Origin of the sequence: Roseomonas sp. CAU 1739, assembly GCF_039839775.1 — a bacterium.
Taxonomy (GTDB): domain Bacteria; phylum Pseudomonadota; class Alphaproteobacteria; order Acetobacterales; family Acetobacteraceae; genus Neoroseomonas.
In genome coordinates this window covers 1-57,671 of the sequence record NZ_JBDOQQ010000023.1, presented here as the reverse complement: position 1 = coordinate 57,671, position 57,671 = coordinate 1, and the positions used below count along the sequence as shown (strand labels likewise).

Here is a 57,671-nt window from a genome sequence, read left to right as displayed (position 1 = left end):
GCCGGTCTTTCCGCGGCGATCGCGGCCGCACGGGCCGGGCGATCCGTCTGCGTTATTGAGGCGCGGAACCCCGGCTGGGGCGCGAGCACGCGTTCGGTCGGCATGATCGGCGGGCGGCTGCGACAGGGTTACGCGGCGTTGGCGGCAGCGCTTGGCGAGGACGTCGCGCTCGGGCTGATGCACGAGACGCGCGACGCCTATGGCTGGTTCCGCGACTTCGTGCAGACGGAAGGCATCGCCTGCGACCTGCGCCAGAGCGGGCGCCTGGTCTGCGCCTGGACGCCGCGGGACATGCGGCGGCTGGAGGGGCTGAGCCGCTTCCTGTCCGGCAAGGTCGGCATCCGCGCCGAGATGTTGGACCGGGCCGCCTTGCGCGCCGAAGTGGACAGCGACCTGCATCGCGGCGCGATGCTGCTGCCGGATGATGGCAGCCTGCATCCGGCGCTGCTGCACAAGGGATTGCTCGATGCGGCGGTCGCCGCCGGCGTGGTGGTCGTGCCGCAGACGCCGGTGCGGTCCATCGATCGTGATGGGGCTGGCCTGAGGGTGCAGACCACGCGCGGGGCGATTGCAGCACGTGACGTGATCCTGGCGACCAACGCCCATACCGGCCGCGAATTCGGCTGGTTCCGGCGCCGCGTCATTCCCGTCGGAAGCTACATGATCGCGACGGAGCGGCTGCCGCGCGAAACGCTCGACCGCCTTATCCCCAAACACCGCCTGGTGAATGACACACGCCAATTGGCCTACGCCTTCCGGCGTTCACCGGATGGCGATCGGTTGCTGGTCGGTGGTCGTGCCTCCGCGCGCGACCATGCCGATCCGCGCAAGGTTGCAGCGGGATTGCACCGCATCCTGCGCGGTCTGTTTCCCGAGCTCGCCGGCACGCGCGTCAGCCATGCCTGGGGCGGCATGGTCGCCTTCACCTTCGATCGCCTGCCGCGCATCGGACGCCATGACGGCGTGCACTACATCCTGGGTTGCAATGGCTCCGGCGTGGTCATGCAGACCTATCTCGGGCGCAAGGCGGCGGCCGCGGTGACCGGGTCGGCCGACGCAACCACGGGTTTCGCCCGTGGCGATTTCCCGACATCGTCGTTCTACACGGGATCACCCTGGTTCATGGCGCCGCTGACCGCCTGGTACGACATCCGCGACCGCGCCGCGCGCTGGGCCGCGCATTGATGACCATGAAGGACTGTCACCCATGACGTTTTCTATCGCCGCGCGCTGCCCGGAAACCGGGATGTTCGGCATCGCCATCACCACTTCCTCCATCGCGGTGGGCAATCGCTGCCCCTGGGTGCGCGCTGGCGTCGGTGCGGTGACCTCACAGTATCGCAGCGATATTCGCCTGGGGCCGCTCGGGCTCGACCTGCTGGCGCAGGGCCGCAGTGCGCGGGAGGCCGTGGACGCGCTGGTCGCGCAAAGCGAGTTCCCCCAATTCCGGCAAGTCGGTGTGGTCGATCGTGACGGGGGCACGGCCTTCCATTGCGGGACGGACATCAAGGGCTTCAACGCCGGCGCCGAAGGGGCGGGGTGCGTTTCGATCGGCAATGTCATCGCCAGCAATGACGTGCCGCGTGCGGTGGTCGCTGGCTATGAGGCTGCGCGAGGCCTGCCGTTTGCGGAACGCCTTCTGGCCGGCGTTGATGCCGGGCTGGCGGCGGGCGGCGAGACCCAGCCGATCATGTCCGCGGCGTTGCTGATCGCGGACAAGCAGAACTGGCCCCTGGTCGATCTGCGCGTGGATTATGAGGAGCAGCCGTTGCGGGCGCTCCGCCGGCTTTGGATCCTGTATGAGCCCGAGGTGGAGCACTACGTCACCCAGGTCCTGCGTCCGGCCGAGGTGCGGCCGCTGGCGGAACGCCAGGCGGCGACGGCAGCGGCGGAACGGCGGGCGCGGGTCCTTCTCGGCGCGGCAGGTGACGCTGTCAGCTCCGGTTCAGGATCGACGGGCTGAGCCGGAAGGTGAAGGTGGCGGCGATGGAGAAGGTGTGGGCGCAGATGCCCTTGCAACTCCATCGCATGATGTCGCGCTTTGGGGGCGCGGTTACACGATAGGAACCGGTCCTAACCGTCGAACGGGACGTGCACCCAGCCCTGCATCAGCACGCGCGCGCTGCGGCTCATGATGGCCTTGGTCACCGTCCACTGCCCACCCACCTCGCTCGCCTGCGAACCGACGCGCAACGTGCCGGAAGGGTGCCCGAAGCACACGGATTCGCGCTCACCACCGCCGGCTGCGAGGTTGACCAACGTGCCAGGCACCCCGGCCGCCGTCGCGATGGCGACCGAAGCCGTGCCCATCATGGCGTGGTGCAGCTTGCCCATGGACATCGCACGCACCAGCAGATCGACGTCGCCCGTGCCGATCGCCTTGCCGCTGGATGACACGTAGTCGCGCGGGCCGGAGACCCAGGCGACCTTTGGCGTGTGCTGGCGCTGCGCAGCCTCATCGACCGAGTTGATCAGGCCCATGCGCACCGCGCCATGCGCGCGGATCGTCTCCAGCCGCGCCAGCGCCGCCGCATCGCCGTTGATGTCGTCCTGCAGCTCGGTGCCGCGGTAGCCGATGGCATCCGCTTCGAGGAAGATCGTCGGGATGCCCGAATTGATCATTGTCGCCTTGAAGGTGCCGATGCCGGGCACGTTCAGCATGTCCACCAGGTTACCGGTGGGGAACATCGAACCGCCATCCCCCTCTTCCGCCGGATCCATGAATTCCAGGCGGACCTCCGCGGCCGGGAAGGTCACGCCGTCCAACTCGAAATCGCCGGTCTCCTGCACCTCGCCGGCCGTCATCGGGACGTGGGAGATGATGGTCTTGCCGATATTGGCCTGCCAGATGCGTACGACCGCGATGCCGTCACGTGGCACGCGGGACGGATCGATCAGCCCGTTGCGGATCGCGAAGGGGCCGACCGCAGCGGAGAGGTTGCCGCAATTGCCGGTCCAATCGACGAAGGGCTTGTCGATCGAGACCTGGCCGAACAGGTAGTCCACGTCGTGGTCCGGCCGCGTGCTGGGGCTCAGGATCACGGTCTTGCTCGTGCTGGAGGTAGCGGCGCCCATGCCGTCGGTCTGCTTGCCATAGGGGTCAGGGCTGCCGATCACGCGTAGGAGCAGGCGGTCACGAGCGGGGCCAGGAACGCGCGCGACCTCCGGCAGGTCGTCCAGCACGAAGAAGACGCCTTTGCTGGTGCCGCCGCGCATGTAGGTGGCGGGGATCCTGATCTGGGGTGCGTGTGCCATGGCCGCTTCCTGCGAGTACGTTGAGCAAAGAATACCGCGCGCCGGCAATTGCGGAAGGCGCCGGCGCGCCAGTTGGGTCAGCCAGCCTGGCGACCATCCTGCGGCGGCGCCTCGGCCTCAAGGAAGTCCTGCGCGAAGCGCTGCAGCACGCCGCCCGCTTCGTAGATCGAGACTTCCTCGGCGGTATCCAGGCGACAGGTCACGACCGCTTCCGCCGTGCTGCCATCGCGACGATGGATCACCAGCGTCAGATCCGCGCGTGGCGTCCGTGCACCGACGACGTCATAGGTCTCGGTACCGTCGAGGCCGAGCGTCAGCCGGCTGGTGCCCGGCTTGAACTCGAGCGGCAGCACGCCCATGCCGATCAGGTTGGTGCGGTGGATGCGTTCGAAGCCTTCGGCGACAATCGCCTCGACGCCTGCCAGCCGCACGCCCTTCGCCGCCCAGTCGCGCGACGACCCCTGCCCGTAGTCGGCGCCCGCCACGATGATCAGCGGCTGCTTGCGCGCCATGTAGGTCTCGATGGCTTCCCACATGCGCACGACCTGCCCCTCGGGCTCGATGCGCGCCAGGGAACCCTGCTTCACGCTGCCATCCGCCTTCCGCACCATCTCGTTGAACAGCTTCGGATTGGCGAAAGTGGCGCGCTGCGCGGTCAGGTGGTCCCCGCGATGGGTTGCGTAGGAATTGAAGTCCTCCTCCGGCAGCCCCATCGCCGCCAGATACTCGCCCGCGGCGCTGTCGAGCATGATGGCGTTGGACGGCGACAGGTGATCGGTGGTGATGTTGTCGCCGAGCACGGCGAGCGGGCGCATGCCACGCAGCGTGCGCTCGCCGGCCAGCGCGCCTTCCCAATAGGGCGGGCGGCGGATGTAGGTGCTCGGTGCACGCCAGTCATAGAGCGGGCTGACCTTCTTCCGCGCGCCCTGGTTGCCGAACATCGGCGCATAGACCTTGCGGAACTGCTCGGGCTTCACCGCTGCAGCGACCACCGCGTCGATCTCCTCGTCGCTTGGCCAGATATCCTTGAGACGGATCTCCTTGCCGCTGGGATCGACACCCAGCACGTCGCGTTCAATATCGAAGCGGATGGTGCCGGCGATGGCATAGGCCACCACCAACGGCGGCGAAGCGAGGAAGGCCTGCTTCGCATAGGGGTGGATGCGGCCGTCGAAGTTGCGGTTCCCGGACAGCACGGCGGTCGCATAGAGGTCGCGGTCGATGATCTCCTGCTGTATCAGCGGATCGAGCGCCCCGGACATGCCGTTGCAGGTGGTGCAGGCGAAGGCGACCAGGCCGAAGCCGAGCGCCTCCAGCTCCGTCGTGAGGCCGGCTTCATCCAGATACAGCGCCACCGCCTTGGAGCCCGGTGCGAGTGAGGACTTCACCCAGGGCTTGCGCATCAACCCTGCGCGGTTCGCATTGCGCGCCAGCAGACCGGCAGCGATGACGTTGCGCGGGTTGGAGGTATTGGTGCAGCTGGTGATGGCGGCGATGATGACGGCGCCGTCGGGCATCAGGCTGCCTTCCTGCGTCCAGGGCGCGCTGATGCCGCGTTCGGCCAGGTCCGAGACCGGCAGCCGGCGATGCGGGTTGGATGGCCCGGCCAGGGTCCGCACAACGGTGGACAAGTCGAAGCGCAGCACGCGCCCGTACTGTACCTTGGCGAGTCTGTCCGACCACAGGCCGGCGATCTTCGCGTAGGTTTCCACGAGCCTGATCTGTGCATCCTCGCGCCCGGTCAGGCGCAGATAGTCGATGGTCTGCTGGTCGATCGAGAACATCGCGGCGGTGGCGCCGTATTCCGGCGCCATGTTGGAGATGGTGGCACGGTCGCCGAGCGTGAGGCTCGACGATCCCTCGCCGTAGAACTCCAGCCAGGCGCCGACGACCTTCTCCTTGCGCAGGAACTCGGTAAGCGTCAGCACGATGTCGGTCGCGGTGATGCCGGGCTGGGCCTTGCCGGTGAGCTCCACGCCCACGATGTCGGGCAGGCGCATCCAGGAGGCACGGCCGAGCATGACGTTCTCGGCCTCAAGTCCGCCGACGCCGATCGCGATAACACCCAGTGCATCGACATGTGGCGTGTGGCTGTCCGTGCCCACCAGCGTGTCGGGGAAGGCAACGCCGTCCAACGTGTAGATGACCGGCGACATCCGCTCCAGATTGATCTGGTGCATGATGCCGTTGCCCGGCGGGACGATCTCCATGTTCTCGAAGGCGTGTCGCGTCCATTCGATGAAGTGGAAGCGATCCTTGTTGCGGCGATCCTCGATGGCGCGATTCTTGGCGAAGGCATCCTTCTCGAAGCCGGCATGCTCAACGGCCAGCGAGTGATCGACGATCAGCTGCACCGGTACGACAGGATTCACCTTGGACGGGTCGCCGCCCTTCTCCGCAATCGCGTCGCGGAGACCGGCGAGGTCCACCAGCGCCGTCTGGCCGAGGATGTCGTGGCAGACGACGCGGGCGGGGTACCAGGGGAAATCCAGGTCCTGTCGGCGCTCGATCAATTGCGTCAGGGCATCGGTGAGCAGCGCCGGATCGCAACGGCGCACCAGGTTCTCAGCCAGCACCCGCGCGGTATAGGGCAGGCCGTCATAGGCGCCAGGCGCAATCGCCTCGACGGCAGCGCGCGCGTCGAAATAGTCCAGATCGGTGCCGGGCAGGCGCTTGCGGTATCGCATGTTCATGGCTCGCTCCGTGCCGGGTTCTGCCCGGCGATCCGTCGTTCGATGTTCATACTGGCATCAGTGTGTCGCTGCACGAGCGATATGACCAGCCTGCCGTCGGCACCGCCCGGCGCGTCTCGGGGCGCGATGGTTCTCGACGCATGAGCCGCCGCCAACAACAGTATGGGCCGAGTACTGGATGCGATGCAGGCGCGCAAGCCGATCGCTACTGTCGGGAAGTACAGAGGCGAGCGTTCGATGCCCAGGTGGCCGTCGTCGCCGGGCGGATGGGAGGTCGGATTGCAGACCAGTTCGAGTGGGGTAGTCTTGCGGATGTCAGCGGGAGCAGAAGCATGGCGATGCCCTTGGGAGAAAATCGGGCCAAACTGAAGTTGAGCAGGAACGAGCTCGTGTTGTGCATGGCGGTCAACCAGATGCGCACGCCGAACATCGCCATGATCGCGGAAGCCTGCGGCTTCGATGCGCTGTTTGTCGACATGGAACACAATCCAACGAATCTGGAGACGGCAGCTGGCATCTGCGTCGCCGCGCTCGGCGTCGGCATCACGCCGATCGTCCGGATGAACACGCATGCCGGACATGAGATATGCCGCGTGCTCGACGCCGGCGCGCAGGGCATCATGGTCCCGCATGTCGACACCGCCGACCAGGCAAGAATGGTGGTGCAAGCCTGCCTTTTCCCGCCAGCCGGCCATCGCTCCGTCGGTGGACCGTTGCCGGTGCTACGCTATCGCTCCTTGCCGCAGAGCGAGATCAACCCGAAGGTCAACCGTGAAACCCTTCTGATCGCCATGATCGAGACGCCGGGGGCGGTCGCCAATGCCGCGGCGATCGCTGCCGTGGAAGGAATTGACGTGATCCATATCGGCGCTTCCGATCTCAGCGCGGAGATGGGATTGGCCGGGCAGACGAAGCATCCGCGAATGCGGGCGGCCTATGAGACCGTGCGCCAGGCCGCCAGCGCCCATGGCAAGGCCTGGGGGGTCGGCGGGGTACGCAATGACCCTGCCTTTCAGGCGGAGTTGCTCAAGCTTGGCGTACGCTATCTGACCTGCGGCTCAGATCTTGGCTACGTCCTGAAAGGTGGCAGCGAGGATGTTGCGGCGATCCGCGCCATGCCGCTGTAGCCCGTCGGGCCATGCAACGTCATGGTGCGGGTCGCTGCAACAAGGCCGTCGCCTGATGGCGCGCAAGATCGTTGGCGCTGCAATCGTCAGGCGGTGCGCATCGTGCTTCAGTCCTGCTCAGCGGAAATACCATTGCTGCGGATAGGCTGAATTCGGCGTTCGGCAATGATTTGCGATGCACGACCGTCGCGGCACATTGCCAAGCCGGTTGCTGGTGAGTTGCACGCCGAAGGAACCTGGCGAGACACCGACAACGCCGATCGACCAGACCTGATCGACGGCGATGCGCCAGATCTCCTGCGCGGCGAGGTTGCGCTCAGCCTCCGGCAGTCCGGCGGCGGAGCGGTAGAGTTCCTGGGCCCGCACGATCAGCGGATCCTCCGGCCGGCGACCGCGCGCACCGTTGGAAGCGAACCATTCGGCATAGGCCGGTCCATTGGCCGAGTTGATCGGATCCACCGGAAGTACATAGGCCGGCACCAGGAACAGCTTCTCGGAGCCTGAATTGCTCCAGGGAAAGATGTGGTGCTGGTTGTTCTGCACCCGGGTATAGGCCAGCGTGCGCTCGGTTTCCTTCACGTCGAGGAAGATACCGATGGCCCGCAGCTGCTGCGCGATCATTTCGAGCTGCCGTGGATAGGGCTGCAGCGCCTGCACCGCCAGCACTTCCAGCACGAGCCGCTGGCCGTTGTCGGTGCGCAGCCGGTAGCCCGCGGAATCCCGCCGCGCCAGGCCGATGCGGTCGAGCATCTGGTTGGCGCGGGCAACGTCCAGCGTGGCCCAGCGCTGACGCCATTCCGGACCGGGGTTTTCCGGCGAGGATTCCGCGACGACGACGGAACCCGGCGTGCCGAGCCCAAGCCAGAAGGTCTCGTTCAATTGATCCCTGTCGATGCCGAGCGACAGCGCTCGCCGGAAATCGACATTGCTGAGCCATTTCGCAATCTCAGCGTCGGCGGTGTAGCTGGTGTTGAGGTGCAGCGCGAGGTCGGCACCGTAGGTCGCGAGATTGATATTGATGCGATAGTTGCCGCGCTCCCGGTTCGCCAGCAGGACCGGCAGGTTGGCGAGTTGCAGATGGCGCGCCTGGTAGTCGAACGCGCCAGATGCGGCACGGAGGTTGATCACCTCCATGTTCTCGGCCAACGTGAGCGAGACGCGATCGATATAGGGCAGCTGATTGCCCTCGGTATCCACCATCCAATAGTACGGATTGCGCTCCATCACCCAGATCTGGGTGTTGATCGGGCTCACTGTGCGCCAGGGACCCAACGTCGGCAGCGCCGGGTTCAGCTGCCAATCCTTGATGAAATGCAGATACTGCAGCCAGTTCTCGTAGCCCGCGGCGCGCGCGCGGCGATTCACCTCCTCCTCCGAGGAATATCGCGGCAGGAATTGGCGCAGATAGGCGGCGGGCGCATAGCCGCCATAGGTCAGGCCACCCGATTGGCGATAGGATTGGCCACCGAGGCCGGCCTGCGCGCCGAGCTGCTCCACAACGAGGAAGTTGGGCGCATCGAACTCGAAGGCGATGGTGGCTTCATCGATCTTGATGACGCGGCCTGGCCTACCGTCGACCTGCATCTCCGGCATGGGCGCGCGGACAATCGCCGGGTTCTGGTACAGATCCTCGAACCAGAAGACGAAATCGTCGGCGGTAAAGGGTGATCCGTCGGACCAATGCATCCCGCGGCGGAGATGCAGCGTGGTGCGGCGGCCATCAGCGCTGACCTCCCACGCACGTGCGACGCTCGGTACCTCGACGGCGCCGACCATGTCCCAAGACATCATCATGTCCGAGGCATTGATCCGATTCCCGTTCTCGCCATCGCCCGGGCCGTTGAAGGCACCCCGCCAAGTGCCGCCGTAGCGGCCGATCGCCTGAAGCGGCTGCAGCACCAGTGGTTCGGCCGGCACGCGCTGATCCACCAGTGGAAGGATGCCGGCGCGCACGCGTTCCGCCAGCATCGGTGCTTCGCGGAATTGTCGCGGTATGCGGGATGGATCGTTGACGATCCGCGCACCCTCGGGATCGCTGATCAGGCCGGACGCCGCGAGGGAGGAGGGCTGCGCCAACGCGGGGCCGCCAAGTGACATCGCAAGCAATCCAGTTGCCAGAATGCCGCGAAACCCCATGGTCATTGCTCCCTATCTCGATGCGATCGCTCAGGCCTGCAGCTGACGCAGCTCCGTTGCATGCGCGCGCGCGGCACCGATCAGCAGCGCCATGTCCGTATTCGCCGAGATGTAGCGGGCGCCGAGCGCAACCAGCTTTCCCAGCAGCGTCATATCCGCCTTGATGCCACCGATGGCGAGGTGCTTCCCGTTCGCCTTGCAGGCGCGTGCGACCTCGGCATACGCATCCAGCACGCGCTGATGGCCAAGCTGTCCGTGCAGGCCCATATCGGCACAGAGGTCATTGGTGCCGATCATGACCATGTCGACACCGGGCACCGCAGCGATCGTGGCGGCGTTGCCAACGGCCTGGCTGGTCTCCAGCATGACGGTGATCAGCGTCTCGGCATCGACGGCCGGCGCGGCGATCGGCGTCGGCACTGTCTGATAGCGGAGTAGCGGCCCGGTACCACCCATGGAACGGTGTCCGGCGGGCGGGAATCGCGTCGCCGCCGCGATCACCTGCGCTTCCTGCGCGGATTGCACATGCGGGACGATAAGGCCTTGCGCACCGCCATCCAGCACGCGTCCCATGAAAGCGGGGTCCTGCGACGGTACGCGCACCAGCGGCGTGATCCCTGAACTCAACGCGCTGACGCAAATCTGCGCCGTTTCGCCGAGCGTCAGCTGGCTATGCTCAAGATCCACATTTAGCGCATCGAAACCGCAGGACGCGGCGATGACGGCGATATCCGCGGTGCGCGTAAGGCGTACCATCATGCCGGTAACGACCCGGCCTTCCGCCAGACGTCGCTTTGTCGCGTTGGCAACAGCAGGGCTATTTTCGCCCATCAGCGTTTCCTCCAAAAGCGCCCTTTGGTAGTCGACCGTCCAACGGGACTTGCCGCACTGCAGCGCGCTCCTTGCGCTTCACGCTACTGGCAGCCTGCACGGCGGGCAACCGTTCCTGTGTGTGTGCTGTCGGTGATGAGCATGGCGACGTTCGTTGATGCGCAAGTCATGTCCCTACTGCAGGCAAGCGGGGAAAACACGTCGAGCGCCAACGGCCGCGGTCCGCGGCCGGCCTGACCAGAATGGCTCGACCGGGCGCGATAACTGCATGTTCGTCGAGGGCGTTCTGTGGATCGTATGGACGGGTTCGCCGGAGACGGTGAGCACGGCCATTCCAAACTATTCATATTGAAGGATATCTCCGTCGAAACGGATGCGTGCGAACGCGCCCGAAGTGCCGCGGCCTTGCGCCGATGAGATCTTCGCACGGTGCCCAAGAGACGCATCTGGTCCCGGATCTGCGGCGTAGATCCTCGCCCGTGTCTCTCCTACGCAGATCGGCTGTACGCGCTTCTGATGAGGTCTACCGATCGACGGCGACAGCATCGGCTCCTGCTGCCGAGGGACGCTATTACCGGCTGCGCGCTTATTCCGGGTGCTGTCATCGTTGCAACAGCCGTCGGTACCCCACTACGTTCTCGCAGCGGCCGGTTCGCCGGGGATGTCCGTTCAGCGTGCTGCTGCGCGCTACCGCGGCGTCAAGGCCCGGCAGTGCCGTACAGGAGGGAGGAATATCCATGCGCCGCCGTGACCTGCTTCGCCTGACGGCCGGTGCGGCCATTGCGCCCGCAGCCACGGCGCGCGCGGACACCTATCCGGCGCGGCCGGTCACCATCCTGGTCGGCTTCCCGGCGGGCACCGCCTCCGACACCGTCAGCCGGTTCCTGGCCGAGCGCCTGGCGAGCCGCCTTGGCCAACCGGTGCTGGTCGAGAACCGACCCGGCGTGGATGGAGGAATCGCAGCCACGGCCGTTGCACGCGCGCGAGCCGATGGCCATACCCTACTCTATTCCACCAGTTCCGCTCATGCGGCCAATGTCAGCCTCTACCGGACCATCACCTACGATCCGGTGACGGATTTCGCTCCGGTCGCGGGCATCTTGCGGCAGCCGACCGTGGTTCTGGTGCGCCAGGATTCGACTGCACGATCCGTTCAGGAACTCGCTGCGCTATCGCGCGCGCGGGTTGGCGGTCTGAACTACGGCTACGGCAACACCTCGACGCGTGTCGTGGGTGCATTGCTGCAGCAGCGCGGCGGCGTACAGGCGCAGAGCGTTTCCTTCCGCGGCAATCCGCAATCGCTGACCGAATTGATGGCCGGGCGGCTCGACTTCGCGGTGTCGGACGCCTTTACGGGCGCGGCCCAGGCGCAGGCGGGCACGCTGCGCGCGCTCGCCGTCAGCGGTGATGCGCCGACGCCCCGCCTTCCGGGCGTGCCGAGCCTCGTGCAAGCAGGCGTGCTGGAGAACGCCGTGGTTGCCTGGACCGGCGTCTTCGCGCCCGCCGCCGTGCCAGGTGCCATTGTCGCGCGCCTCGAGACGGAACTGCAGACGATCATGGCCGAGCCCGACGGCACCGCGCTGCTGGACCGCCTGGTGGCGGAGCCCTTCATGTTGTCGGGGGCGGCGCTTGGCCAGTACATGCGCGCCGACATCGCGCGATGGGCCGAGTATGTCCGCCTGGCCGGTATCGAACCGCAGTAGCGCTGCGGCACGATCATGCCTTCGGTTACGAATTGCCTGATGGCGTGATCGACGCCGACAAACGATATCAGGTTACCGGCAGCGGACAGTCGAATGCGATTGCCTCGGGCGAAGGACGCGTCGCGAGATACGCGAAAGCGCCCCTGCGCTCCCGTGCTGCGGACGCCGCCCAGGCGCGCCATCTGCTGGCGCAGGCGGCGAATTACGGCGGCGGCAGGCGCTCGCAAGCGGCGTGGCTCGGCCATGTGATCCTGCAGATCGCCAGGGACTGGGTGGTGTGCTTCAAAGCCGAGGGTCCGGTGGGACTGATCGACAGCAAAGCTGCTGGCCCGACGTCATTGCCGACCGACGCACACCGCCAGGCACTTGCCGCGCAGATCGACCGCGGCCCAATCCACGGCGCTGTGCGCTGGCGGTTCAGCGATCTCTGCCAATGGTTGTGGGAGGGGCTCCGCGTTTCAGTCTCGCTGCAGACACTGGGCCGTGAACTGCGCGCGATGGGCTACCGCAAGTTCTCGGCCCGGCCGAAGCACCACGCCCAGGCCGGGGGCGTCATCGGGACGTTCAAGAGAACTTCCTTGCCACGCTGGCAGGTATCGCGCGCGAGCAGGACCTCGGCCTCGACGAGGTAGAGATCTGGTCCATTCACGAAGCCCGCGTCGGCCAAAAGAACAGCATCACCCGTCGCTCGGCGCGGCGCGGAACCAGGCCCTCAGCACCCGATCGGTTGCAGACGCACGCGAAACCGACTCTACGAGGGAGGAGATTGTCCGGTCCTCGGCGCGTCTGCTCTGCGCCATCCGTCTCGCAAGACCCGCATGCCGCTGCGTCGAATGCCATCGGCTGTCAGGATGGCGTCCGCTGCGCCGGCAGCCAGGAACGCGTATTCTCCGGTGCGCCAGCCTGGCTCCTGTCGCGGATGACGAGCCGTTATCGTCTCGATGTCGCCGGGCGTGTTCGGATGCAGTGAGACGAAGGTCAGACCTGGCCCGGACGGTACGAGCACCGGTCGATAGGATGCCGCGTCGGGCATTGCGCCGGGCGTCATGGTGAAGCGTTCGAACACCGGCATGCGCGCCTCCTCCATCAGCGTGAGCGCCTGCTCGTAGGGTCGAGGTTCGACTTCACCCAGGCGGAGGACCGAAAGGTAGGAATGAATTTCGCGGGGCAGCAAAAGCGGCAGACGAAACTCAAGTGCCAGCCGCAGCGTCGCGGGCAGTACTTCCGGCACCAGAGCGGCACCCATATGCGTGTCGAGGTGTGTCACGTCGATGCCAGCCGCCAGGGCCCGCTCGATCTGCGCGCGCATCTCGATCTCAGCCGCCTCGGGCACCATAGCGCGTCGCAGCGCGATGACATCGCGTGGGAAATACCCATCCGCGTCGAGCAGGCCGCTCGCCGTATTTCGGGTGGAGATCGGTCCCCAGCGATAGCCGTACCACTCGCTGGTCAGCGTGAGGTGCACGCCCAGATCGAGCATCGGATCGGCTGCGGCCTCGGTGGCGATCTCCGGGAACCAGGGGCAGGGCACCATGACGCTGCCGCTGTCGAGACGACCGGCACGGGACAGATCGACGAAAGCGCGATTGGCACCGTGGCACATGCCGACATCGTCGGCGTGGAGGATCACGGTCTTCATGTCGGACCGAACAGAAAGTGGATCAGCAGGCCGATCTGCGCCAGCATCATGGATCGTCCATGTTCGACGATACAGCCACGTTCCCGCGCCGCGACCAGGAGCGGCGTGTCAGCCCGGTTGACGATGTCGTATACGGTGCCGCGATCGGGGATCAGCGCGGCAGGAAGTGGCAGACGGTCATCCTGACCCATGCCAATCGGCGAGCAGTTCACCAGCACCTCCGACTCGCCGAGCGCCGCCGCGACAGGCAAGCACGGGAACTCGACCGCGACCGCCTGGACCAATGCAGCAGCGCGAGCCGCATCGGGGTCGGCGATGGCGAGCGACGCGGGGCCCATCTCGGCGATTGCCATCGCAACCGCACGGCCAGCGCCCCCTGCGCCCAGCATCTGAACGTGACGGCCCGCGAGTACCATGCCAGCATCGCGCAGCGCGACCAGGAACCCGAAGCCGTCGAGATTCGTCGACTCCCATCCCTGGGATGCCGGACGCAGCAGGTTCGCAGCCCCGCTGCGGCGGGCCGCAACATCGGGACTGGATGCCGCGAAGGCGGCCTGCTTGTGCGGGATGGTGGCGACGATGCCGGCCAGGTTGCGCATCTGCCGTGCACCCCGGAGGAATTCCGCGAAGGCGCCGCCCGGGACGTGCAGTGGGAGATAGACCGCATCGATGCCAGCAACTTCAAGGGCCGCGGCATATTCGGCGTAGCCCTTGGTGTGACTGATTGGGTCGCCGGCCAGGACGATCAGACGCGTCGCCGCGCCGATCATGAGGCGGTTCCTGGCAGGCGCAGCGGATGTTCCAGCCTGCGGTTCTGCGCGCGGAACCAGAGGCGCACCGTCAGGCGCTCCGACCGCCCGCCTGCTCCTTCGGCCTGCAACTGGACGGCGTGACTGCCATTGCCGTCGAAGCGGAACCGCCCGTCGGGCCCGGTTATGGTGCGCTGTCTCTCGTTGTTTGTGATGAATGACCGTTCGTACAGCAAGACATTCGCCCCCTGCACTGGCGCGCCGCTACTGTCGATGACCTGGCCCTCGACAACGCCGCCGGCATTGGCTGCGACATAAAGGTTCCATAGCGCGACCGTCACCAGCAGGCCGCCGGGTACGAGAACCCAGCGCGATCGGAGCCATCTCATCCCTTGGTCGCTCCACTGGTCAAACCGCGGATGAATGCCGATTGCGCCATCAGGAAGACCAGGATGCCCGGAGCCAGAACCAGGCAGACAAAGGCATACAAAGCGCCCGTAGTGTCCTCCATGTAAGACAGGAACCGCGCGAGGCCGAGCGGCAAGGTCTGCATCTGGGCGTCGCGCGTGACGATCAGCGGCCACATGAAGCTGTTCCACGACCAGATGAAGGCGAGAATCACATTGGTGGCGATCGCCGCCTTGGACAGCGGCAGCAGGATGCGCAAGATGATGCGCCACTCCGGCAGCCCGTCGATCCGCGCTGCGTCGATCAGGCTGCGTGGCACCGCCTCAAACGCGGATTTGTAGATGAAGATACAGATGATGGTGGACAGCAGCGGCAGCGCCAGGCCGAGATAGGTGTTGAGCAGGCCGATCCGCGCTGTGATGAGATAAGCTGGGATGATCGTCGCCTGAAACGGGATGAGTGTACAGGACAGCAGCGCCACGATCACCAGCCGCCGCGCGCGGAACTGCTTGGTCAGCGCGTAGGCGGCCAAGGCGTTCAGCACCACGTTGCCGGCCACCACCATGGCCGACACGATGATGCTGTTCAGCAAGTAGCGCGGGAAAGGGATCAGGTACCAGACATCGACGAAATTGAACAAATGCGGTTCCTGCGGCAACAGACGCGGCGGGTAGGCGTAGATGTTCTCATTGGTGATGGCGGTCTTGATCACCCAGTAGAAGGGCATCAGCATCACCGCCGAGACCAGCAGCAGGGCCGCGTGGCGCAGCCAGGGGACGCGGCGACGCATCAGTCGCGGTCCACCGCGCCGGCATTTCCGCCCGCAGCACGATTCGCCAGCACGGTCAGCAGCATCAGCAGGGCGAACTGCACCACGGTGATGGCGGCGGCGTAGTCGAACTTCGTCTGCCCGAAGCCCATGCGGTAGATGTAGGTGATCAGCAGCTCCGTCGCGCTGCCGGGCCCGCCGCCGGTCATGACATAGACCAGATCGAAGGCTGTCATGGAATTCAGCAGCCCGATTACGGCGCACAGGAAAAGCGCCGGACGCAGCATCGGCAGGGTGATCCGCGTGAACCTTGCCCAGGCCGGTACGCCGTCTACCCGCGCCGCCTCATACAGATGCGGCGGGATCTGCTGCAGGCCGGCCAACAGCACGATCATGTAGAAGCCGAGGATCTGCCATATGTCGGTGACAATGACCGCCGGCAGCGCCATGTCGAAGGATTGCAGGAAGCCGAGCGGGCGGTCGATGACGCCGGCCGAGCGCAGCGCCCAGTTGATGAAGCCGCCGCGCTCATCATACATCCAGCGCCAGACGATGCCGACCGCCACCGTCATCAGCGGATAGGACAGGAAGACGATCGTCCGGTAGACGCTCGCCCCTTTGAGATCGCTGTTGACCAGCAACGCGATGCCGAGTGCGAGTCCGATCGCCAGTGGCGCGGCCCCGATCCAGATCAGCGTGTTCAGCAACGCTTGCCAGAACACGTCGTCGTAGAACAGCATCTCCTCATAATGCTCGAGCCCCACCCAGCGGGAGGCACGCATCGGCGACCAGGACTGGAAAGACAGAACGACGTTCCAGCCCAGCGGCAGGATGCGATACAGGAAGAAGATCGCCAGGGACGGCAGCAGGAAGCAGACGATCAGCATCGCCTGCCGTGTCCGCCGCCTGCCCCACCAATCCTTCACGACGTCAGGCGCGGCCAAGTTCGCGCGCCACGCGCCGTTCCGCATCCGCCAGCGCCTGGCGCGCCGGCTTGCGGCCAAGCAGCGCGCTTTGCAGTTCCGCCCAGAAGGCGTCCTTCACCCGCGCGTCGTTCGCCAGTGGCCATTTGCCGACCATCTTGTCGGTATGTTCGAGCTGCGTGGCCAGCACCGCGTAGACCTGCGGGTCCTCGGTACGCAGGGATGCCAGCAGCGCTTGGTCCACTGCCGTATTGCCGGTCAGGATGCGGCGTTGCGTGGCGAACTGACTGGCCTGCTCATTGGCCGTGATGTGCTTGAGGAAGGCCCAGGCCAGCTCCGGGTTGCGCGACCCCTTCGAGATGCCGAGGCCATGGCTGTTCGGCGTCGAATAGCCGCCCGGCATCTGCGCCACGCCGAGGCTGTCCGGGTTGATCCAGCTGCCCTGGCCCTTGATGAAGAAATACGCCGGGGAATGCGCATGCAGCATGCCGACATTGCCGGCCGCGAAGGCGCCGTTCGGTTCCACCCAGCGTCCGGTCCAGGAAATCTTGTTGATGGCGCCGGTGTCGGAGGCGCGTGCCAGCTTCTCCACCACCTCGATGGCCTTGGGTGTGTTGAAGGCGGGGCGGCGGAGGTCCGGCGTCAGCAGCTCGATGCCGTTCATGGCGAATAGCGGCCAGTAGAGCCAGTCGAAGTTCAACGTCAGGAAGCCGCTGGATTCGCCCTGGCCCATCTTGCCTGCGAATTCCAGGATCTGGTCGAAGCTTTGTGGCGGGCCGGACAGGCCGGCCCGCTGGAGCATCGGCTTGTTGAAGAACAGCAGCGTCTTGGTGATGTAGAAGGGCAGCATGAAGTTGCGCCCTTCATAGGTCCAGTTTGCCAGGTACTCCGCATTGAAGCGGCCGCGCATCGATTCATCCTGGGCGATCAGCGGGGTCATGTCGAGCAGCGCGCCACCGGCGGCATACTCCAGCCAGAGCGCTCCTTGGGTGTTGATGATGTCGGGCGGTGTGCCCGCGGCGAGTTGGGTCTGGTAGAAGGGCGGCAATTCAGGCCCCTTCTTGTCGAGCCATTCGACCTCTGCACCCGAATTGGCGCGTTCGAAGCTCGCGATCCAGCCACGGATCAGCGGTTCCTGGTCAATGATGTTCCAGGTCAGGAAGCTGATCCGGCGCCGCGCCTGGGCGACCGATGGGGCTGCCAGCGCCAGGCCGGCGGCGGCTTGCAGGATGATGCGCCTGTTGAGCATTGCATGTTCCCTCCCGTATCGCGGCGAAGCCTAGTCCGATGGATCGGCCTCGGTCCAAAAAATCTCACGCCCGTTCTCGCGCGCTGATCGTTCGGCGAGCAGGCAGCAGGCGATGGCAGCGCGGGCTTGCTCCGCCGGCACCAGCGCGCGGCCGTCGCGGAAGCCGCGAATGGCCTGCTCGGCCTGGGTCTCAAGCTCGAAGATCTCGCCCGAACGCTCGAAGGTGATGCTTTCGGCAACCTGCCCGGGTGCGGCGCGGCCGCGCATGAGATGCAGGCTGGCCGACGCTTCCCCACTACGATCCATCGCGGCCGACCACAGTGCACGGATGGCACCGCCTGTGCCCATGGCGTGCAGCGCGACATGATGTTCGAAGCCGCCGACCACGGTGTTCAGCGTGGCGAATGCGCCGCCATCGAAGTGCAGCATGACAGACAGGGCGTTCGGCATGGCGGGATCACCCTCCGCCACCGCGCGCAGCGTTCGCGGCGGGCCGAGTTCCTTGCCGTACCACAGCAGCAGGTCGAACAGATGCACAGGCTCCTCAAGGATCCATGACCCCACCGCGGTGGGATCATAGCGCCAGGCGGATGAACCTTGTCGGTAGGGAAATCGGAACAGCGAGAAGGCGGCGTGGCGCAAGGTGCCGATGGCGCCCTGCGCTATCAGATCGCGCACAGGTGCCCATTGCCGGCTGACGCGCAATTCGTGGCCAATGGTCAGCACCCGACCAGCGCTGCGAGCGGCGGCGATGAGCCGGTCGCAATCCGCCAGAGTCAACGCCATCGGCTTTTCCTGCAGAACATGCTTGCCGGCGGCGAGAGCGGTGAGGGCGACCTCCGCATGCAGCGCGTTCGGAACGGCTATGACGATTGCTTCGAGCGATGGGTCGGCGACGACGTCGCGCCAATTGCGATGGACAGCGATGCCGGGCCAATCGATGGCCGCCGCCGCGGCGTTCGCATCCCCCCGTGCCGCGATTGCGACCAGAGCGGCGGATGGCGCAACTGCCAGTGCCCGCGCATGATGGCGGCCCCAGGCGCCGTAGCCTATCAAGCCCACACGCATTGGCGCGGTCATGCGAGCACCGGCATGGGGGATTGCGTGACGTCACGCGTGATAACCAGCGCGGCATCGGGATGGCGCTGCGCATAGGAAGCCGGTACCGCCGGCGTGACCGGTCCATGCAGCAACTTGCGTACGATACCGCATTGCCAGGGCCGATTGAGGAACAGTCGCAGGCGATGCGCGCCGAGGATCTCGCGCATGCCGACTGTCACCGCGCTTTCAGGTATGAGGTCGATGGCGCCGCGCGCCACCGTGACGGCGTTGATCGTTCGGGTTTCCCGCGACAGCAGCACGATGCGGGTCGGCTGGTCGGCGAAGGCGTCCACATCCAACACTTCGCCGGGCTCCGGGGGTTCGTTGAAAGCGACATGGCCGGCGATGCCGACCCCACCGAAGGATACATCCACGCCTCCGCACGCTGTGATCATTGCCGCAATCTCCTGCGGCCGGTTCGGATGCGGGAAGATCACGCGCGGCGCCAATACCGGGTCGATCGCGTCGAGCAGGTGACGGCGCATATGGCCGCGGAACGATCGGGGATCCTCCGCGGCAATCCAGTCGCCGCCTGGCGCCAGGTATTCGTCCATACCGATCAGTGTCAGGTTGGAAAGCGGCAGGCGCTCCGCATTGCAGCGCGCAGCCAGCAGATCGTATTGCCCGACCGGGCCAACCGGCACGATGAACAGAACCTGGTCGCGCCCGGCCGCGCGTGCCTCCCGGTATTCGGACAGCAGCATGTCGGCAAAGACCTGCGTCAGTGAAGCCGCGTCAGCGACAACCGTGACGGCAACGCCGGTGCCGTGGCCCAATGTTTCCGGCTGGATGAGAAGTGGGTCGCCATTCAAAGCCGTTGCCCTCCCTCGCGCGCGAAGAGATGCAGGTCGGAAGGGTCAACGGCGAGGCGCACATGCTCGCCCGCCATGCGCACGCTGCGCGGCGGCACCCGTGCATGGACCTCATGTCCGCCGATATCGAGCGTCACGAGGGTTTCTGCCCCCAAGGGTTCCACCACCATGGCGCGGCCCGCCAGTTCGGCGCCGGTGGACGCTACATCCGGCATCAGCCAGGCCAGTCGTTCGGGCCGCAGGCCGAGCGTAGCCTCCGCGACGCCAGTAGGATGGTGGGAAAGCGGCAAGCGCGTGTCATCGGGCAGCACCACGCCGCCATCCGCGATGCGCACCGGCAGCAGGTTCATCGCCGGCGCTCCCATGAAGCCGGCGACAAAGGCGCTGGCGGGACGATCATAGATTTCCTCGGGGGTACCCAACTGCTCGATACGGCCGCTGCGCAGCACGACGATCCGATCGGCGAGCGTCATCGCCTCCACCTGGTCATGGGTGACATAGATGGTCGTGGCGCGCAGCCTGTCGCGGAGCTTCTTGATCTCGGTGCGCATCTGCACGCGGAGCTTGGCGTCGAGGTTCGACAGCGGCTCGTCGAAAAGGAAGACCTTGGGATCGCGCACGATGGCGCGACCCATCGCGACGCGCTGGCGCTGACCGCCGGAGAGTTCGCGTGGACGCCGCTGCAACAGATGCGCGATGTCGAGAACAGCCGCGGCTTCGGCGACGCGCCGGAGCACCTCCGGCTTCTTCACCCCGCGATACGCCAGCGAAAAGCCCATGTTCTCGGCAACGCTCATATGCGGATAGAGCGCGTAGTCCTGGAACACCATGGCAATGTCGCGATCCTTTGGGTCGCGCTCGTTCACAATGGCGCCGTCGATCAGGATGTCACCACCTGTCGCGTCTTCCAGTCCCGCGACCATCCGCAGGATGGTGCTCTTGCCGCAGCCTGATGGCCCGACCAGGACGATGAACTCGCCCTCGGCGATGGCCAGGTCTACGCCATGGACGACCTCCACTGTTCCGAAGGCCTTGCGGAGCCTGCGCAACGTGACCGTTGCCACACGTCCCTCCCTTGCATCCACGTGGGATGCTTATGGTCTGCGTTGAATCTTGGGAGGAATCACCGCCATGGGCAAGGGTGCGCCTGAGGGCAAGGTCGCCCCTGCGACCGGAGCGGGTCGTGGCATCGGCGCCGGACGTCGAGGCAGCGGCCGCTGCAATCCGCGCCGGCGGGCGCGTGGTCATGGTTGGATCGGACACGGGGCATGGCAGCCTGCACGGAGATGCCGGGTATTCCTGCTCGAAGGCGGCGGCGTGGAAGGTGGTACGCAACCTTGCCGATGAACTTCGCGCAGACGGCATCGCGGTGTACGAACTCGTGCCCGGCCCGGTGCAGACCGCGACGGCGCAGGTGCCGCAACGCGCGGGGGCGGTCGTGATCAGCCCTATCGAATGGCTCAAGCAGGCGGAGCATGTTGTGCCGCTGGCTCTATTTCTGGCCACCCATCCGGCGCCGGGACCAACCGGTCAAAGCTTCGGCCTCATGCGCCGCACATTCTCACGCTGGTTGCTTGACGCGCCCGGAACGCCGCCCATAGCCTTCCCGCCGGACAAGGACGGCGCCCAGGCGGCGACCGCCGTGGGAGGACGCCATGACGCTTGCGCGCATTGCTCGTCGCCGCCTGCTTGCCGGGGGCGGCGCCCTTGTGGCCGGGGCCGTCGCCGCCCCACCGGTCCTTGGTCAGGCGAGGCCCTTCGCCGGCCAGACGCTGAACGGCGCAGCGTTCCAGAGCACGTTCTTCGAGTATCTGAAGGGCTACTTCCCGGAATTCGAGGAACGCAGCGGTGCCCGCGTCAATTTCAACACCCAGGCCTTCCCCGTCTACAACCAGCGCACCGATCTCGAACTGTCGACGCGTGGGTCATCGCTTGATGTCTGCAACGTCACCTTCATCTACTCCGGTCGATGGATGGGGGCCGGCTGGCTGACCAACTTGAGCGACTTCGTCAATGACAGCAACAATACCGCGCCTGACTGGGACGCGGCGGACTTCGTCTCCGGTGCGCAGTCGCCGGTGACCAACTCCCAGGGCCAGGTGTTCGGCTTCGCCTGGGAGGCCGGTGCCTCACTGCTCTCGGCGAGCCGGCACGATCTGCTGCTGCGCGCCGGACTTGGCATGCCGACAACTTTTGACGAGATGACTGCCGCCTGCGAGGCGGTGCATGGCCGCGGTGGCGTGTCGGGCTACGTCAATGATCGGCTGCATCATTGGAACTGGGTGCCCTATCTGATGGGCATGGGCGGACGCATCTTCCGCGATCCGCCGGCCAATCTGACGCCGACACTGGCAACACCCGAGGCAATCCGCGCGGCACAATGGTATGCTGAATTGATGTCGAAGTACGGCGCGCCGGGCATGCTGTCCTTCACCGACGATCAGGCGATGCGGGCACAGATGGCCGGGCGCGCCATGTTCCGCAGCAATGCCATCACCTGGATGGTGCCGCTCGCCAAGCATGCGGAGAGCACGGTGCGTGATACCATGCGCATCTCCCTGATGCCGGCGGGTCCCGCGGGGAACTTCCCAGGCTCCAACAGCCACTGCCTTGGCATTCCCGCCGGTTCGCGCCGCAAGGAGCTTGCCTGGGCCTTCATCCAATGGGCGCTCTCGAAGGACATGCTGAACCGCATCGTCCAGCAATACGGCTATCCCAGCGTCTGTCGGCGCAGCGTCATCACCGGGGAGGCATTCCGTCAGGCCTTGACGCTGAACGGACAGGATGTGGCCTCACTCTATCTGCAGGTGCTCGAGTTGGGCGGGCGCAGTGGCTACATGAAGTACCGCACGGTTCCGGTCTTCCCGCAGGTGGGCGACACCATCAATCGAGGCATCGACCGGATCGCCACGCGCCAGCAGAGCGCGGAGGCGTCGATGCGGCAGACGCAGCAGGATGCGATCCAGGTACTGCAACGCGCTGGCGCGCAGGTGGATCCGGGCTGAACGCGTGTCGATCGCGCTCACCGGTGATGCGGCGGCGCGCAACGGGCCGCGCGCGCGGGAAGGGCTGGAACGCGGCAAGTCGCGGTTCTTCCGGCTGTGCCTCGTGCCTTCGCTTACGGTACTCGCCGTCATCACCCTCGCGCCGGCCATCTTCCTTTTGGTGAGCAGCCTGACGCCACTTGACCTCACGCGGCCAGAGACGGTCGGCGATTTCTCCCGCCCATTCGAGAACTACCGGCAGATGCTGATGGACGGACGGTTGATGAACTCCGTCTGGGTGCAGGCGAAGCTCTCGTTCTGGACCGTACTGCTGCAACTGCTGATCGGCTTCGGCCTGGCGTTGCTGCTGAACAGCCGCACCCGCTTCCTCGAGGCGCTACGCACCGTCTTTCTGATACCGATGGTGTTGCCCCCGATCGTGGTCGCGATCATCTGGAAGGTCATCTATACGCCTGACATCAGCCCGGCGCATTGGGGGTTGTCCATGTTCGGCATCACGCTCCCCGCGCTTATCACCGATCCGGATTGGGCGCTGACGGCGATCATCGTTGCCGACACCTGGCAGTGGTTTCCCTTCACGATGCTGATGACGCTCGCTGCGCTGCAGATGATGCCGCAGGAGTTGATCGACGCAGCAAAGGTGGACGGCGCCACGCCGTGGCAGATGACGTGGCATGTCACGCTGCCATTCCTGCGTGGCGTGCTGCTGGTCGCCTGCCTGTTCCGGCTGATCGACAGCATCAAGGCTTTTCCGCTCATCTTCATACTCACCGATGGTGGCCCCGGCAGCGTCACCGAGGTGACGAACTACTATTCATTCCAACAGGCATTCAATTTCTCGCTGCTCGGCTATTCCAGCGCAATCACCACCGTGATGCTGGCAGCCAGCATCGGCTTGAGCTGGATGATCATTCGCCTGATTGGCTGGGGGCATCGTGAGTAGGCCGCTGGTGCGCGAGAGGCGCATCCTGAGTATTGTCGCCGTGGTGCTGGCGGGGATGGCGCTGGCGCCGTTCCTGTGGCTGCTGCAGATGTCGTTCAAGACCAATGCGCAGATCTTTACCTTTCCACCGCCGCTGATCTTCGCACCGACCTTCGAGAACTACGCATCCCTGTGGAAAACGGGGTTTCGGCAATCCTACGTCAACAGCCTGGTGGTGAGTGCGGCGGCGACAGTGCTGCCGATGCTGATCGGCGTACCCGCGGCCTACGCGCTGTCGCGCTGGCAGGCTCGGGCGGTGAGCACGGTCAGCCTGTGGATCCTGGCGTCTCGTATGGCGCCGCCTATTGCGTTCACCATCCCTTACTTCCTTGCCTACCGGCATCTGGAGTTGATCGATACCTGGAGCGGCCTGGTGTTGATTTATCTGACGTTCAACCTGTCGCTGGCGATCTGGATGATGCGGCCTTTCTTCGACCAGCTGCCCCGCTCGCTGGAGGAAGCCGCGTGGATCGATGGCGCGACCATGGGGCAGGCGTTCCTGCGCATCGTTCTGCCGCTGTCGGCCCCCGGCCTCGCGGCCACGGCGATCCTGTGCTTCCTGTTTGCATGGAACGACTTCTTCTTCGCCCTGATCCTGACGCGGACCGAGGCAATGACCGCGCCCGTCGCGGTGGTGAACTTCATGAACTACGAAGGGTGGGAATGGGGCCGCATCGCCGCCGGCGGCACCATGGTCATGCTGCCCGTGCTGGTCTTCTCGCTGCTGGTCCGGAAATATCTGGTGCATGGTCTGACGGGCGGCGCGGTGAAAGGATGATGATGGACCCCCTGCAAAAACGGCGTCTGGGCCGCACGGCGACGGAGGTGACGGCGCTCGGCTTCGGCGGGGCGCCCATCGGCGGCTTCCGGGCCAGCATCGCCGAGGAGGAGGCGCAGGCGCTGCTCGACGCGGCATGGGATGGTGGCGTGCGCTTCTTCGACACCTCGCCTTTCTATGGCTATGGCCGCAGCGAATTGCGAGTCGGGCACGCGTTGCGGCAGCGACCCCGCCAGGACTACGTCCTGTCGACCAAGATCGGTCGCGTGATGCATGCGCAGCGGCCCGGCGAGGAAAGGCCCGGCGGCATGCGAGACAATGGCTTGCCAGGCTTCCTGCCGGTCTTCGACTATTCCTATGATGGTGTGATGCGGTCACTGGAGCAGTCGTGCCTGCGTCTTGGCATCTCGCGCATTGATGTGCTCCTGATCCACGACATCGATTTCTGGAGTATCGGGGATCGTGCAGTGTTGGAGGATCGCTTCCGTACTGCGATGGAAGGTGGCTACCGTGCCCTGCACGAACTGCGTGCGGCCGGCGTGATAGGGGCCATCGGTTGCGGGTTGAACGAGGCCGACATGTGCCTGCGCTTCGCCAGAGCGGGCGATTTCGACTGCATGCTGCTGGCCGGTCGCTACACGCTGCTGGAACAGGGCGCGCTGTCGGAGTTCATGCCATACTGCGCAACCCGCGGCATGAGTGTGATCATCGGTGGCCCCTACAATTCGGGTATCCTCGCTGGCCATGTGAAGGACGGTGCGTCCTACGACTATGCCGCCGCGCCGCCGGGGGTGGTGGCGAAGGCGCGGAGCATCGAAGCCGTCTGCCGGCGGCACGACGTTCCGCTGCCCGTTGCCGCGCTGCAGTTTCCGTTGGCACATCCGGTCGTGTGCTCGGTTATCCCGGGCGCATTGTCGCGCGGCGAGGTGGCTCAGAACATCGCGCATCTTCGGCATACGGTCCCCGCGGCACTTTGGTCGGATCTAAAGTCGGAAGGGTTGCTCGAGCACGCCGCGCCGGTCCCGGACTAGCCATCATGCCGATCCGTGGCCCTGGGGTGATGCTGAGCCAGTTCATGGGTGGCACACCACCCTTTGACAGCCTGGAGGGCGTTGTCGGCTGGCTTGCCGGCTTTGGCTACAGTGGCGTGCAGATCCCGGTTCATGATCCGCGCCTGATCGATCTGGCGCGTGCCGCGGTCGAGGATGGCTACTGCCGCGATTACCGCGCGCGGTTGACGACGCTCGGCGTCGAACCCAGCGAGCTTGCCGCTCACCGTGCCGGCCAGCTCATGGCGGTGAACCCGGCCTTCGCCGAGATAAACGATGTCTTTGCCGCCCCGGAGGTTCGCGGAAATCCCGCCGCTCGCTCTGCCTGGGCGGAGCGGCAGCTTCATTTGGCGATCGAGGCGACGGCGCGATTGGGGCTGTCGCGGCTGGGTGTATTCTCCGGTGCCTTTGTCTGGCCTTATATCTACCCATGGCCACCGGCGCCGCCCGGCCTCTTCGAGGCGGCCTTCGGCGAACTTGCACGGCGGTGGCATCCGATCCTTGATCACGCCGAGCATGCGGGCGTGGATGTCTGCTTCGAGCTGCATCCCGGTGAAGACCTGCATGACGGTGCCACCTTCGAGCGTTTTTTGGATCTGGTCGATGGGCATCGTCGGGCGCGCATCCTCTACGACCCGAGCCACATGCTGCTGCAACACATGGACTATCTCGGCTTCATCGCCCGCTATGGCGACCGCATCGGTGCCTTCCATGTCAAGGATGCGGAATTCATCCGAAGCGATCGCAGCGGCGTCTATGGCGGCTTCCAGGATTGGCGTGACAGGCCTGCGCGATTCCGATCCCCTGGCGACGGTCAGGTCGACTTCAAGGGCGTTTTCTCGCGCCTTGCCCACGCCGGGTACGACGGCTGGGCCACGCTGGAATGGGAGTGCTGCTACAAGCGCAAGGAGGACGGTGCTGCGGAGGGGGCGCCATTCATTGCGAGGCACATGATCCACGTGACCGAGATCCCCTTCGATGCGGCGCTTCGGAATCCAATGGATACCGTGACGGCGCGACGCATACTGGGATTCTGATCGTGACGGCATTCGAGGCGTTCAGGCGGCCTTTGCGTCTTGGCTTCATCGGTGGCGCGGCACCATCGATGATCGGCCAGGTCCATCGCCGTGCGGCGACAATGGATCGCTGCTTCGAGGTCGTGGCCGGCGCCCTGTCGCGTGATGCCGAACGCGGCCGCGATGCGGCGGCGGAATACGGCATCGACCGCACGCGCGCCTACGCCACGCCGCAGGAGATGTTCACGCGGGAATCAACTAGGCCCGATGGCATTGAGGCTGTCGCTATCGTCACGCCGAACGATCTTCATCACGTCCAGGCCCTGGCGGCCATCGCATCCGGTCTCGATGTGATGGTGGACAAGCCGATGGCGAACAGCGTCGTCGAGGCGGAAAGCGTCCTGCGCGCCGCTGCCGCGGCAGGTGTCACCGTCTGTGTCGCGCATGCCTATGCTGGTTATCCAATGCTGCGGGAGGCTCGTTCGCTCGTTCATTCGGGCCGCATCGGTGCGCTGCGCATGCTGCAGGTCGAGTATTTCGGAGCGGGACTTGCGCTGCCGGTTGAGCAGGCACCTGACGCGGCGCGGCGGTGGCGGCTCGATCCCGCGCGCAGCGGGCCGTCGCTGGTGCTTGGGGATATTGGTACTCATGCACACCACCTGGCCTGCTATGTCACAGGTGAATCAATCGCTACGATCAGTGCCGAGGTGGGTACCTTGATGCCGGGGCGGCGCGTGCAGGATTACGCGCAGGCGCGCTTCCACCTGGCCGGCGGCGCACGCGGGTCGATGGTCCTGTGCCAAGGCGCGGCGGGCGCAGAGAACCACATCCTGTTGCGCGTCTTCGGCGCCGAAGGCCACATCGAATGGCGGCACGTGTCCCACAACGAACTACGCCTTGCGCCGGTCCATGGATTTCCAATGACGTTGACGCGAGGCCACGTTGCGCTCTCCGCGGCGGCAACACGGGCCACACGCCTTCGGCGTACGGGACATCCGGAAGGGCTGCATGAGGCGTTTGCCAACCTCTATTGCGACTTTGCCGAACGGGCCGCCGCGCGACGACTTGGCCTTGATGCGGATCCGCTGAGCGAGGGCATGCCGGATGCGCGCGCAGGTCTGGAGGGCTTGCGCTTTGTCGAGGCGGCAATTCTTTCGGCCGGACGTGGCGGCGATTGGACGGATGTATAGTGCGACCCCCGGTCGCGTCCGCTGCGCAATGAGCCGCGATCGACGAGGACGCGCTTGGCGCCCCATGCAAGCTGGCTGATCGAGGAAGGGCGGCGCGGAGGGCCCGCTCGGCTTCGGCGCCACACATGTCGTTCTATGTATTGGGCGGATGGATCATCCGGTGCCGGCCGAGACATGCTCGAGCCTTCGTTTCTGCCGCGATGCATCAGGCCGGTTGGTTCTAGACGCCTTCCATCGCTCAACGCTCGCCGAGGGCCGCAAGGACTACCGGTAGTCGAGGTCGAAGTCGAACCTTTGCCATTTGGCGCTTCTCAGCTGAACAGCGTGCCGCGCGCCACGTTCGCGACTTATCCTTCAGTCACGCATCGAGCATCTCGCGCAATGCCCGCGTCGCCGTTGCATAGCCACGCGCACCCAACCCGGCAATCACGGCGGTGGCGGCGGTCGAGACGAGTGATTGATGGTAGATCGCCTCTCGACGGTGAATGTTAGAGATGTGGAGTTCGATGATCGGTGCCTTGACCATCTTGAGCGCGTCAAGCACCGGTATCGAGCGGAATGTCAGCCCGGCCGGATTGATGATGATGCCCGCGGCTTCGGTGTCGATCGCCTCATGGATCCAGTCCACGAGTTGGCCTTCGTGGTTGGTCTGGCGGAAGACGATCTGATCATCACCGGCTTCTGCCCGGCACATTGCCTCGACCTCGGCCAATGTTGTGCGGCCGTAGATCTCGGGTTCGCGCTTGCCGAGCCGGTTCAGGTTCGGACCGTTGAGGATGTGGATGCTGCGGGGCACTGCGGACTTCCTCATGCTTCGGTTCAGCCCTGGTATCCCATCTGCCGCGGCAGCCAGAGCACCAGTTCCGGTACATAGGTGATCAGCATCAACGCGGCGATCATGGCGATGATGAAAGGGATGCAATCGCGTACCACCGCCGAGAGCGGCGTGTCGGAGATCTTTGCAACGATGAACAGCAGCAGTCCGTAGGGTGGCGTGATCAGTCCGATCATGATGTTCACCACCACGACGACGCCGAAATGCACCATGTCGATGCCGAGCGCTTGTGCCGTCGGCACCAACACTGGCACCACCACCAGAAGGATGGTGCTGCCTTCCAGCAGGCATCCGAGCACCAACAGGATCAGATTGACGACGAGCAGGAATTCCCCACGCGACATCTCCCAGCCCGCGAGGATGCCTCGTACGGTGTTCGGCACGTTCTCGCTGGTGATGACGTAATTGAAGGCCAGCGCGCCAGCGATCAGCATGCCGATGGCGGCTGTCGACCGCGCGCTCTCCACTACTGCCGCATAGGTCTGCCGCAACGTCAGGCTTCGGTAGAACACCGCTGCGATCAGCCAGGCATAGAAGGCGGCGACGGCGGCGGCCTCGGTCGGCGTCATCACACCGCCATAGATGCCGCCCAGCAGGATTACCGGCATCAGCAGGGCCGGCACTGCTTCCAGCGTCAGGCGAGGGAATTCGCGCAGCGGTACGCGTTCCGAGATCGGGAAGTCGTGGCGATGCGCCATCCAGGAGTTGATGCCCATCTGCACCAACGCCATCAGGATGCCAGGGACCACGCCGCCGAGGAACAGGAAGCCGATCGAGGCATCGGCGACCAGCGCGTAGAGAACCATCGGGATCGACGGCGGGATGATCGGCCCGATCACCGCGGTGACCGCCGTCAGCGCGGCGGCATAGCTGGCCGGATAGGCGCCGTTCTTCGTCATCATGTCGATCTGCACCTTGCCGCTGCCCGCGGCATCGGCGATGGCAGATCCGGACATGCCGGCGAAGATCACGCTCTGCACGACATTGACGTGACCCAAGCCGCCACGGAAGCGGCCGACGAGAAGGTTGCAGAAGCGCAGAAGCCGGTCCGTCAGGCTGCCGGCATTCATCAGCCCGGCGGAGAAGATGAACAGCGGTACCGCCAGCAGCACGTAGCTGCCGTTCAGCCCGTTCAGCACCTGCTCTGCCGCCGTCGACATGTCCTGCCCGGACAGGCCGAGATAGATGATGCTGGCCATGATCATGGTCAGCCCGATCGGCAAGCCCATCAGCGACAGGCCCAGCAGCGCGATCATCGCCAAGGTGAAGGGGTCGTGCAGGTTCACGTGGCGCCCCTCGCGATGCCGCGCCCCGTTACGGCGCGCCAGGCGATGACGGCGTGACGGATGATCATGGCGACGGCGAAGATCAGATAGACGGAGTAGAGCAGGTCGAAGCGGATGCCGAGATAAGCGCTGCGCTCCACCTTCATGAAGGTCACGTAGTCCACCATCGCCGGCAGCGACCAGGTGAAGACCACCACGACCGCGATGCCGGTGATCGCGTCGCACACGCGTTTTACGCCTCCGGGCATGGAGCCGTACAGGACATCGAAGCGGATTTCCTCATCATCGCGCAGCACCAGCCCCGCACCCCAAAGGATGCCCCACACCCAGGCCAGCGTGGAGAACTCCGCCGTCCAGCTCAGCGGCGCGTTCAGCACATAACGCGTGACGATCTGCAGCATGAAGGCGATGAACATCGCCACCAGCATCGCGGAGAGCACTTCCTCGGCGCGCCGCCTGGCCCAGCCGAACAGGCGACACGCCGTGGACATGCGGGTCAGCGCACCGCGGCGATACGGTCGAGGATACCGGGCGGCCAGCCCTGCGACTGTGTCGACGCCAGGTAGCGGCGCTGCGCCTCGGCGCGGAACGCCGCGACGTCCGGTTCATAGACCTCGAGGCCCTGGGAACGGAAAAAGGTCACCATCTCCTGTTCCTGCGCGAGATGGCGCTGGGTGCTCATGTCGATTGCCTTGTTCACCGCCGTCTGGATGGCTTCGCGCTGCGCCGGCGTCAAAGCATCCCAGAAGCGCGCGGAGACCGAAAGCAGGTCATAGGCGACCAGATGGCTGGTCAGCACGAACTGTGTCGTCACCTCGTAGAAGCGCATGGTGCGGCTGGCCGGCAGCGGGTTGTCCTGTCCATCGACAGTGCCGGATTGCAGCGCGGTGTAGAGCTCGGCGAAGGCCACCGGCGTCGGGTTGGCGCCCAGCGCCTCGCCGAGGAACTGCCAGGTCTCGCCCGGCGGCATGCGCAACTTCAGCCCTGCCATGTCGGCCGGCGTCGTGATGCGCTTGCGCGGCCGAAGGTTCACGTGGCGCGTACCGAAATACAGCGGACCCAGCACATGGACGTTCAACTGGTCCCGCGCCATGCGGTTGAACTCGGCGCCGATCTCGCCGTTGAAGACCTTGCGCATGTGGTCGGCGTCACGGAACAGGTAGGCCGAGGCCATCACGGACCAGGCCGGGATCTGCCGCGACAGGTCCTGTGGCGCGAGGTTCGCCATCTCGACATTGCCGCGCTGGATCGCAACCAACTCCGTGCCCTGGCGGAACAGCGTGGCATTCAGGTGAAGTTCAACATCGAATTCCGGCGCCAAATCCTGCTGGAAGCCGCGCATCGCATCCGCGCGTATGTCCTGGTCGGAGAACACGGCGGTAAAGCGGAGGCGGCGACGGGCCTGCGCATGAGAGGAATGGTTGGGCACTGCCAGGGCAGCGGCCGCAACCGTCATCACGGAGCGACGTCCGATGTGCATTTGCATGGGCGCTATCCCTTCCCTGGACATTCTCTTGGCCGCGCCGAGGCGGCTGCGTGCGACGCTAGGGGCGAGCGTCGAGCCGATCAATAGAGATTCGCCGCAATATCGGAGGATTGTGAGAATACCGGATATTGCCTGCTGCCCGCCTCGTCGCCGATACTTGAGCGGAGAGATCTGGTCCAAGGGAGGCGCCGCCATGACCCGGGCGGATGGCGAAAGGCCTGGCGCGGAGGAGACGGCGGGCGAGGCGGCCTATCGTCGCATCCGCGCCGATGTCATCCTCGGGCGGCTCGCACCCGGCCGGAAGCTTGGCCTGGATGGGCTGCGGGAGATCTATGGCGTCGGCGTGGGCACGCTGCGAGAGGCCCTGAACCGGCTCGCGGCGGAAATGCTGGTGATTGCCGAGGGGCAGCGCGGTTTCGCCGTCGCGCCCGCCTCGGCCGATGACTTCCGTGAGATTGCCGAACTGCGCCTGCTGCTGGAATGCCAGGCGATCACGGACTCATTTGCGGCCGGCGACCTCGACTGGGAGGGTCAGGTCGTGGCGGCGCATCACAAGCTCGCCGTGCTCGAGCGCCGGTTGCTGGCCGGCGAGACAGCCGATTCCACGTTGTGGAAGCATTATGATCGGGAATTCCACCATGCGCTGATCGCAGCGTGCGGGTCGGCCGCATTGCTGGAGACATATACCGCAGCCTATGACCGTTTCCTGCGCTACCAGATGGTCGCGGTGGTGTTCCGCGGCGCCATCGCGGCCGAACAGCACGCCGCGCTGCTCGACTGCGCGCTGTCGCGCGACGTGGCCCGGGCGCGCACCATCCTGCAGGCCCATGTACAAGGCTGCGTTGATCATGTTGTCCATGGCGGCGCGCTGACGCCGTTCGCGGCCCGAAGAAGCACGTCGCGCGGTCCCGCGCAGCCTTCCGGGTCACGCGCGGTGACATCCGGCCGATGATCGCCAGTCCCTTGCCGGTCGTGCTGGAGCCCGGCGAGGCTGCCAGCGAGCGTGCCTGGCGCCTGATCCGCGCCGACATCCTGCGCGGTACCCTGGCTCCCGGCCGCAAGCTCAGGCTCGAGGGTCTGCGCGACAGCTACGGCGTCGCCGTCGGCACGCTGCGGGAGAGCCTGAGCCGTCTGGTCGCCGAGCGGCTGGTGGTTGCGGAGGGCCAGCGTGGTTTCGAGGTTTCGTCCTTCTCGGCCCAGGAACTGCGTGACCTGGCCCAGCTGCGGCTTCTGTTGGAAGGCCACGCGCTGGAGCACGCTTTCCGTGCCGGCGATGTGGAATGGGAAGGGCGCGTCGTTGCCGCGCATCACAAGCTCTCGCAGATGCAGCGTAGGTTGCGCAGGGCGGACGCCGGCGCTCTCGATCCCTGGCGCCGTGCCGATTCCGAGTTTCATCGCACGCTGATCTCGGCATGCGGTTCGCGCACCTTGATGGCAACGCATGCGACGATCTTCGATCGCTATCTGCGGTATCAGAACCTTGCCCTTGGCTTTCGCGGCGAGATCGCGATCGAGGAGCACCAGGCGCTGATGGATAGTGCCGTCCGCCGCGACGCGGCGCGGGCCCGTGAAATCCTCGCCGCGCATATCCTGGGGGGCGTCGACCATGCGCTCGCCAGCGGTGCCATTTGACCAGCGCCGCAGGGCGGGATCACAGGGCCCGCCACCCATGGCAGAATGCGCCGTGACCGACGAGAGAGCCTGGTTCCATCATGGCGGACAGCAAGACAAGGACAGAAGGCGCGCCCGCCCCGCGGCAGCGTCGCGCGCCCGAGGAAACACGCCGCGAAGTGCTCGACGCCGCGATCGCCGAGTTCAGTGAGAAGGGCTTCTCCGGGGGGCGCGTGGACGACATCGCCGCGCGCATGCGCACGACCAAGCGGATGATCTACTACTATTTCGGCGGCAAGGAGCAGCTCTATGCCGCGGTCCTGGAACACATGTATGGCCGGATGCGGGACGCCGAGCAGGCCCTGCACGTCGATACCTTGCCAGCCGCCGAGGCCCTGCGGTGCCTGGTAGAAGTCACCTTCGACCACCATGCGCAGCATCCCGAATTCGTTCGCGTGGTGAGCGTCGAGAATATTCACGAGGCGCGGGTCGTCGCCGCATCGCCCACTATCCCCGAGCGCAATGCGGCGATCATCGACACCCTGCGCGGGCTGATCGCGCGCGGCGAGGCGGAAGGCGCTTTCAGGCCGGGGCTTGATGCTCTCGACCTGCACATGTTGATCAGCTCATTCTGCTTCTATCGCGTTTCCAATCGACACACGCTGCAGGCCATCTACGGGCGTGACATGTCCGCGCCTCCTGTCGTCGCCGCGCATCGGCGCATGATCGTGGACGCCGTGCTGCGCTACGCTCAAGCCTGACAGTCAGGCACAGCCTGACGACATCTCGAGGAAGTGCCCAAGCATCCGCCCGGCATCCGGGTCGCAGCCGGTGAACAGACGGAATGCGCCGACAGCCTGGAACACCGCCATGCCGCCGCCATCGAGCGTCCGGCAACCAAGGTCGCGTGCGGCACGAAGGAGCGACGTCTCCAAAGGAAAGTAGACGATCTCGGCGACCCAGAGCTCCGGTCGCAGCAGCGCAACCGGCAAGGGGGTGCCGGGGAACTTCTCCATGCCGACAGGCGTGCAGTTCACCAGACCGTCCGACGCGGCGACGGCCGCGGGCAGGTCCGAACAGGCAATCGCGCGACCGGAGCCGAAGCGTTCGTTCAGGGCCTTGGCCACGGCGTCGGCGCGCTGCATGTCGGTATCCGCGATCGCCAGATGCCCCACGCCTTCCGATAGCAGCGCGTGGGCCACGGCCGTCCCCGCCCCGCCGGCACCGAGCTGCACGACCCGTGCGCGCGGCGCGTCGGGCAGGCCGCGGTGGAATGCCTCGGCAAAGCCCGAGCAATCGGTGTTGTGGCCGACGCGCCGCCCGCCCCGGAGCACCACCGTGTTCACGGCGCCCAATGCGCGCGCATCGTCGGACAGGTCGTGTAGCAGCGGGATCACCGTCTGCTTGCAGGGGTAGGTGATGTTCAGGCCGGCGAAACCCATGCGTTCGGCCGCGGTCAGCAGTTCCTCAAGTGCCTCGGGTCCAAGGCCCAGAACGTCGAGGTCGATGAGCCGGTAGATCAGGCGCAGCCCTTGCTGCGCTCCCTCGCGTTCATGCATCGCCGGGGTGCGGGACGCCTGGATGCCGCGACCAATCAGGCCGGCGAGAACGGCGGGTCTTTGGTCCCAGGTGTTCATGGCTTTCCTTCTTGGATCAGGTCACGATCGGATGGAAGCGCCGGTGCGCCGAGGTCGGAAGGACATGGCTGAAGGCGAACGGCGTCGCGCGGGCGTTTGATCCGCAACAGTACCGCTTGACCCGTGTTTGTACTAATTGGTACATAAAGGTCAACGCCGAACGGTTCCGCTCGGGCCGCGACCCGTGCCCCGGCCTGCTGGCGCGCCGAAATCACCGCGGAGGACATCGCGTGCCGTTGGACCAGACCTGGCATCAACGCACGGTCCATGGCTGGCATCGTCAAGCTGCGGCCGACAATTGCCGTTCGACACCACATCACACCCGCTGCGGGAACCGGTCACCGAACATCGTTGTCCATGCGATTCAGCACGCGGCCCGGATGCCGATGCGCGGCGAGCAGGGCGACCGCGCCGCCAGTATCTTGGACCGCACACCGTGGGGCGACACTGAGACCATCATCCTCGACACCTGACGGAGGGGCCCGTGCCAGGGACGAAGCGCATGCCAAAATCCATTGCGACCGTCTGCCTTTCCGGCTCGCTGCCCGACAAGCTTGAGGCCGCCGCCGCGGCGGGCTTCGATGGCGTCGAGATCTTCGAGAATGATCTGCTGACATTCGACGGGGCGCCTGGCGACATCAGGCGGATGTGCGAGGATCTTGGGCTGGCGATCACCCTGTTCCAGCCTTTCCGAGACTTCGAAGGCATGCCGGAGCCCCAGCGGGTCCGCAACCTGGATCGCGCCGAGCGCAAGTTCGACACCATGCAGGCACTCGGCACCGACCTGGTGTTGGTCTGTTCCAATGTGCAGGCTGCGGCGCTTGGCGAGCCTGCGCGCGCGGCCGCCGACCTGCGGGAGATGGCCGAACGGGCAGCGAGGCGGGATCTGCGGGTCTGCTACGAAGCCCTGGCCTGGGGGAAGCACGTCAGTCGTTGGCGCCAGGCCTGGGAGATCGTCCGGCAGGCGGATCACCCCGCCCTTGGCCTCTGCCTCGACAGCTTTCACAGCCTGGCGCTTGGTGACGACCTGTCGGGCATTGCCCAGGCCGTGCCCCCCGACAAGATCTTCTTTCTCCAGCTCGCCGATGCCCCGCGGCTGTCGATGGACGTGTTGTCCTGGAGCCGGCACCATCGGCTGTTTCCGGGGCAGGGTGAATTGCCCGTCACCGCCTTCCTTCGCGACCTGCTGGCGTCAGGGTGGAATGGTACGCTCTCACTTGAGATATTCAACGACGAGTTCCGTTCGGCGCCTTCCCGGCGCATCGCGCGTGACGGCCTGCGCAGCCTGGATTGGCTGGAAGAGCAAGTCGGTCGTGTGTTGCTGCCGGCGGCGCCGCAACTCTCCGGCATCGAGTTTCTCGAATTCGCCGTCGACCGGCCGACCCGGGCGAACCTCGGGCAATTCCTCGCCGGCCTCGGATTCCACCACGCGGGCACGCATCGCAGCAAGGATGTCGAGCTCTGGCGCAACGGCGGCGCGCACATTGTCCTGAATGCAGAGCCGGACAGCGCCGCTGCCGAGCGTTTCGAGCAACTTGGGCCGTCAGTCTGTGCGACCGCCTTACGCGTGGATGATCCAATGCGGGTCGTGGCGCGCGCGGAGGCGCTGCAATACCCGGTGTGGCGTGAGCGGACCGGTGAGGGGGAGCACCGGATTCCCGCGATCCGCGCCCCCGATGGCACGCTGGTCTATCTGGTAAGCGCGCCGGCATCGGGAGAAAGTCCCATCTGGGCTGATGATTTCCGGCTCGCCCCGGATGTGGTGGAGCCGGCGGCGTTGCTCGGCGTGGACCATGTCGCGCAGGCTGTCGCGCCGGGCATGATGGACAGCTTCGTGCTGTTCTATCGCGCACTGTTTGGCCTGCAGCCGGATGCGCCGTGGGAGATCCCGGATCCGTATGGTCTCGTCCGCTCGCGCGCCTTTGTCGCACCCAATGGCAGCGTGCGCTTGCCGCTGAATGTCTCGGAGAGCACGCGTACAGGCACGGGGCGCTTCGTCTCGGCCCTGGCGGGCGCGGGCGTGCACCATATTGCATTCGCCGCCACAGACGCGTTTGCCGCCCTGGATGACGCCGCCGGCCGGCATGCTCCGCTGCTCGACATCCCCGCGAACTACTACGAGGATCTTGGCGCCCGTTTCGGCCTCGACGATGCTGAACTTGAAGCGCTGAAGGCGCGACATGTGCTCTATGATCGCGACAACGATGGCGGCGTGTTTCGCCACGCCTACACGCGCCAATTCCAAGACCGTGCTTTCCTGGAAATCGTGGAGCGCAGTGGTGGCTACGTTGGCTTCGGTGCGGCGAACGCATCCGTTCGCATGGCGGCGCAGCGCCGGACGCCGATTCCATCCGCCGACGCGACGCGAGACATGGACTGACGTGTCGGGCCACGCCCGGCGGCGCCGGTGGAACGCAGCCAAGGTGGTGGTTGGCAGCCGCAACGCAGAGCGCAACCGATGACAATTCCGCTGAAGGCCAGCACGTCAAGAGCCCGGCCCGCCTCGCGGAGGTCTAACCGATGACACGAAAGCCGATGAGGCGCCGTGGGAACTCGATGTCTCGAATTGGCGCGCCGCCCTGCTGGTGCTGCGCGATGCAATGGGCACGGAGGCAGAGGCGACAGCGTGGGGCGTTTGCGTATGCCGGCAGAACGCGGAGGCGCATCCGGTTTCATCCCCAGCATGCCACGACGCTTGCATGGCACGCCCATCGCATCTAGTCGAAATGACAAGCCGAGCGCCATCGACTGGGACCTGCGATGAAGCCTGCCGCATTCGACTATCATGCTCCTGCGACGCTCGACCATGCGCTCGCCCTGCTTGCCGTGCACGCCGAGGAGGCCCGCATTCTCGCCGGCGGGCAGAGCCTGGTGCCAACGATGGCCTTTCGCATGGCTCGCCCTGGCGTCCTTGTGGACATCAACCGGATTTCCGCGCTCGCCTACGCCGCCGGCGAGGATGGCGTGTTGCGTATCGGTGCGCTGGCTCGCCACGCCTGGTTCGAGACGCCGCGCGTCGCTGGCCCCCTGGGACGATTGCTGCCTGCCGTGGCGAACAGCATTGCCCATGCCCCGATCCGCATTCGAGGAACTTTCTGCGGCAGTCTCGCGCATGCGGATCCGGCGTCGGAATGGTGCGCGACGGTACTGGCACTCGGTGGCAGCATGGCGCTGGCGGGCCCGTCCGGGGGGCGCGAGGTGGCGGCCAAAGACTGGTTCCAGGGCGTCTTCACCACCGCGATGCAACCGGGCGAGATCCTGGTCGAGGCGCGATTGCCCTTGCTTGACGACGCATGGCGCTGCGGGTTTGCAGAATTCAGCCGTCGCGTCGGGGATTTCGCGCTGGCCATGGCTGTGGTCGTAGTTCGGCTCGAGGATGGCCTCATCCAGAAGGCACGGATCGCCCTAGGCGGCATTGGCGCTACGCCCGTTCTGGCAGCGGAGGCTGCTGCTGAGCTGATCGGCTTGGCGCCGAGCGCCTCGGCGGCGCGCCTTGCGGCGCGGCGAGCGAGCGAGGCCTGCCATCCGCAGGAGGATCTCCACGCGACCGCCGCTTATCGCCGCGACCTCGTTGGTGCCATGGTTCGCCGTGCATTGGAGAAGGCCTTCACCGCATGAATTGGGTCGGCCGCAGCCTTCGCCGCCTTGAAGACCCCGCACTGCTGCGCGGCGAGGGCCGCTTCACGGCGGATATTGCCGCCGGTGCGCGGGCCGTGCGCTTCCTGCGCAGCCCAATCGCCAGCGGACAGATCACTGCGCTGCACCCGCCGCCGGAAATGCCACCAGGCGCCGTATTCGTGAGCGCGGCGGAAATGGCGGATGTCGGCACGATCAAGCCAATGCTGCATCGCTTCGCCTATCGCCCGGTCGAACAGCCGGTGCTGCCGATCGACCATGTGCATTTCGTTGGGCAGCCGATTGCTGCCATTGCGGCCGACAATGCAGCGCTCGCTGAGGATCTGGTCGAGGCGATCGTGGTGGAATTCGAAGCCGCGACACCGGTGGTGGATCTCGCATCCGCGCTGCGGCTCGACGCTCCGCTGGTGCACGCCGTAGCGCCCGGCAACGTCGCGGTGGAGGGCGTGCTTACCTCGCCGGAATGTGCCGCTGCGTTCGCCGCGGCGCCGCAGGTCGTCGAAGTGGCATTCCGGTCGCACCGCCAGAACGCCACGCCGATGGAGGCGCGGGCCGGATGCGCACAGTACGACCGGGCGACGGGTCGCGTGCGGCTGACAGCCTCCGTGCAGATGCCGCACATGCTGCGCACTGGCATCGCAGAGTTGCTGAGTATGCCCGAGGCCGATCTTCAGGTGATTGCCCCCGATGTCGGTGGCGGTTTCGGACAGAAGATGGCGTTGTTCCCGGAGTATGCGGTGCTGGTCTGGTTGGCGCGCCGGCACCGTTCGGATTTTGCCTGGATCGAGGATCGCAACGAGAACCTGACTGCTTCGGCCCATTCGCGTGACCAGGCGCATGTGCTGCGCGGCGCCTTCGCGGAGGACGGCACACTGCTGGGCCTCGATGCGGACATCCTTGCCAATGTCGGTGCCTTCTCCTCCTATCCCGTGACATGTGGGGTTGAGCCCCTGATGGCCTTCGCCGAATACCCTGGGCCATACAAGGTGCCGGCCTACGGCGCGCGGGCTCGTGGCGTGTTGACGCATACCTGTCCGATGGCGCCGTATCGCGGCGTTTCGCGTCCGGTCATCACCTTCGGCATCGAGCGATTGATGGACCGTGCTGCGGCGCGTTTGGGGCTCGAGCCTGCGGCGATCCGACGTCGCAATCTGGTGGATAGCTTTCCATACCGCACCGTGACCGGCCTGACGCTGGACGAAGCGTCCTATGTCGAGACGCTCGATGACGTCGTCTCGCTGATCGACGTGCCCGCGTTCCGCACACGCCAGCAGATGGCGAGGGAGCAGGGCCGGTACCTTGGCCTGGGCCTCGCCGTCCTCAATGAGCGGACAGGCTATGGCACGCCGGCTTTCGCGGCACGCGGCATGGGCATTGTTCCAGGCTATGAGGTGGTGGACATCGACATGACACCGAGCGGCGAGGTGGAACTGCGGATAGGCGCTTCCCCCCACGGCCAGGGGCTGCGCACGACGCTGGCGCAGATTGTCGCCGATCGGTTAGGCGTCACGCCCGATCGTGTGCGCGTCATCCATGGTGACACCGACCGCACACCTTATGGCTGGGGCACATTTGCCAGCCGTTCGACGGTGATCAGTGGCGGTGCGTCCCAACGCGCGGCGGATCAACTGGCCGCACGACTGCGCGCAGCGGCCGCGAAGGTACTGCAGGCGACTGCACAAGAGATCACGCTGTGCAATGGTGAGGCCGTTGCGGCGAATGGCTCATCGATCGCCATCGCGGCGCTGGCGCGGCAGGTGCACCAACGCAGCGATCTGTTCGATGGCTTCAATTTGGCGGAGACCGCAAGCTATGATCCCGATGGGACTTTCTCCAATGCCTGCCACGCCGCCATCGTCGAAGTCGATCCCGAGACAGGGCATGTGCGTATCGAGCGCTATCTTGTGGTCGAGGACGCTGGACGAATCATCAATCCGCTTATCGCCGAAGGCCAGGTTCGCGGCGGCGTCGCGCAGGGAATTGCGAATGCGTTGTTCGAGCAAGTCGTCTATGCAGAGGACGGCAATATCCTGACCGGTACCTTGGCGGACTACGCCTTGCCGACCGTGGCGGAGATTCCGCCGATTGAGATTCATCATCGCGAGTCGCTCAGCGTCGCCACCCTGACCGGAGCGAAGGGGCTCGGAGAGGGCGGGGCGATTGGCGCCCCGGCGGCGATCGCCAATGCCATCACTGACGCGCTCACGCCCTTTGGCGCCGAGATCACTGAAATCCCCGCGACGCCGGCGCGCATCCGCGCGCTGATACGTAACGCCAAGTCGCCCCACACGGATGGAGAGACGGCATGAGCCGCCATACGGTCTGCTTCACCGTCAATGGCGCTGCGCAGTGCGTGGATATCGAGGCGCGACATACCCTTGCCGACACTCTGCGCGAGTCCTGCGGCTTCACCGGCACGCATGTCGGCTGCGAGCACGGCGTCTGCGGCGCCTGCACCGTGCTGGTCGATGGCGTGCCGATACGGTCCTGCCTAATGTTCGGCGTGCAGGCCGATGGTTCGACGATCCGCACAATCGAGGGCCTTGCCGCGGCAGACGGTAAGCTGAGCCTTCTGCAGCAGGCTTTCCAGGAGCATCATGCCCTGCAATGCGGCTTCTGCACCCCTGGCTTCCTGATGCTTGCCACATGGATGTTGGAACGTGATGCGCGGCTGACCGAGGATGCCTTGCGCCATGCGCTCTCCTCCAACCTGTGCCGCTGCACAGGCTACCAGGGCATTCTGGACGCCGTGCGCGCTGCGGCCCGCGCACTCGACAAGTGGGATGACGCGACAGGCGCATAGAGCAGGATCCGTTCGCTTTCGCTCGCGCCTCCTGCTCGATGCCTTTGTTTGATCGTGCGTTTCACGCCTCCGGTGATTCCACCTATGGCGATCACGCTTTTGCGTGGCGCGCGCATCGATTATGAACCTGCACAACCGGCTGGTCTGTGGGGGTCACCGCGCGAATCATTGCGATGACGGCCGCGCGGCGTCCATCGTTCACTCTGCGGCGCTGCGCTCTGCCCGCGCCGCCGCGTGCCGATTGACATGCGGCTTCAGTCCCAAATTCTCGCGCAACGTGGTGCCTTCATAGGAGTTGCGGAAGCGACCGCGGCGTTGCAACTCGGGCGTGACGAATTCGATGAAATCCTCGCAGCCCGGCGGCAGGTGTGTCGGCGTGATGTTGAAACCATCGGCCGCGCCGGTATCGATCCATTCCTCCATTACATCGGCAATATCCGCGGCGGTTCCGATCAGACAGAAGCCGCCGGCGCCAACGAGTGAGAGGCAGAGTTCCCTGATCGTCCAGTTGTTGGAGCGCACCCGCGCCATGATGCGCGCAACGCCGCTGCGGACCTGCGCCTCGCCCTGCGGTTCGGGAACCGGACCGTCGATCGGGTAGCCGCTGAGGTCGCCCAACTCATTGTAGACGCGTGCAAGGGCCACGAGCGGATCAACCATGGCCTGCAATTCGTCAAACTTCGCCTGGGCCTCGGCGCGCGTGCGAGCAACAATTGGACGCAGCGCCGGCATGATCTTCAGGTCGTCCCAGTCGCGCCCGTGTCGCGCGAGTCGTCCCTTCACATCGGAATAGTAGGCGCGCGCAGCGGCGATGTTGTCCTGTGCGGCATAGATCACATCGGCATTGCGTGCGGCGATATCCCGCCCCTGTTCCGAAGCCCCGGCCTGCACCAGGATTGGCCTTCCCTGCGGCATGCCGGCCACGTTGAGCGGGCCGCGGACCTGGAAGTGCTTTCCGCGATGATCAAGCACATGCATCTTCGCTTCGTCATAGAACAGGCTGCTCGCCCGATCATAGATCAGGGCGTCGGGCTCCCAACTGTCCCATAGCCCGGTCACCACCTCGACGAACTCCGCGGCGCGTTCATATCGCGTGTCGTAGTCAAGGTGCTTGGCGCGGTTGAAATTGCGCGCCTCGGCATCGGACCAGGAGGTGACGATGTTCCAGCCGGCCCGGCCGCCGCTGATCAGGTCGAGTGTCGCGAATTTGCGGGCGATATGGAACGGCTCATTGTAGGTGGTGGAAGCGGTGGTGACGAGACCGATATGCTTGGTCACTGCGGCGAGTGCCGGCAGTAGCGTCATCGGTTCCATCTCGACCAGTTCATAGCCCGACCGCGCGAGCGAGCCACGCGGCTCGTCCTTCTCACGGATGCCGATGCCGTCAGCGAAGAAGATCATGTCAAACAGCCCGCGCTCGGCGCATTGCGCATTGCGGACATAGTGGTCGAAGCGCAGCGTTCCATCGGCGGGCACATCGGGGTGCCGCCAGGCCGCGGCGTGATAGCCGAGCCCACGCATGGACATGCCGAGCTTCATGTGGCGTTTGGTTGTCATGGTGTCGTCCTCGTCGATCGATCGTCGCGCAGCGTCAGGCGCGAACCAGGCCGCGCGGCTTGCGCTCCAGCGTGGGGATCGCCGCGATCAACGCCTGCGTATAGGGATGCTGCGGCGCGCCGAAGACATCAGCCGGCGTGCCGGCCTCGACGATCCGGCCGTGGCGCATGATGGCGACGCGATGGGCGATGTGCCGCACGACGCCGAGGTCGTGCGAGATGAAGAGATAGGAGGTATGATGCTGCTCCTGCAGGTCACGCAGCTGATTCAGGATCGCCGCCTGCACCGAGATATCGAGCGCCGACGTTGGTTCGTCGCAGACGACAAGCCGAGGCTCTGCCGCGAAGGCACGCGCGATAGAGACGCGCTGCTTCTCGCCCCCTGACAGCTGGTGCGGGTAGCGGTCGAGATAGCGGGCGCCAAGCTTCACCTGGTCGAGAAGTTCGACGATGCGCCGGCGCACGTCGGTGCCGCGCGCGATTCCATAGAGCTGCAATGGTCGACCGACGATTCCCTCGACTGTCCAATGCGGGTTCAGCGCGGCATCGGGGTTCTGGAAGATGAACTGGATGGCTCGCTGTTCGGACCGCGTACGGTTCTGCACGGCCGGATCGATCACGACCTGCTCGAGTCGGATGTCGCCGGCATCCGGCTGCAATAGTCCGGCAACGCAGCGTGCCAAGGTCGATTTGCCGGAGCCGCTTTCGCCCACGACGGCAAGGGTGCGGCCGCGCGGCACCTCCAAGGTCACGTTGTCGACCGCACGCACTGTCATCGGGCGACGCAGGAAGGGGAGCTTCAATAGGGAGGGGCGGCCAAAGGTACGTTCTATGCCGACAATCTGCAGAAGCGGAGGCTGTTCCAGTTCGGCGTCCGCGTCGCCTTTCGGGGCTGGCAAGTTTGACGATGAGATGCGAGCAAGGCGGTCGTGTTCGAGGCAGCGTGCCCGATGACCCGGACCGACTGTCTCCAAGGGCGGTATCGCGGTATGGCAGCCTTCCTGCACCGACGCGCAGCGTGTGGCGAAGATGCAGCTGTCAGGGACCTTGCGTAGATCCGGCAACCGGCCGGGAATATCGGCCAGACGGGCCTGAGCATGATTGATCGTCGGCAGCGCGTTCATCAGGCCGATGGTGTAGGGGTGGCGCGGGGCGCGCAGCACCTGTGCGGTGCTTCCTTCCTCCAGGAGCTGCCCGGCGTAGAGCACGCCGACGCGGTCGCATACCTGGGCGACGACGCCCATGTTGTGGCTGATGAACAACACTGCCACGCCGAGCGCGCTGCGGAGGTCATTGACGAGGTCGAGGATCACAGCCTCGGTCGTCACGTCGAGACCGGTGGTGGGTTCGTCCATCACCAACAGGTCGGGATCGCAGGCCAGGCCCATGGCTATGACCACGCGCTGCTGCTGTCCGCCTGACAATTGGTGTGGATAGCGGTGCGCGATGTCGGCCGGGTGGGGCAGCTTCACCTGGTCAAGCAGCGTGATGGTGCGTGCCCAGGCTGTGCGGCGATCTGTCTTTCGATGGCGACGGATGACCTCGGCGATCTGTTCCCCGACCTTGATGGAAGGATTGAGTGCACTCATCGGGTCCTGATACACCATGGATACGACACGTCCGCGCGTGGCGGCGAGCGCGCGCGGAGACATCGCCATGACGTCCTGTCCACGCAGCATGATGCGGCCGGTGACGCGTCCGGCGGGCACATGGCGCAGCACTGCATAGGCCAGGCTGCTTTTGCCGGAACCGGATTCGCCAATCAGGCCATACGCTTCCCCTGGCGCGATGCGGAGAGAGACGTCGCGCACTGCCTTCAGCCCGCCCGACCCCTCGCCGTACGTGATCGACAGACCGATCACCTCCAGTGTCGGGTCGCTGGACAGGCTCGGCGAGATCTCCTCGACGATGGTCTGCGGCTCGGCATTCATCGTGCGCGATCGCCTCCGGGCATGGCGATGCTGCGTCTCAGGCGCTCGCCCACCAGGACTGTCCCGACAGCGACGGCCGCGATCGCCAGCGATGGGAAGACGGGGAGCCACCAGGCGAGTTCAATGAACTGTTGACCATCGCGCACCATCAGCCCCCATGCGGGCGTCGGTGGGGTCACCCCGATGCCGAGATAGGCCAGCGAGGCGGAGAGCAGGATGGCGGAGGTTACGCGCAACGAGAAATCGACAACGATGATCATCAGGACATTCGGCAGCAGCTCACGCGCCAGGATGAACAACCGCGACTCGCCGCGCGAGCGTGCGGAGTCGATGAATTCCCGTGTCGCCAGATCCAGCACGACGGAACGGACAAGCCGCGCCGATCGTGGCCAGAACACAAGCGCGATCGCGGCGATGACGTTCACCGGCGCCGGTCCGAGCATCACCACCACCAACATGGCGAGGATCAGACCCGGGAAGGACATCAGGGTATCCATCACGCGCATGATCGTTTCGTCGACACCACCGCCGAGATACCCCGCCACCAGGCCCGTGATGGTGCCGAACAGCACCCCAAGCGCGGCGGCAGCGATGGCGACCAGCAGTGTCGGCTGCGTGCCGGCGATGACGCGACTGAACACGTCGCGGCCGAACTCGTCGGTCCCGAAGGGAAAGGCCAGGCTTGGTTCCTGCAGCGTATGCATCGGGTCGAAAGCCAGCGGATCGCGCGGAACGACCTGGGCGCCGAAGGTGATCAGCACGGCGAGCAGCAGCAGGAAGCCAATGCAAGCGAGGTCGCCGATGCTAAGTCGGCGTGGGGCACCAGGCACGGAAAGGGCGATTGCCACTGTTCGTTCAACCCCTCAGTCGCGGATTGAGCATCAATGCGGTGACGTCGGCGCAGAGGTTGCCGATGCCATAGGCCGCGGCCACAACCAGAACGCCGGCCTGGATGGTGGGAATGTCGCGGTAGCTGACGGCATTGGTCATCATCTGGCCGATGCCGGCGTAGGAGAACAGGGTCTCCACGACCACCAGCCCGCCGATGACGTAGCCGAAATACATGCCGATCTCGGTGACGGTCGGCGGCAGGACATTCGGCAGGGCATGCTTCACCACGACAACCCAGCGGGGCAGGCCCTTCAATGTGGCGGTCCGGACATAGGGGCTGGTGAGCGCCTGGATCATGCCGGCCCGGGTAACCTGGCTGATGATGGCAAGCATGCCTATCACCAACACCCCCACCGGCAGGATCAAGGCCTCGGGCCGCGACAGCGGGTTCTCATTTGGATCCATCAGGCTCGATCCAGGCAACAGCGGCAGCCATATGCTGAAGCAGAGGATAGCCAGCAATCCAATCACGTATTCGGGCATCGCGTGGGACGCGACGGCGAAGCCGCTGATGCAGCGGTCCAGGATGCTGCCGGGCTTCAGCGCCGCGAGCACGCCCAGCAGAATCGACAGCGGTGCCGCGATCGCAAGGGTAATGGCGCCGAGGATGGCCGAGTTGCCGAGCCGCCCGAGCAGCATCGGCGCGATCGCCTGGCCATGCTGCAGGGATCGACCGAAATCGCCATGCAAAACGCCGCCCATCCAGGCCAGGTAACGCTCGGGCAACGGTTGGCCGAGGCCCATGCGCTCACGGACTGCTTCGACCATCTGTGGCGTTGCCATGTCGCCGAGCACCGCTGTCGCCACGTCTCCCGGCAAAACGTTGACGATGCCGAAAGTGAGCAGGGAAACCGCAGTGAGCACGACAGCCAGCAGGAGGCAGCGCCGCAGAACGAAGGCGATGATTGTCATCGCATCCTCACGCGCTCAGCCACATGCCTCGCATTTCAACTGTGCCGAAACGCGGCGGAATGAACCCCTGTACTTTGTCCGTCGACATGCCGAGGTAGTTGCGGAAATAGGGTATCAGCCTGTCAGCATCGGCGTTCAGCGCGCGCAGTACGTCCGCGGTGACGGCCTTGCGCCGCTCAAGATCCACCTCCGCGATCATCGCATCGAGCTTGGCGTCCAGGCCGGGCGAGGATTCGATGCCGCTATAATTGTACAAAGACTTGCTGTGATAGATGCGATGCAGGGCATCGAACAGCGTCGCGGACCCCGACCAGTAGGATGTATACAGGGGCATCTTCCGCGACACATTCGCGGCATATTCGGTGTAGGGGACGTCGCGCACGCGCAGCGTCACGCCGATCTGTGCTGCCGCCTGGGAGAAGGCGAGCACCATCTTCGGCGCTGGTTGGCGATCCGAACTGGTGAAGAAGTCGAGGCTGATCGGCGGGACGCCTGATTCCTGAATGAGTTGGCGGGCCCTGGCGAGGTCCTGTCCATTCTGGGCCATTGGCGGCACATAGATGTTGCCCGGCGGCAGCGGTTGATCGTTGCCCTGTACGCCCTGTCCGAACAGCGCCGAAGCGACGGTCGCGGGACGATCAAGGATATGGCGGAACGCCTGACGCACCTTCAGATTATCGAAGGGAGCCATGTTCCCCATGATATTCACCGCGTGGTAGTCGCCGGTGACTTCGGAATAGGCCTTGAAGCCCCGCGCGCTGCGCATGGCGAGGTACATCTCGACGGGGATCTGGGTCAGAAGGTCCACTTGGCCGCCGCGCAGTGCGGCCTGCATCGCCACCGCCTCGCGGATGAAGACCATGCGCACGCCGTCGAGGTGGAGCACGTCCGGGTTCCAGTAATTCGGATTGCGCTCGACGGTGAGGCTGCTGCCCGGCTGGAAATCCTTGAAGATGAATGGGCCCGTGCCATTCGGCGTATTGCGCAGATCGTCGATGCCCGCGGCGGGCAGGATGCGTGCCTGGCGGAATGCCAACTGCACGGGGAACTCGCCGAAGGGCACGCGCAGCGCGAAGCGAACCTTGTGGGGACCCTCGGCGGTGATGGCCGTGACCGGACCGAAAGCGCCGGAGCCCACGCCTGAGCGGGCAGGATCCATCGATCGTTCAACGGTCGCGACCACGTCGGCGGCCGTGAAGTCGCGGCCGTTGTGGAACTTCACGCCCTCGCGCAGCGTGACGACCCATTCCATGCCATCCCGTTCCGGCACCCAGGACAAGGCGAGCATCGGAACCGGCTGCGTATCCGCGTCGAGCGAGACCAGATTGTCGTAGATCATCTGGCTGTATTCCATGCCAGAGAACGAATTCGTCATCTGCGGGTCGAGAGTGTCCGGCGGATCGGGCCGGCAGAATCGTAGCGTCCCACCCTTTCGCGGCGGTGTGGATTGGGCGCGGGCTGGTCGTGGCGTTGCAGCACCGCCCGCCATTCCGAAGGCGGCCGCCGTGCCGAGCAAGGTTCGGCGGGTCATGCCGGGAATCATCAGGTCGTCGGTCTCGGAACGGCGCATGGCGGCTTCTCCGGCTGGAGGACTGCAATGACGCTCAGACGCTGCCACGGCGTGGCGACTGACCGCCTGAGCCTCGTGAAGGACGCTCTCTCCCGTAGCCGCGCCGAGCAGGCGGCGCGTATGTCGATATTAGGTATCAGCGAGGCTGCTGCGACTCGAAACTGCAAAATCAATCGTGAAAAAACGCTCAACCAGCCGGACCTTGCTCAGGATCAAGGACAGGAGCGCATCTGTGCGCATCAGCCTGCCTGATTCGCGGGCGCGTCGTCGCTCGGCAGCGACGGTCTCAGCTGCGCATGCGGCACGAAGCGCCCTCTCAGGCTGCGCGATGCGCATGGCGGCTCGGAGCGGGAGCGAGACCGAGCCGATCACGCAGCATGCCGCGGGGACCGTCAGGTCGAAGCTGGCGCTGGCGCAGGGCTGGCATGACCTGCGCGGCAAACGTGCCGATCGCCTCCGCTGTGTCAGGCAGATGAATCACGAACCCGTCGACCGCCCCACTGCTGCACCATTCGGCCATGAGCGCTGCGATCATCGAAGGTGTCTCGGCCAGCTGCAGCGGCCCGGGCTCGACGATGGACGAGGCGGGCGTGATGCCGGCCAGGATGCGCAGCGCGCCGGGTGGCCGCCCATGGTCCGCCAGGCTGCGCGTCAGGGCGGCGCGCATGCTGCGGGCCTCATTGAGGTGACGCGGCACGATGTGCAGCACCTCCGCCGCCGCGGCCGCGAATGCGTCGGCTATCGGATTGCCACCATTCACCATCAGCGGCGGTCGCCCCTGCGGGGGCCGTGCGGTGTCCAGCGGACCCCGCACCTTGTAGTGCGTGCCCTGGTGATCGAGCCAATGGAAGCGCGACCGGTCGAAATACAGGCCACTTGCCTTGTCGCGCGTGAAGGCGTCGTCGTCCCAGGAATCCCAAAGGCCCGCGACGACCTGGGCGAGTTCGGCGGCACGCGCGGCGGCGACCTCGGGCATCGCGAGCGGCAGATTGCCGAAGTGCTCGGCTTCCTGCGTCGAGGGAGTGGGCTGCAGCAGCCACCCAAGGCGGCCGCGACTGATATGGTCGATCGAACCGAGCCGCCGCGCCAGATTGTAGGGTTGATGGAATGGTGCCGAGCAGGCGGGAATGAGACCGACATGCTCGGTGACCGCGGCAAGGCCCGCAGAGAGCGCGATGGGATCAAGACCCGCACGCTCGGGCAGGCAGAGGAAGTCGAAGCCCCCGGCCTCGGCCGCATGCGCGGCGGCGACGATCTGCTCAAAGCTGGTGACCGGGTCCCGGCCTGTCAGGGCGACGCCCAGTGGCGGCATCATGCGACGGCCGCCATGGCTTGCCGCTGCCGCAGGCCAAGATGGTCGCTCAGCGTCTCGCCCTCATAATCGGTGCGGAACAGGCCGCGCCGTTGCAGTTCAGGGACCACAAGCTCGATGAAGTCCTCGGCATCGACGGGAATGCAGGGCGGCTGGATGTTGAAGCCGTCGGCGGCGCCGGTGGTGAACCACTCCTCCATCAGGTCGGCGATCATCGCCGGCGTACCGACCATGCCGAGATGCCAGAAGCCGCCCGAGACCAGCTCATAGAGCTGACGGATGGTGAGGTTCTCCCGCTTCGCCTTGGCGAGCGCGCCGACCACGAACTCGCTCTTGCGCCCGCCCGGCATCGGCAAGTCGGGTATCGGCCCTTCCAGATCGTAGCCGGTGTAGTCGGGGAAGGCGTTCACCGTCAGCAGGCCAAGACCGAGCCGCGGCTCGATCAGCGCCTGCATGCGATCGAACTTGTCCTGGGCTTCTTGTCTCGTACGGCCGACAAAGGCCATGATGCCGGGCATCAGCTTCAGGTCGTCGGGTTCGCGGCCGTACTTGGCCATGCGCCCCTTCACGGAAGCATAGTAGGCGCGCGCATCCTCGATAGCTGGCTGGCCGCCGTAGACGACATCGGCGCAGCATGCGGCAAGCTCCTGCGCATTGTCCGACTCACCCGCGGTGAATATGGGCATGCGGTGCGCGGCCGGCGGCAGGCCAAGCGAGCCTCGCACGCTGAAATGCCGGCCCTCATGGTCCAGCGATCCGCCATCCTCCAGCCCTCGCAGCACGGTGACGAACTCCGCAGCCCGCTCATGCCGCGTATCGGAATCGGCCAGCTTGTCGAGACCGAAATTCCGCGCCTCATCGATGCTGAAGCCGGTAACCATGTTCCAGCCCGCGCGACCATGACTGATGCGGTCTAGGGTGACGAGCTGCCGTGTCAGATTGAAGGGCTCGTTGTAGGTCGCCGATGCCGTGGGCACGAGGCCGATATGCCGCGTCACCGCGGCCAGTGCGGTGAGCAGCGCGGTCGGTTCATGCTTGACGATCTGGTGTTCCATCTCCCGTGCGATGGCCGGGCGATCCAGGTCGCGCACCGCGGAGGAATCGGCCAGGAATATGCCATCCAGCTTGCCGCGCTCGGCGAGCCGCGCGCAGTGCACGAAGTGGCGGAAATCCATGTTTCCGTCGGCCGGCACGTCCGGGTGCCGCCAGGCGGCATAGTGGTAGCCGAGATTGGCTATGGAGAGCCCCAGGCTCATCCTGCGCTTGCGCCGGCTCATTCCGCGGCCTCCGCAACAGGTGTGGCGTACCGGCTTGCCGGACGCGGCAGGCCAAGGTTCTCTCGCAGGGTGGTGCCTTCGTATTCCGTCCGGAAGAGACGGCGCCGCTGCAATTCCGGAATCACGAGGTCGACGAAATCCTCACCGCCACCAGGCAGGTAGGGCGGCTGTACATTGAAGCCGTCCGCGGCACCCGTGGTGAACCACTCCTCCATCATGTCGGCGATCGTCGTCGGCGTGCCAATGATGCCCAGGCTCCAGAAGCCGCACAGGGCGACGTCGAACAGTTGGCGCAGTGTCAGCTTCTCGTCCCGCGCGCGCCGCATCAGCGCCAGCGTCAATTCCGGTTCGCGGCCACCGAGCTTCTCGCTGCCCATGAATTCGCTGCGCATCGTCATGTCCGGCAGCGGATCGTCCAGCCCGTAGGCACTGAGATCGGGGAAATGGTTCACGATCAGCTGGCCGATGCCGACTTCCTTCGGCATCACCTTCTGCATCAGCGCGAACTTGTCCTCCGCTTCCGACTGGGTACGACCGACATAGCATTGGATACCCGGCATCATCAGCAGGTCGTCCGGCTCGCGCCCATATTTCGGCAGGCGTCCTTTGACCGAGGTGTAGTAGGCGCGCGCGGCGTCGATGTTCGGCTGGCCGCCATAGCACATGTCGGCGATCTCGGCCGCGAGATCCTGGGAGTTGTCCGAGGTACCGGCCGTGATGATCGGCAGGAAGCCCTGCGGCGGTCGCGCCATGTCGAGCGGCCCGCGCACCTTGAAATGCCGTCCCTCATGGTTGAGCGTATGCACCTTGCCGGGCTGGAAGAAGCGCCCGGACGCCTTGTCGCGGATGAAGGCGTCGTCGTCCCACGAGTCCCACAAGCCACGCATGACTTCGATGAATTCGCGCGCGCGGTCGTGCCGCGAATCGGAATCGATCGGCCTGTCGAGGCCGAAGTTGCGCGCTTCGTCCAACCCATGGCTGGTGACCATATTCCAGCCGACACGCCCGCCGCTCAGGTGGTCGATCGCGGCCATGCGGCGCGCGAAGTTGAACGGATGCCAATAGGTCGTGCTTGCTGTCGGCATCAGCCCGACATGCTTAGTCACCACCGCAACCGCCGCCATGGCGAGCGTCGGATCGACCTTGACCTGCGCCTGTTCGCGATCGCGCGCTATGCGCAGGTCGTCGACATTGAGGATGGAGGACCAGTCGGCCAGGAAGACGAAATCCATTTTGCCGCGCTCGGCGATCTGCGCGGCCTTTACATGATGTTGGATGGAGGTGGCGCTCAGCACATCCACATCAGGATGGCACCAGGCGGAATAGTGATAGCCTGCCGAGGCGATCGACAGGCCGAGCTTCATCATTCGAGGGTTGGTCATGCGCGCATCTCCCCCCGCTGCGCCGGCGTTGCGTACCGGCTGACTGCCGGTGCCATGCCGAGCCGCTCGCGCAGCGTCGTTTCCTCGTACTCCGTGCGGAACAGGCCGCGACGCTGCAACTCGGGCACGACGAGACCAACAAAATCCGCTGCACCGCCCGGCAGATAGGGGCACTGCACATTGAAGCCATCAGCCGCACCCGTGGTGAACCATTCCTCCATGGCATCGGCGATGTCTGCGGCGGTGCCGACCTTGCCGAACTGCCAGAAGCCCGCCGCGATCGCCTCATAAGTCTGGCGGATGGTCAGATTGTCCCGCCGCACGCGTTCAAGCAGCGCGTCGGAGAACATGTCATAGCGGCCGCGCGTCAACTCGACTTCGGGCATCGGCTCATCGACATCATGCCCGCGAAGATCCGGGAAATTATGCAGACGCAACATGCCGAGCCCAACCTCGGGCGAGATGAGCGATTGCAGTCGCTCGAACTTGTCCTGCGCTTCCTGCCGCGTTCGCCCGACGAATGGCATGATGCCGGCGAGTACTCTGACGGCTTCCGGTGACCTGCCATACTTCGCCATGCGACCCTTCACATCGGCATAATAGGTGCGACCACTCCCGATATCCGGCGCGGCGGAGTAAACCGCGTCCGCCAACTGGGCGGTGAATTCGTTGGCCTGGTCGGAGTAGCCGGCCGTGATGATCGGCAGATGCCGCTGCGGCGGCACCTGGACGTCGAGTGGCCCGCGCACCTTGAAGTGCTTTCCCCGGTGTTCCAGGAAATGCATCCTTGATCGGTCGAAATACAGACCCGTCGTCCGGTCGCGCGGAAAGGCGTCGTCGTCCCAGCTGTCGTACAGGCCATTCACCACATCGACGAACTCACGGGCGCGTTCATGACGCATATCGGAGCCGATGACCGCGTCGTATCCGTAGTTGCGTGCTTCATCGCGACTGAAGCCTGTCACCAGGTTCCAGCCGATCCGACCAGCTGCAATGTGATCCAGTGAGGCGAAGCCTCGCGCCAACATGTAGGGTTCATTGTAGGTCGTTGACGCCGTCGCGACGAGGCCGATGCGTTCCGTGACCATGGCCAGCGCAGCGAGCAGCGCGAGCGGTTCGACGCGCAGGTGTTCATGTTCGCGATCGCGCGGGATGGACGGGTCGTCGAGGTTCCTTACCGCGGCGGAATCCGCGAGGAACAGGAAATCGAACTTGCCGCGCTCCGCGATGCGCGCGCACTCGGTGAAATGCTGGAAATGCAGCATTCCATCTGCCGGGACGTCGGGCAGGCGCCAGCAGCCCTGGTGATAGCCCAGGAAGTGGATCGGGAGGCCCAGGATCATCCGACGTCGCATGACTTGCTCCGCATCGTCCAGCCAGCCGGCCTTGCCGTGTTGGGGATGCTGCGGCGAGCGACCGTAGGATTCAATGTGAAACTATCGCCGATCGCTAAAAAATATCGTTATGCGATAAGTGATGGCGAAATGCGCAGGTTCTGGGCCTCGTCTGCCTCTTGCGCAGGCGCGGGAAAGGTTGCGATTTGGGGTGCCAAGCCATGCAGACCGATCAAGCGGTGCCAATGCCAGCCATCGAAGCCGCCCCGGCTCTCCCGGAGAGCCCCGCCGACCATGATCCTATGCGCGTGCAATCCGTGGAGAAGGCGTTCCGTGTCCTGTGCGCATTCGACGCGTCGAGGCCGTCGCTCAGCCTGACCCAGCTCGCCGTCGCAGCGGAGCTCGACAAAAGTGCCGTCCAGCGTTTCACCCATACGCTGACCGCGCTGGGCTATTTGCGTAAGGATCCGGCAACCAAGCGGTTCGAACTGACGGTCAAGACGCTCGATATTGGGTATCGGTTTGTCCGCACCAATGTCCTGGTGGAACGCGCCAGGCCATACCTTCTTCACATCAGCAACACGACCGAGGAGACGGTGAACCTCACCGTCCTGGATGGCGGCGAGGTGGTCTTCGTGTCCCGCATGGCCGGGCGGCACGTCATCAATGCGGATATCGTGATCGGCGCGCGAACGCCGGCCTATTGCAGCGCGCCGGGCATCGCGATGCTGGCGCGGCTTCCGCTCGACGAGTCCCTGGCGTTGCTGGAACGCTGGGATCGCCGCCCGATCACGCCCAATACGATATGGCGCATGGAGGACCTTCGGCACAAGCTGGTCGCCACGGCGGCGCGTGGCTACGCCACGGCCTTCGAGGAACTGCATCACGGCGATCTTTCCGTGGCTGCCGCCATTGTCGATGCCACGGGCCGGCCCATCGGCGCCATCAACATCGCGACGCTACGTTCACGCATGACGCCGGAGGCGGCAGAGCAGGCCTATATGCCGATGGTGGTGGATGCGGCGCGGGCCATGTCGCACAATGGATAGGGGCGTGCTGCGCAGGATGGGCGCTTCCCGGCCGGGCCAGGCGGCTTAACCGCGGCAGTATCACCTCGCTCTACCTTACGGGAGCGATGCCCTGCCCGCTGCCAGCGCGCAGCGTGTACATGGTACGCCGCACCATCAGCGTCGGCTCACACCAGCCGGCCGACCATGAACCCTTCGTAGATCGCTTCCTCCGCGCTCCGTGGCGACAGGCAGTCGCCGGCCAAGTGGACGGGGCAATCCAGACCTTCCAATTCCCGCTCCAGCCCGGTTTCCGCGACATGACCCGTGGCAAGCACGACGGTATCGACCGCCTCACGCAAGAGAGGTTCTCCCGAGGTTGCGTGCAGCAGGATCGCCGTGGTGCCGTCCACGCCGTACAGGCGAGCATCCGGCACGATCTCGACACCCAGCCGGTTCAAGCGGCCGACCCAATGGCTGCGCAGATAGAGCTGCAGGTTGAAGCCGGCATGCGCGGCATTCACCACCAGGGTCACGTGATGGCAGTCCAGCGCCAGCCGCTCGGCCAGCCCCATGCCCACCCAATCCGCCCGCCAGTCAGCGATCAATACGCGGGCCCCTGCATTGGCTTGGCCTTGCAGCACAGGCCAGGCGCCAATGACATGGCCGCTTTCCCGCCCTTCGATTTCCGGTTCATAGGGCTGCGCACCGGTCGCAATGATGACCGCATCCGGCCCGAGCTGTTCCACCAGGGTGCGATCCACGCGCGTGCCAAGCTGCAACGCGACACCGGCTTTGACCAGTTCATGCTCGAGATTGGTGATGAGTCCGCCAAACTCGACGCGTTCCGGCAACAGCTGTGCCAGCCGCGCCTGACCACCGAGACGTGATGCCGCCTCGCAAAGGATCACCCGGTGCCCACGTTGGGCGGCAGTGACGGCAGCCTTCATTCCCGCCGGCCCACCGCCGGCGACGAGGATGGTGCGGCTTGGCGCCGAAGGGCCCATGGGCGTCAACCTCGCCTCACGGCCCGTCAGGGGGTTCTGGATGCAGGAGATGCTGTAGCCCGCATGAAAATGGCCGATGCAGGCCTGGTTGCAGGCGATGCAGGCGCGGATGTCGTCGAGTTTTCCGGCGTGCGCCTTCTTCGGGAGGTCAGGGTCCGCGATCAGGGCCCGCGTCATGCCGCACATGTCGGCCTGGCCGTCGCGCAATATGGCCTCGGCGATCTGCGGCTGGTTGATGCGGCCGGCGACGAAGGTCGGTAGCCCGGTCGCGGCCCGAAGCAACTCGGCCTGCGGCGTCACATACGCCGTTGGGATCTCCATTGGCGGCACCACATGCACCGAGCCGCCATGACCTGCCATCGAACCAACGGTGACATTGAGGTAGTCGAGCGCACCCATTGATGCGAGCGCCTTGCAGGCCGCCGTCACTTCCTCCGTATCGAGCCCGTCCGGCTCCATCTCCTCGGCCGAGATGCGCATGCCAAGCAGGCGGTCGCCTATTGCACGGCGCACGGCGGCGAGGCTTTCGGCAACGAAGCGCAGCCGGTTCTCAAACGATCCGCCGTAGCGGTCATCGCGCTGATTACTTCGCGGGTTAAGGAACTGAGCGAAGAGAAGACCATGGCTGGCCAACAGTTCTACGCCATCAAGCCCGGCTTCTGCCATGCGGCCGGCAGCGGCGGCGCAACTCTCCACCAGTTCTTCCACCATCGCGACCGGCATGGCGCGTGGCATGGTGTGGAAGCGGTTGTCCGGCACGGCTGACGGCGCGAAGGCGACGTCCCGCAATCCGCCCCTGATCCGCCTGGAGACACGACCGGCATGGGACAATTGTCCGAAGACGTGCGCGCCATGGCGGTGCACCGCCTGCGCAAGCGCGCGATAGGCGGGGATGGCGCGATCATCGGTGACGATCAGTTCCGGGTAGTCGGTCAGTGCCGAAGCATGGAAGCGTGCGGATTCCACGATGATCAGGCCGACCCCACCACGTGCCCTTGCCTCGTGATAGGCGATCAGGTCCTCGCCGGGCAGGCCATCCTGCGCGAGGAAGGTCTGGTGCCCGGTCGAGAGAATGCGGTTGCGGATGTCAAACTTGCCGATGCGCAGGGGAGAGAACAATGTCTTGAAGCGGTGCGCCGGCATGGCCGTCCATTCATCCGACATCACGCGATACGACCGAGATAGGTGAACAAGGCGTCCCGGAACGGAAGCATGCTCTTGTAGCGTTCCATTTCGGGTGGCAGGGCTCGCACGGCGGCGAGCAGGCGGGCAGCCTCGCCGGGGACGGCCACGATCGAGGCAAGTGCCGTGACATGAACCCGGATACCGAAGGCGATTCCGCCGGTTCGAGGCAGGCGCCGAAAGGTCTGCCGCTCGACGCGCATCACCAGCGTTTCGCCGGCATTCTCCGCCGTCACGGCGCATTCGAAATCATTCACGCCATGTCCGGTCGGCTGGAAAAGCGTGGCGTCGTCCATGATCGACCAGTTCAGCCGCTGGGCGATGCGGCCCGCCTTGAGGGCACCAAGGAACCGGTCCACCGGACGTTCCAGCTTATTCCTGTACATCGGTACGGGTGTGTGAATGGCCCCCAGCGGACTGCCCATCTTACTGGAAAGGCGCCAGCGACTGGGAAAGCAGAGGATCGCCGCGATGAGCACCAACCTGTTCGGCTCCTCCTCCCGCAAAAGACAAAAGTCCTCCTGAACCAGGCGGCCGGTACAACCAAGCGGATCCTCGTCCAGCACCATGGTTTCGTTGAGCAGGTGATTGTCCAAAGCGCTGCCACGGCGCGAAAACCATGCGGGATGGTGGCGGCAAAGATGGTCCGCGAGGGTCTCCAGGAGCTCAGCCTGCATGGCCTCGGAGCCGGAGATGGCGGCGAGCACTTCTGTCCTGCGATGCGCGAGCAGCTTCGCCCGTTCTGCCAGGTGTGCGGGGTAATGCGCATCGAGCTCGATCCACGAGGGTTCGGGAACGGAGGTCAGCCCGAGCGCCATGCGAAATGCGCCGGGCTCGTACGGAAGATGTAGGGCGGGTTCTGGAAGCGATCCGTGGATCGGGGGAGCCGGTTCCGATGCAGCAGATGATCTCGGGTCCATCGTCACTCCATTCAACGCCAGAATGATCTGGAATGGCTCCGGTCATCAACCGCGTGCCCCGTTGGCGCGCGGTGCCGCGGTCGATCATTGCCAAGGCGGCCAATACGGCCGCGCGGCACGGGTGCGGGATGCGACGGATCGAGTGGGCGAGCATACTCGTGATCGCCGTCCAGTGTGCTCAACGTCTGACCACGTGCCCACGGAACGGCGGAACGAAGTCTACAGGTCGACACCTTCGACCGGGAGCACCGCGAGGAACGGCAAGGGCTGGACCTAGCACCGGCTGGCCGGCCGTGGGGTGATGACGCTTGCTTGGTAGTGACGCCGAAAGGCGAGGCGAGCGGCAGCTCCGCCCTCCAACGATGTGATCGATACGTTCGCATCACGCGCTGCAGCACGGCATCTTTAGGCTGACAATCGCAATGATCGCGCCGTTCTTGGGGGACGTGGCGCGGGCGTGTCGCTGGCCGCGGACCGCAACATCCGACGTGTCCGTGCAGCGTGACGCGGTCGCCGGAACCGCAACGACAATTGAACCCCTCCCACGACTGTCGGCATTTCGAGTCTTTCGGGAGATCAAGTGGTTGAGATATGCGTTTGATGCATTGCACTGAGTTGTGTGAAACCCGTTTGACATGCGTTGGGGAGGTGGGTAGAAGCCCCCTCACGCCGCTGGTGTGG

General features: G+C 65.4%; 50 protein-coding genes and 2 pseudogenes (1 of these 52 running past the window's edge). 23 read left to right on the top strand and 29 right to left on the bottom strand.

Going from position 1 to position 57,671, the window contains the following annotated elements; genetic code table 11:
• Nucleotides 1–1,185: the 3' portion of an FAD-binding oxidoreductase gene (locus AAFN86_RS26405; protein WP_347546605.1), read on the top strand. 126 nt of this gene lie to the left of the window's left edge; the window shows 1,185 of its 1,311 coding nt (coding positions 127–1,311); its start codon lies off the left edge, out of view; the stop codon is at nt 1,183–1,185.
• Between the two features lie 22 nt (nt 1,186–1,207).
• The gene (locus tag AAFN86_RS26400; protein ID WP_347546604.1) at nt 1,208–1,963 is read left to right on the top strand and encodes a DUF1028 domain-containing protein; all 756 of its coding nucleotides are present in this window, start codon (nt 1,208–1,210) and stop codon (nt 1,961–1,963) included.
• A gap of 110 nt (nt 1,964–2,073) precedes the next feature.
• Here AAFN86_RS26400 and prpF read toward each other — a convergent pair whose 3' ends face one another.
• Nucleotides 2,074–3,255: a 2-methylaconitate cis-trans isomerase PrpF gene (prpF, locus tag AAFN86_RS26395; protein ID WP_347546603.1), complete on the bottom strand. Its 1,182-nt coding sequence runs from the start codon at nt 3,253–3,255 to the stop codon at nt 2,074–2,076.
• 77 nt (nt 3,256–3,332) lie between these two features.
• On the bottom strand, nt 3,333–5,948 hold the full coding sequence (gene acnD / locus AAFN86_RS26390; RefSeq protein ID WP_347546602.1) for a Fe/S-dependent 2-methylisocitrate dehydratase AcnD: 2,616 nt from the start codon (nt 5,946–5,948) through the stop codon (nt 3,333–3,335).
• Between the two features lie 332 nt (nt 5,949–6,280).
• On the opposite strand from acnD, the gene AAFN86_RS26385 reads away from it, so the two are divergent.
• A complete protein-coding gene (locus tag AAFN86_RS26385; RefSeq protein ID WP_347546601.1) occupies nt 6,281–7,075 on the top strand; it encodes an aldolase/citrate lyase family protein in 795 nt (264 codons plus the stop codon).
• 117 nt (nt 7,076–7,192) lie between these two features.
• On the opposite strand, the gene AAFN86_RS26380 is transcribed toward AAFN86_RS26385, so the two are convergent.
• Together AAFN86_RS26380 and AAFN86_RS26375 are read right to left on the bottom strand one after the other, a co-directional pair.
• Nucleotides 7,193–9,172 (bottom strand): ABC transporter substrate-binding protein, encoded by a 1,980-nt coding sequence (locus tag AAFN86_RS26380; protein WP_347546600.1) that lies wholly within the window; start codon nt 9,170–9,172, stop codon nt 7,193–7,195.
• A gap of 69 nt (nt 9,173–9,241) precedes the next feature.
• Nucleotides 9,242–10,042 carry an aldolase/citrate lyase family protein gene (locus AAFN86_RS26375; RefSeq protein WP_347546599.1) on the bottom strand — a complete coding sequence of 267 codons (801 nt, stop codon included), beginning with the start codon at nt 10,040–10,042 and terminating at the stop codon, nt 9,242–9,244.
• 226 nt (nt 10,043–10,268) lie between these two features.
• On the opposite strand from AAFN86_RS26375, the pseudogene AAFN86_RS26370 reads away from it, so the two are divergent.
• The 3 genes and pseudogenes from AAFN86_RS26370 to AAFN86_RS26360 all read left to right on the top strand — a co-directional run.
• Nucleotides 10,269–10,355 (top strand): annotated as a pseudogene (locus AAFN86_RS26370) (IS5/IS1182 family transposase); the annotation flags it as partial.
• A 424-nt stretch (nt 10,356–10,779) separates the two neighbouring features.
• Nucleotides 10,780–11,745, top strand: a complete 966-nt coding sequence (locus AAFN86_RS26365) for a tripartite tricarboxylate transporter substrate binding protein (protein ID WP_347546598.1) — start codon at nt 10,780–10,782, stop codon at nt 11,743–11,745.
• 44 nt (nt 11,746–11,789) lie between these two features.
• Nucleotides 11,790–12,377: a winged helix-turn-helix domain-containing protein gene (locus tag AAFN86_RS26360; RefSeq protein WP_347546597.1), complete on the top strand. Its 588-nt coding sequence runs from the start codon at nt 11,790–11,792 to the stop codon at nt 12,375–12,377.
• Between the two features lie 119 nt (nt 12,378–12,496).
• Here the strand turns inward: AAFN86_RS26360 and AAFN86_RS26355 are convergent, their stop codons facing one another.
• Genes AAFN86_RS26355 through AAFN86_RS26315 form a run of 9 tightly spaced genes read right to left on the bottom strand, consistent with a single transcriptional unit; the run spans nt 12,497 to nt 20,459 of the window.
• On the bottom strand, nt 12,497–13,384 hold the full coding sequence (locus AAFN86_RS26355) for a polysaccharide deacetylase family protein (RefSeq protein WP_347546596.1): 888 nt from the start codon (nt 13,382–13,384) through the stop codon (nt 12,497–12,499).
• Nucleotides 13,381–14,154, bottom strand: a complete 774-nt coding sequence (locus AAFN86_RS26350) for a hypothetical protein (protein ID WP_347546595.1) — start codon at nt 14,152–14,154, stop codon at nt 13,381–13,383. Before AAFN86_RS26350 ends, AAFN86_RS26355 begins: the two co-directional genes overlap by 4 nt.
• On the bottom strand, nt 14,151–14,522 hold the full coding sequence (locus tag AAFN86_RS26345; protein ID WP_347546594.1) for a carboxypeptidase-like regulatory domain-containing protein: 372 nt from the start codon (nt 14,520–14,522) through the stop codon (nt 14,151–14,153). The genes AAFN86_RS26350 and AAFN86_RS26345 overlap by 4 nt, the downstream gene beginning before the upstream one ends.
• Nucleotides 14,519–15,331, bottom strand: coding sequence for a carbohydrate ABC transporter permease (locus tag AAFN86_RS26340; protein ID WP_347546593.1), 813 nt, complete (start codon nt 15,329–15,331; stop codon nt 14,519–14,521). The genes AAFN86_RS26345 and AAFN86_RS26340 overlap by 4 nt, the downstream gene beginning before the upstream one ends.
• A complete protein-coding gene (locus tag AAFN86_RS26335) occupies nt 15,331–16,254 on the bottom strand; it encodes a sugar ABC transporter permease (protein ID WP_347546592.1) in 924 nt (307 codons plus the stop codon). The genes AAFN86_RS26340 and AAFN86_RS26335 overlap by 1 nt, the downstream gene beginning before the upstream one ends.
• Complete coding sequence (locus tag AAFN86_RS26330) at nt 16,241–17,482, bottom strand: sugar ABC transporter substrate-binding protein (protein WP_347546591.1); 1,242 nt, start codon at nt 17,480–17,482, stop codon at nt 16,241–16,243. The genes AAFN86_RS26335 and AAFN86_RS26330 overlap by 14 nt, the downstream gene beginning before the upstream one ends.
• Nucleotides 17,483–17,512: 30 nt before the next feature.
• A complete protein-coding gene (locus AAFN86_RS26325) occupies nt 17,513–18,550 on the bottom strand; it encodes a Gfo/Idh/MocA family oxidoreductase (protein WP_347546590.1) in 1,038 nt (345 codons plus the stop codon).
• Between the two features lie 8 nt (nt 18,551–18,558).
• Entirely contained in the window at nt 18,559–19,395 is an 837-nt protein-coding gene (locus AAFN86_RS26320) for a hypothetical protein (protein WP_347546589.1), read from the bottom strand.
• On the bottom strand, nt 19,392–20,459 hold the full coding sequence (locus AAFN86_RS26315) for a sn-glycerol-3-phosphate ABC transporter ATP-binding protein UgpC (protein ID WP_347546588.1): 1,068 nt from the start codon (nt 20,457–20,459) through the stop codon (nt 19,392–19,394). The genes AAFN86_RS26320 and AAFN86_RS26315 overlap by 4 nt, the downstream gene beginning before the upstream one ends.
• Before the next feature lie 26 nt (nt 20,460–20,485).
• Between AAFN86_RS26315 and AAFN86_RS29660 the strand changes: the two are divergent.
• The 7 genes and pseudogenes from AAFN86_RS29660 to AAFN86_RS26285 form a co-directional block, all read left to right on the top strand.
• Nucleotides 20,486–20,920: pseudogene (locus tag AAFN86_RS29660) on the top strand (SDR family NAD(P)-dependent oxidoreductase); the annotation flags it as partial.
• 130 nt (nt 20,921–21,050) lie between these two features.
• Nucleotides 21,051–22,400, top strand: coding sequence for an extracellular solute-binding protein (locus AAFN86_RS26310; protein WP_347546587.1), 1,350 nt, complete (start codon nt 21,051–21,053; stop codon nt 22,398–22,400).
• Nucleotides 22,401–22,404: 4 nt separating this feature from the next.
• Entirely contained in the window at nt 22,405–23,343 is a 939-nt protein-coding gene (locus AAFN86_RS26305) for a sugar ABC transporter permease (protein WP_347546586.1), read from the top strand.
• The gene (locus tag AAFN86_RS26300; RefSeq protein WP_347546585.1) at nt 23,321–24,160 is read left to right on the top strand and encodes a carbohydrate ABC transporter permease; all 840 of its coding nucleotides are present in this window, start codon (nt 23,321–23,323) and stop codon (nt 24,158–24,160) included. Before AAFN86_RS26305 ends, AAFN86_RS26300 begins: the two co-directional genes overlap by 23 nt.
• Nucleotides 24,157–25,191 (top strand): aldo/keto reductase, encoded by a 1,035-nt coding sequence (locus AAFN86_RS26295; RefSeq protein WP_347546584.1) that lies wholly within the window; start codon nt 24,157–24,159, stop codon nt 25,189–25,191. Before AAFN86_RS26300 ends, AAFN86_RS26295 begins: the two co-directional genes overlap by 4 nt.
• Nucleotides 25,192–25,196: 5 nt before the next feature.
• Nucleotides 25,197–26,246: a sugar phosphate isomerase/epimerase family protein gene (locus AAFN86_RS26290; RefSeq protein ID WP_347546583.1), complete on the top strand. Its 1,050-nt coding sequence runs from the start codon at nt 25,197–25,199 to the stop codon at nt 26,244–26,246.
• 2 nt (nt 26,247–26,248) lie between these two features.
• A complete protein-coding gene (locus AAFN86_RS26285; protein ID WP_347546616.1) occupies nt 26,249–27,415 on the top strand; it encodes a Gfo/Idh/MocA family oxidoreductase in 1,167 nt (388 codons plus the stop codon).
• Nucleotides 27,416–27,773: 358 nt separating this feature from the next.
• Here AAFN86_RS26285 and AAFN86_RS26280 read toward each other — a convergent pair whose 3' ends face one another.
• The 4 genes from AAFN86_RS26280 to dctP are packed head-to-tail and all read right to left on the bottom strand — an operon-like array spanning nt 27,774 to nt 31,022.
• Nucleotides 27,774–28,211, bottom strand: a complete 438-nt coding sequence (locus AAFN86_RS26280; protein WP_347546582.1) for a type II 3-dehydroquinate dehydratase — start codon at nt 28,209–28,211, stop codon at nt 27,774–27,776.
• Nucleotides 28,212–28,234: 23 nt separating this feature from the next.
• Nucleotides 28,235–29,536: a TRAP transporter large permease gene (locus AAFN86_RS26275; protein WP_347546581.1), complete on the bottom strand. Its 1,302-nt coding sequence runs from the start codon at nt 29,534–29,536 to the stop codon at nt 28,235–28,237.
• Entirely contained in the window at nt 29,533–30,027 is a 495-nt protein-coding gene (locus tag AAFN86_RS26270) for a TRAP transporter small permease subunit (protein WP_347546580.1), read from the bottom strand. Before AAFN86_RS26270 ends, AAFN86_RS26275 begins: the two co-directional genes overlap by 4 nt.
• 5 nt (nt 30,028–30,032) lie before the next feature.
• Complete coding sequence (gene dctP / locus AAFN86_RS26265; RefSeq protein ID WP_347546579.1) at nt 30,033–31,022, bottom strand: TRAP transporter substrate-binding protein DctP; 990 nt, start codon at nt 31,020–31,022, stop codon at nt 30,033–30,035.
• A 28-nt stretch (nt 31,023–31,050) separates the two neighbouring features.
• On the opposite strand from dctP, the gene AAFN86_RS26260 reads away from it, so the two are divergent.
• The 3 genes from AAFN86_RS26260 to AAFN86_RS26250 all read left to right on the top strand — a co-directional run bounded on the left by AAFN86_RS26260 (nt 31,051) and on the right by AAFN86_RS26250 (nt 33,394).
• Entirely contained in the window at nt 31,051–31,974 is a 924-nt protein-coding gene (locus AAFN86_RS26260; protein WP_347546578.1) for a GntR family transcriptional regulator, read from the top strand.
• Nucleotides 31,971–32,654 (top strand): FCD domain-containing protein, encoded by a 684-nt coding sequence (locus AAFN86_RS26255; protein WP_347546577.1) that lies wholly within the window; start codon nt 31,971–31,973, stop codon nt 32,652–32,654. Before AAFN86_RS26260 ends, AAFN86_RS26255 begins: the two co-directional genes overlap by 4 nt.
• A gap of 80 nt (nt 32,655–32,734) precedes the next feature.
• On the top strand, nt 32,735–33,394 hold the full coding sequence (locus tag AAFN86_RS26250) for a TetR/AcrR family transcriptional regulator (RefSeq protein ID WP_347546576.1): 660 nt from the start codon (nt 32,735–32,737) through the stop codon (nt 33,392–33,394).
• Nucleotides 33,395–33,397: 3 nt separating this feature from the next.
• Here the strand turns inward: AAFN86_RS26250 and AAFN86_RS26245 are convergent, their stop codons facing one another.
• The gene (locus tag AAFN86_RS26245) at nt 33,398–34,270 is read right to left on the bottom strand and encodes a shikimate dehydrogenase (protein WP_347546575.1); all 873 of its coding nucleotides are present in this window, start codon (nt 34,268–34,270) and stop codon (nt 33,398–33,400) included.
• Nucleotides 34,271–34,281: 11 nt separating this feature from the next.
• Here AAFN86_RS26245 and AAFN86_RS26240 point away from each other — a divergent pair, with 11 nt between their 5' ends.
• The 5 genes from AAFN86_RS26240 (at nt 34,282) to AAFN86_RS26220 (ending at nt 40,709) form a co-directional block, all read left to right on the top strand.
• Nucleotides 34,282–34,743, top strand: coding sequence for a hypothetical protein (locus AAFN86_RS26240; protein ID WP_347546574.1), 462 nt, complete (start codon nt 34,282–34,284; stop codon nt 34,741–34,743).
• A gap of 29 nt (nt 34,744–34,772) precedes the next feature.
• Nucleotides 34,773–36,650, top strand: coding sequence for a TIM barrel protein (locus AAFN86_RS26235; RefSeq protein WP_347546573.1), 1,878 nt, complete (start codon nt 34,773–34,775; stop codon nt 36,648–36,650).
• 380 nt (nt 36,651–37,030) lie between these two features.
• Nucleotides 37,031–37,888: an FAD binding domain-containing protein gene (locus AAFN86_RS26230; protein WP_347546572.1), complete on the top strand. Its 858-nt coding sequence runs from the start codon at nt 37,031–37,033 to the stop codon at nt 37,886–37,888.
• Nucleotides 37,885–40,215 carry a xanthine dehydrogenase family protein molybdopterin-binding subunit gene (locus tag AAFN86_RS26225; RefSeq protein ID WP_347546571.1) on the top strand — a complete coding sequence of 777 codons (2,331 nt, stop codon included), beginning with the start codon at nt 37,885–37,887 and terminating at the stop codon, nt 40,213–40,215. The genes AAFN86_RS26230 and AAFN86_RS26225 overlap by 4 nt, the downstream gene beginning before the upstream one ends.
• Complete coding sequence (locus AAFN86_RS26220; protein WP_347546570.1) at nt 40,212–40,709, top strand: (2Fe-2S)-binding protein; 498 nt, start codon at nt 40,212–40,214, stop codon at nt 40,707–40,709. Before AAFN86_RS26225 ends, AAFN86_RS26220 begins: the two co-directional genes overlap by 4 nt.
• Before the next feature lie 198 nt (nt 40,710–40,907).
• Here the strand turns inward: AAFN86_RS26220 and AAFN86_RS26215 are convergent, their stop codons facing one another.
• Genes AAFN86_RS26215 through AAFN86_RS26195 form a run of 5 tightly spaced genes read right to left on the bottom strand, consistent with a single transcriptional unit; the run spans nt 40,908 to nt 47,569 of the window.
• A complete protein-coding gene (locus AAFN86_RS26215; RefSeq protein ID WP_347546569.1) occupies nt 40,908–42,266 on the bottom strand; it encodes an LLM class flavin-dependent oxidoreductase in 1,359 nt (452 codons plus the stop codon).
• 34 nt (nt 42,267–42,300) lie between these two features.
• Nucleotides 42,301–44,196, bottom strand: coding sequence for an ABC transporter ATP-binding protein (locus tag AAFN86_RS26210; RefSeq protein WP_347546568.1), 1,896 nt, complete (start codon nt 44,194–44,196; stop codon nt 42,301–42,303).
• Entirely contained in the window at nt 44,193–45,044 is an 852-nt protein-coding gene (locus AAFN86_RS26205; protein ID WP_347546567.1) for an ABC transporter permease, read from the bottom strand. The genes AAFN86_RS26210 and AAFN86_RS26205 overlap by 4 nt, the downstream gene beginning before the upstream one ends.
• 7 nt (nt 45,045–45,051) lie before the next feature.
• Nucleotides 45,052–45,999, bottom strand: a complete 948-nt coding sequence (locus AAFN86_RS26200; protein WP_347546566.1) for an ABC transporter permease — start codon at nt 45,997–45,999, stop codon at nt 45,052–45,054.
• 7 nt (nt 46,000–46,006) lie between these two features.
• Nucleotides 46,007–47,569 (bottom strand): ABC transporter substrate-binding protein, encoded by a 1,563-nt coding sequence (locus tag AAFN86_RS26195; RefSeq protein WP_347546565.1) that lies wholly within the window; start codon nt 47,567–47,569, stop codon nt 46,007–46,009.
• Between the two features lie 27 nt (nt 47,570–47,596).
• On the opposite strand from AAFN86_RS26195, the gene AAFN86_RS26190 reads away from it, so the two are divergent.
• Entirely contained in the window at nt 47,597–47,821 is a 225-nt protein-coding gene (locus AAFN86_RS26190) for a hypothetical protein (protein WP_347546564.1), read from the top strand.
• Nucleotides 47,822–47,885: 64 nt separating this feature from the next.
• On the opposite strand, the gene AAFN86_RS26185 is transcribed toward AAFN86_RS26190, so the two are convergent.
• Genes AAFN86_RS26185 through AAFN86_RS26170 form a run of 4 tightly spaced genes read right to left on the bottom strand, consistent with a single transcriptional unit; the run spans nt 47,886 to nt 52,895 of the window.
• Complete coding sequence (locus tag AAFN86_RS26185) at nt 47,886–48,884, bottom strand: LLM class flavin-dependent oxidoreductase (protein ID WP_347546563.1); 999 nt, start codon at nt 48,882–48,884, stop codon at nt 47,886–47,888.
• Complete coding sequence (locus AAFN86_RS26180; protein WP_347546562.1) at nt 48,881–50,158, bottom strand: LLM class flavin-dependent oxidoreductase; 1,278 nt, start codon at nt 50,156–50,158, stop codon at nt 48,881–48,883. The genes AAFN86_RS26185 and AAFN86_RS26180 overlap by 4 nt, the downstream gene beginning before the upstream one ends.
• A complete protein-coding gene (locus AAFN86_RS26175; RefSeq protein WP_347546561.1) occupies nt 50,155–51,525 on the bottom strand; it encodes an LLM class flavin-dependent oxidoreductase in 1,371 nt (456 codons plus the stop codon). Before AAFN86_RS26175 ends, AAFN86_RS26180 begins: the two co-directional genes overlap by 4 nt.
• Nucleotides 51,526–51,536: 11 nt before the next feature.
• Complete coding sequence (locus tag AAFN86_RS26170; protein ID WP_347546560.1) at nt 51,537–52,895, bottom strand: LLM class flavin-dependent oxidoreductase; 1,359 nt, start codon at nt 52,893–52,895, stop codon at nt 51,537–51,539.
• A 158-nt stretch (nt 52,896–53,053) separates the two neighbouring features.
• Between AAFN86_RS26170 and AAFN86_RS26165 the strand changes: the two genes are divergently transcribed.
• A complete protein-coding gene (locus AAFN86_RS26165; protein ID WP_347546559.1) occupies nt 53,054–53,923 on the top strand; it encodes an IclR family transcriptional regulator in 870 nt (289 codons plus the stop codon).
• Between the two features lie 146 nt (nt 53,924–54,069).
• On the opposite strand, the gene AAFN86_RS26160 is transcribed toward AAFN86_RS26165, so the two are convergent.
• Complete coding sequence (locus tag AAFN86_RS26160; RefSeq protein WP_347546558.1) at nt 54,070–56,031, bottom strand: FAD-dependent oxidoreductase; 1,962 nt, start codon at nt 56,029–56,031, stop codon at nt 54,070–54,072.
• 20 nt (nt 56,032–56,051) lie between these two features.
• On the bottom strand, nt 56,052–56,888 hold the full coding sequence (locus AAFN86_RS26155; protein ID WP_347546557.1) for a DUF3445 domain-containing protein: 837 nt from the start codon (nt 56,886–56,888) through the stop codon (nt 56,052–56,054).
• Between the last annotated feature and the right edge of the window lie 783 nt (nt 56,889–57,671).

Bases quoted from the DNA above. Each gene is read 5' to 3' on its own strand.
- AAFN86_RS26400 (WP_347546604.1), top strand. From the start codon at position 1,208: ATGACGTTTTCTATCGCCGCGCGCTGCCCGGAAACCGGGATGTTCGGC.
- prpF (WP_347546603.1), bottom strand. From the start codon at position 3,255: ATGGCACACGCACCCCAGATCAGGATCCCCGCCACCTACATGCGCGGC.
- acnD (WP_347546602.1), bottom strand. From the start codon at position 5,948: ATGAACATGCGATACCGCAAGCGCCTGCCCGGCACCGATCTGGACTAT.
- AAFN86_RS26385 (WP_347546601.1), top strand. From the start codon at position 6,281: ATGGCGATGCCCTTGGGAGAAAATCGGGCCAAACTGAAGTTGAGCAGG.
- AAFN86_RS26380 (WP_347546600.1), bottom strand. From the start codon at position 9,172: ATGTCACTTGGCGGCCCCGCGTTGGCGCAGCCCTCCTCCCTCGCGGCG.
- AAFN86_RS26375 (WP_347546599.1), bottom strand. From the start codon at position 10,042: ATGGGCGAAAATAGCCCTGCTGTTGCCAACGCGACAAAGCGACGTCTG.
- AAFN86_RS26365 (WP_347546598.1), top strand. From the start codon at position 10,780: ATGCGCCGCCGTGACCTGCTTCGCCTGACGGCCGGTGCGGCCATTGCG.
- AAFN86_RS26355 (WP_347546596.1), bottom strand. From the start codon at position 13,384: ATGAAGACCGTGATCCTCCACGCCGACGATGTCGGCATGTGCCACGGT.
- AAFN86_RS26350 (WP_347546595.1), bottom strand. From the start codon at position 14,154: ATGATCGGCGCGGCGACGCGTCTGATCGTCCTGGCCGGCGACCCAATC.
- AAFN86_RS26345 (WP_347546594.1), bottom strand. From the start codon at position 14,522: ATGAGATGGCTCCGATCGCGCTGGGTTCTCGTACCCGGCGGCCTGCTG.
- AAFN86_RS26340 (WP_347546593.1), bottom strand. From the start codon at position 15,331: ATGCGTCGCCGCGTCCCCTGGCTGCGCCACGCGGCCCTGCTGCTGGTC.
- AAFN86_RS26330 (WP_347546591.1), bottom strand. From the start codon at position 17,482: ATGCTCAACAGGCGCATCATCCTGCAAGCCGCCGCCGGCCTGGCGCTG.
- AAFN86_RS26325 (WP_347546590.1), bottom strand. From the start codon at position 18,550: ATGCGTGTGGGCTTGATAGGCTACGGCGCCTGGGGCCGCCATCATGCG.
- AAFN86_RS26310 (WP_347546587.1), top strand. From the start codon at position 21,051: ATGACGCTTGCGCGCATTGCTCGTCGCCGCCTGCTTGCCGGGGGCGGC.
- AAFN86_RS26295 (WP_347546584.1), top strand. From the start codon at position 24,157: ATGATGATGGACCCCCTGCAAAAACGGCGTCTGGGCCGCACGGCGACG.
- AAFN86_RS26290 (WP_347546583.1), top strand. From the start codon at position 25,197: ATGCCGATCCGTGGCCCTGGGGTGATGCTGAGCCAGTTCATGGGTGGC.
- AAFN86_RS26270 (WP_347546580.1), bottom strand. From the start codon at position 30,027: ATGTCCACGGCGTGTCGCCTGTTCGGCTGGGCCAGGCGGCGCGCCGAG.
- dctP (WP_347546579.1), bottom strand. From the start codon at position 31,022: ATGCAAATGCACATCGGACGTCGCTCCGTGATGACGGTTGCGGCCGCT.
- AAFN86_RS26255 (WP_347546577.1), top strand. From the start codon at position 31,971: ATGATCGCCAGTCCCTTGCCGGTCGTGCTGGAGCCCGGCGAGGCTGCC.
- AAFN86_RS26250 (WP_347546576.1), top strand. From the start codon at position 32,735: ATGGCGGACAGCAAGACAAGGACAGAAGGCGCGCCCGCCCCGCGGCAG.
- AAFN86_RS26245 (WP_347546575.1), bottom strand. From the start codon at position 34,270: ATGAACACCTGGGACCAAAGACCCGCCGTTCTCGCCGGCCTGATTGGT.
- AAFN86_RS26235 (WP_347546573.1), top strand. From the start codon at position 34,773: ATGCCAAAATCCATTGCGACCGTCTGCCTTTCCGGCTCGCTGCCCGAC.
- AAFN86_RS26230 (WP_347546572.1), top strand. From the start codon at position 37,031: ATGAAGCCTGCCGCATTCGACTATCATGCTCCTGCGACGCTCGACCAT.
- AAFN86_RS26225 (WP_347546571.1), top strand. From the start codon at position 37,885: ATGAATTGGGTCGGCCGCAGCCTTCGCCGCCTTGAAGACCCCGCACTG.
- AAFN86_RS26220 (WP_347546570.1), top strand. From the start codon at position 40,212: ATGAGCCGCCATACGGTCTGCTTCACCGTCAATGGCGCTGCGCAGTGC.
- AAFN86_RS26215 (WP_347546569.1), bottom strand. From the start codon at position 42,266: ATGACAACCAAACGCCACATGAAGCTCGGCATGTCCATGCGTGGGCTC.
- AAFN86_RS26210 (WP_347546568.1), bottom strand. From the start codon at position 44,196: ATGAATGCCGAGCCGCAGACCATCGTCGAGGAGATCTCGCCGAGCCTG.
- AAFN86_RS26200 (WP_347546566.1), bottom strand. From the start codon at position 45,999: ATGACAATCATCGCCTTCGTTCTGCGGCGCTGCCTCCTGCTGGCTGTC.
- AAFN86_RS26195 (WP_347546565.1), bottom strand. From the start codon at position 47,569: ATGCGCCGTTCCGAGACCGACGACCTGATGATTCCCGGCATGACCCGC.
- AAFN86_RS26190 (WP_347546564.1), top strand. From the start codon at position 47,597: ATGACGCTCAGACGCTGCCACGGCGTGGCGACTGACCGCCTGAGCCTC.
- AAFN86_RS26185 (WP_347546563.1), bottom strand. From the start codon at position 48,884: ATGATGCCGCCACTGGGCGTCGCCCTGACAGGCCGGGACCCGGTCACC.
- AAFN86_RS26180 (WP_347546562.1), bottom strand. From the start codon at position 50,158: ATGAGCCGGCGCAAGCGCAGGATGAGCCTGGGGCTCTCCATAGCCAAT.
- AAFN86_RS26175 (WP_347546561.1), bottom strand. From the start codon at position 51,525: ATGATGAAGCTCGGCCTGTCGATCGCCTCGGCAGGCTATCACTATTCC.
- AAFN86_RS26170 (WP_347546560.1), bottom strand. From the start codon at position 52,895: ATGCGACGTCGGATGATCCTGGGCCTCCCGATCCACTTCCTGGGCTAT.
- AAFN86_RS26160 (WP_347546558.1), bottom strand. From the start codon at position 56,031: ATGCCGGCGCACCGCTTCAAGACATTGTTCTCTCCCCTGCGCATCGGC.
- AAFN86_RS26155 (WP_347546557.1), bottom strand. From the start codon at position 56,888: ATGGCGCTCGGGCTGACCTCCGTTCCCGAACCCTCGTGGATCGAGCTC.